The sequence below is a fragment of the Lactiplantibacillus argentoratensis genome, from assembly GCF_037290055.1.
Classification (GTDB): domain Bacteria; phylum Bacillota; class Bacilli; order Lactobacillales; family Lactobacillaceae; genus Lactiplantibacillus; species Lactiplantibacillus plantarum.
The window spans coordinates 576381-634051 of record NZ_CP147647.1 but is presented as its reverse complement, the minus strand read 5'-3'; the positions used below and the strand labels follow the sequence as shown (position 1 = coordinate 634051).

Genomic DNA, 57671 nt, shown 5'->3' with positions numbered 1-57671 from the left:
GACTTGCCACATGTTCCATGGTATGCCCACCCATAACAGCAATAATATTACGCCCTTCCGGCAATAATTGCTGTAATAGCTGGTTCACTTCTTCGCCCATGGTCCCAATAACTTTCAACTGTCGATCGGAATCACCAGAAACGATGATGCAACGCTTAATATTAAAGTATTGCGCCAACTGTCGTTCTTTCTGGCGAATGCCCATTAGCTCATCCATAAAATGACTTAGGCCTACTAACACGTCCTGACCTTGCTGGGTAACTTGCATGCCCGATTTGTTTGTCATAATCAAATCTAGCTTCCGCAATGTATCCGTTTCGGTCCGTAACGTCCGTTCGCTAACACCCAACGTCTGAGCTAATAGCCGACGTCCAACTGGGGCCATCCAATTAATGGTTCTTAATACTAAGTAACGACGACTCAGCATGTCAACCATATCTGGGGCAATTGCCTCAATCCATTGAATATCTGAATGCATGGCATCCAACCTGCTCTCTAGTGGGACGGGTCTGGTCCAGCTATGTCGAAAAGCGACCCAAAGACTTCAAAAAACAAAGCACACAACGCAAATTCACTAAGAAATCAATGTTGCATACCTCTCTTACCACAACATGAATTATAACAGGTTCATAAGGTGGTTGCAAATGAAACCCCAATTAAACTTATAACCGACTGGTCCAAATGGCGCGTTAAATTATCGTTCAGTTCTCAAGTATTGTTTTCGCCTTGATGACGACGGAATGTTAAGGTTTTCACGATATTTCGCCACTGTTCGTCGGGAAAGTTCGACATTTTCCGCATTAAGAATCTGAACAATTTTTTGGTCTGAAAGCGGTTTTTCTTTATTTTCTTGTTCAATCAGGGTCACAATTCGGTGTTGAACACTGTCGGCTGATACGATTTTACCACCAGTGGGACGTTTGCTGACCGCTTTGGTAAAGAAACGTTTAAGTTCGAACATGCCAAAGTCCGTTTGAATGTACTTTCCATTAATACTCCGGCTGATCGTTGACTCATGCACTTTTAACTGTTGCGCCACATCGCGCAACAATAATGGTTGCAAATCCGTCGTCTTTTCCAGAAAGAAGTCCGCCTGCCGCTCGATAATCGCCGTTCCCACTCGAAAAATCGTCGCTTCACGTTGCTGCAAACTGCTGGCAATCCAGTCATACTCGTTCTTCTTTTCCTTCAAATACTCCGTCACTTCTTGATCATCGTGCTGCCCCATCTGCTGATAGTACCGACTGCGGAATTTAACCACGGGCTGTGCCATGGACGCGGTCCGCAACGCCAGCTGGCCGCCTTGATTCGACACGACCAAGTCAGGAAAAATATAGCCAGTCGTCTCCTGACCGATTGCCGCACCGGGTACGGGAGTCAGTGTTCGCACATAATCATAAATACTTGAAATATCTGCAAGCGTCACCTGATACTTCTTAGCCAACAAGTCCCATTGCCGATTAACCAGCTCGTCAAAACTTTCTTCCAAGACAATGTAGGCTAAGTTTGGTGCATGATCATCATTTTCTGTCTGCAACATCAGCGCTTCCTGCAAGCTACGTGCGCCCACACCTGGTGGATCGAGTTGTTGCAATAAAGTAATCGCATCCAATAACTCAATTGGTGTCGCACCAGTTTCTTGCTGGACCTGGGCATCGTCAATCCGTAAATAACCGTTCACATCAACGTACTCAATTAAGTAAAGTACGATTTGCCGTAAATGGGTATCGCGCATCGTTAGGTGGATCTGATCTAATAAGTATTCAAATAGTGACCGCTGATTAGAGGTCGAGACACGCTCGATAAAATCAGCCTTTGATGTCACATTTTTGGCTGCATTCAAACTCGCATGATTATTATTCCAATTTGTATCCACATCAATCAACGGGTTCTCTAATGTCTTTTGCGTCAGAAAGTCTCGTAATTCTTCCACATTAAACTGCAACATCTGAATGGACTGTTGTAGTCGCTGGGTCATTGCTAATTTCTGTGATTGCCGCTGTTGCTGGCGAAATCCTGGTCCCAGTGCCATAAAAATACCTCCCTGAATAAATTTTTATGTAAAACCCTTGTGTTTTTATCCATTATTCGCTAGAATATAATATGTTGTTTAGGCGCCCGTAGTGTAATGGATCGCACGTAAGATTCCGGTTCTTGAAATGGGGGTTCGATTCCCTCCGGGCGCATCAGTAGCTGAGAAATGATTCTCAGCTTTTTTTGTACGCTCATTTAACTGGTTGTCACTGGACTATACCAGTCACATCTTCATATGGTAACTTAATTTAAACCAAACAACAAGCAATATCCTTCTGGCGTCAGTCCCAGTGCTGCCGCCCCTTCACTCCGAGTACGATCGATCAAAAGTAGTCAGCTCAAGTAAGCCATATACCAGTGTAGCCGTTTAGCAGATTTAATAACAGCTAAACATACTATTATTTCAATAATAATCGCAACAAGCCTATTATATTATAGAATTAGTTTAATCATGAACAATCCGTCCATGCGTATCATCCTGATTAATTCGCCAGCACGCGGCACCGAAAATATCAACAGTTACCAGCTTCGATCCAGTCCAAAAGGTCAACCTACTGTCAGTCCTTCTGGTACACACGTCGATACCAGCTAACAGGTAAATCGCAACGTTTAATCACTTCAGTATCATCTGCCATCATCAGTAATCTTGTCATGCACCGGTCAGCACGCCAATGAGTGGGCGCCAATCAACGAGGCGCATATTAGCAGACGTGTTCGCTAATGTCCTATAATTCCAAATTAGTCATTGAACGATTAGCCTTAATTCATTATTATAGAAGAACGTTGTTTTCGAACCAAGCAAGATGCAACGTTAAATTCAAGGAACAGGAACTCAATCGCCGAAAAAAAGAGATTGGGTTCACCCAATCTCAAGCCGTATATGATAGAAACCTAAGTATACCACGTTAACAACATAAACGGAATTTTGTTTTTGAGGTTTTTCTTTTGACCTTCACTGACCTTAGCGGTAAACTACACTTATATTAGCAATCAGCTAATCAAATATTGCAACCTTAGGAGGCTAACAAATCATGTATCCAGTTCCTACAGTTATTGAACAGTCATCACGTGGCGAACGCGCTTATGACATCTATTCACGACTATTAAAGGACCGTATCATTATGTTATCCGGTCCCATTGAAGATAACATGGCGAACGCTATTATCGCCCAACTACTCTTCTTGGATGCCCAAGATTCAGGTAAGGACATCTATCTTTATATCAACTCACCAGGTGGTGTCGTTACTGCCGGCTTAGCAATCTACGATACGATGAACTTCATCAAATCTGATGTTCAAACCATCGTTATGGGGATGGCAGCTTCCATGGCCAGCGTCTTAGCTTCATCTGGTACTAAGGGCAAGCGGTTTGCTTTACCTAATTCCGAAATCTTGATTCACCAACCATCCGGTGGTGCTCAAGGTCAACAAACGGAAATCGAAATTGTTGCCGAAGAAATCTTGAAGACTCGTAAGAAGATCAACCAGATTTTAGCTGACAACTCTGGTCAATCCGTTGAAAAGTTGAACCATGATACTGAACGTGATAACTACTTAAGCGCACAAGAAGCTAAAGACTACGGTTTGATCGATGATATTATGGAAAACAACAAATTAAAATAAGCTAATCCTTTTAGACTGGGCTAACACAACGTTGGCCCAGTTTTTTTTGGTTCATTTTCTTGTCATTCGTTTTTCATTAGCCCATACTGCACTTAAAGTAACCATTATCACGCGGGCAATACTACTGCCCTCAATTTACATGCACAAAGGAGTTGCCATTCATGACAAAAGTTTTTATTGCTGGTCAACTGCCAGCTCAAGCCAACACGTTATTGTTACAGAGTCAGCTCACCATCGACACCTATACCGGCGATGACTTGATCAGTCACGCCGAACTCATCCGCCGCGTTGCCGATGCCGACTATTTGATCACCCCACTCTCAACTCAGGTCGATCAAGACGTCTTCGACCACGCCCCACACCTTAAACTGATTGCTAATTTTGGTGCCGGTACTAATAACATTGACCTCGCAGCAGCGGCGCAGCGCCATATTCCGGTGACAAACACGCCGAACGTTTCGGCGGTCGCAACCGCTGAATCAACGGTTGGCCTGATTATTAGCTTGGCGCATCGAATTGTGGAAGGCGATCACTTAATGCGAACTAGCGGCTTTAACGGTTGGGCGCCACTGTTCTTTCTCGGCCACAACTTACAAGGCAAGACACTCGGCATCTTAGGCCTTGGCCAAATTGGTCAAGCCGTTGCCAAACGATTACACGCTTTTGACATGCCCATCTTATACAGCCAACACCACCGCCTACCGATTAGCCGTGAAACGCAACTTGGCGCAACCTTTGTCTCCCAAGATGACCTTTTGCAGCGCGCCGACATCGTCAGTTTGCACCTGCCACTTACCGCACAAACGACCCACCTAATCGATAGCGTTGCTTTCAGCAAAATGAAATCAACGGCGCTCCTCATCAACGCCGCGCGGGGACCAATCGTTGATGAGCAAGCACTGGTGGCGGCCCTACAACAACATCAAATTGCCGGCGCCGCCCTTGACGTCTACGAACATGAGCCACAAGTTACGCCTGGCTTGGCCACGATGAACAACGTCATTTTGACACCTCATCTTGGCAACGCGACCGTTGAAGCCCGCGACGGCATGGCCACCATCGTTGCGGAAAACGTGATTGCGATGGCCCAACACCGACCAGTCAAGTACGTGGTCAACGACGTCACACCTCTATAGGCCAATCAAGACAGCCGCTTGGTGTAACGACTTGGACATGGCAACACCATTTCTTGAAATAAATAAGCGGTCCACCCCAACTCATCAAAACACTTTGACAAGTCGGAATGAACCGCTTATTTTGTTCTAGTTGCGTCAGCACGTTGACTTAGTGTGCCTGTTAAGCCAACAACGGCACCACTAACAAACGCTTCGTTCTCTCAATCAGTTAATTATTTGGCAATATAAGCATACTTATAATTCCACTGTGTCCCAGCAGTATTATGAATAATACCCTTTACCTTTGGATTTTGTAAATAAGAGTATACCGTCTGATACAATGGCGTAATTCCTTGGTCCTTCATGATCGTCTTCTCAGCGTTGATCATATCTTGCCAACGAGCACTAGTATCATTGGCATCCTGGTTTTGAGCCTTGCTAACCAACGCATTGTAAGTGCTGCTGTTATATTTCCCGTAATTATAACCACTATTATTAGTCATAATTTGCAAGTGCGAGATTGGATCATTGAAGTCAGCGCCCCACCCACTGAGATAAAGGTCAAAGTCACCACTTTGAGCACGACTCGAAGCAACCTTTGATGGAATGTTGGACAAGTTGACCGTCAGACCATCGAGATTCTTTTCTAGGGCTGATTTCAAGTATTGGGAAATTGGCTTATTAGGCTCATCATTAGAAGCTAATAACTTAACCGATAACTTCTTGATTCCCGTTTCCTTAAGGCCTTGTTTCCATAACTTTTGTGCCAGCGCTTTGTTATATGACGTTGAATTCTTAACCGTCGATTCGTCCGCAAAATCCTTGCCAGTCTTAGCGTCCTTAACTAAATCCTGCGGAACAAATGTCTTTGAGACTGTCGATGCGTCACCAATTACATTCTTCACTAACGTCTTACGGTTGATCGACAATGAAATTGCTTGGCGAATCTTAGCGTTATTAAGCGCCTTTTTGATCGTCGCGTTGCTGTCTTGGAAATTATAAACTAGGAACGCGGTGATGGAATAAGGATACGTGGTGTAGTCAGAACTACTCTTCATGTTCTTAACCTGTTCACTCGCCAGCTGCGTTAAATCAAGTTTCTTTTCTTGGAACAAGTTCAAGGTCGTCGTGGTGCTTTCGTTAACCGTATAATTGATCTTTTTCAGATGTACGGCTTGCTTATCCCAGTACTGATTATTTTTTACAAACTGCCAACTATTATTAGTCCCAGTCCAGCCGGTCAACTTAAATGGGCCGCTGTAAAGCATGTACTGAGCCTTAGTGGCATATTTGCTACCCCACTTTTTGACTGCTTTTTCACTAATTGGTCCAAATAATGGGTAGGTCATTAACTTCTTAAAGTAAGTAATTGGCTTATCAAGGGTTACGATAAAAGTATGCTGGCCCTGTGCCTTGACGCCCAACGTACTTGGCGACTTCTTCCCGGCAACGATTTCGTCCGCATTTTTTACCCCTGAGAAGAGGTAGGCATACTGTGACTTAGTTGCTGGCGTAACGGTCCGTTTCCACGAATAGACAAAGTCTTGCGCAGTTATCTTCGAACCATCACTCCACTTCGCATTGCGAATCGTAAAGGTATACGTCTTGCCATCCTTTGAAACCTTAGTGGACTTAGCTAATCCCGGTGTAATACTCCCATTTTTCCCTAACCGGTATAAACTTTCGAAAATGTTACCCGTACTGCCGTATCCCGACATATTAGAAATATCGATTGAATCCAATGAACTAGGGTACGACAAGTTTAAAACTTGACTACTGGCATACTTGCCATTACCCGAAGACTGGTTACTTTGCTTCCCACACGCCGCCAGCACCGTCACTAATACTAGGCTCATTACTACTGCTAACACTGATCGCTTCTTCAAACTTCTCGCCCCTTTACATTCCCATTTTGATGTATTGATTGCCTTATTCCCACCGGTGGTAACAAAAAACGCCTGTTTAGAATCTCGTCAGATTCCAAGCAGGCGTTTCAAAATTAACGATTTGAGCTCAATCCCGTTATTTTTGATGCAGAGACGCTTGTAATTCAACGCAAATAGCCATGTTGTTTGATTCACAACATGGGCAGCACATCATCATTTGCATTGCTGATTTTTGCATAATTACGTCTCTCCGATTTCAATAAGATGTGTTCAGTATAAATAGTTGCACTTACTTTTGTCAAGTGTTTTTCGAACGCGCCTAACGACAACTCAGCCATTTCAACAAAAAAAGCCGCTAGCACCATCGAAAATGCTAAGGAGCTTTTCATGCTTAGACCGTCTTTATCCAGACCTAAGCGTCTTTTTGTAATTGTTCCGCAAATTGATTGATTTTACGCAGCCGATGATTGATTCCAGACTTAGAAATAGGCCCGCCCGGAACAAGGGTTCCTAGTTCCTTGAGGCTAACTTCACGATGTTCCAACCGGGCAACAGCGACTTCTTGTAATTTTGGTGGTAACTGTTGTAATCCCACCGTAGCATCGATCAATAAAATATTTTCAATCTGTTTGCTAGAGGCATTGGCAACCTTATCCATGTTGGCATTCTCACAGTTAACCAACCGATTGACCGAGTTACGCATGTCCCGCATGATTCGAATATCTTCAAACTTAAGCATGGCATTGGTCGCACCAACCAACGACAAGAAGTCGGCAATTTTTTCCGCTTCCTTGATGTACGTAATGAAACCACCACGCCGATCAGTCGTTCGTGAATTCAAGCCATACTGATTCATCATCTCGGAGATCATATGATTATGTTCCTCATACAGTGAGTAAATTTCCAAATGATACCGGGAAGTTTCAGGATTATTAACCGAACCGCCCGCTAAAAAGGCGCCACGCAAATAAGAACGCACCGCAGCATCATCCGTTAACACTTCAGTTGGTGCCACTTCAACGATTTGATAATCCTTTAAAATACCCAAATCAGCGAGTACCATGTCCGTACCGGTCTTCAATCGTACGATGTACAAATTATTCTTATTTAATTTCATTTTGCGCCGAACAATCAATTCACTATCGACGTCATAAAATTGTTTGAGTAGCCGGTAAATACGCCGCGCGATGGCCGGATTTTCCGTCTGAATATTCAAAATGAAGTGATGATTAGCAATGCTGATCGCCCCATTCATTCGAATCAAAGCCATTAATTCAGCCTTAGCATTCTCGCGATGGACAGCGAGGTTAGTCAATTCTTTCTTAACGTCACTGGCGTATGACATGCCACGACCCCCTTATCTGAAAACGTCGGAATGACCGACTAGATTCATTAATTCAGCGACAACTTGGTCGCCATCATGAAAGGCCCCATTATCGCGGAGTTTCAAGAAGTTCGATGAGATTACGCGACAGTTTTGTTCACGTAACCCTCGGAAGTCATGACTCACTTGCTTTGAAACTTCGTTAAACTTATGAAAATCCATGTAATCTTCGGGTACTTTTTCAGTATTCACTAATACTGTATTAATAAAGTTTTGGCCTAAATGGCGGTTCAAGACTCGCACGTGATCCGCGTCAGAGAAATTATCAGTTTCCCCTTTTTGGGTCATGATGTTACAGATGTAGACCACTTCCGCATCCGACTCACAGACGGCCTGACCGATATTACTAATGGTCAGGTTAGGCAGAATGCTGGTAAACAAGCTCCCAGGTCCTAAGACAATCTGGTCAGCCGCCATAATGGCATCAATAACCGGTTGCACTGCTTGCGGTTCCTTACCGTTCTTGTCAGTGACCCACACGCGTTCCAAAGACTTATGGGCCGCGGTAATTTCGGCTTCACCTACTAACTCAGTACCGTCACTAAACTTACCATGTAGCGTGAGTGCCTCGTTGGCTGCCGGGTAAACATGACCATCTACTTGCATCATATTTGATAATTCCTGCACCGCGTCAAACACCCCGGATTTCATTTCCGTTAGTGCCGCAATAATTAAATTACCAATCGCATGACCTGCAAAAAATTGATCATCACCCTGGAAACGATACTGAAAAATATCTTTATACAAATCCGGCCAACTCGACAACGCCACCATTACATTACGAATATCACCAGGTGGAACCACGTTAACGTAATTGCGAATAATGCCGGATGACCCACCATCATCAGCCACCGTCACCACTGCGGTAATATCGACTGCCTGCTTACGCAAGCCGTTCAGAACAACCGGCAAACCGGTTCCTCCACCAATCACCACAATTTTAGGCCGCTGGGTCTTAAATGTGTATTTTCTCATGAGCGATTAACAGTTTCCTTTCGTTTCTCAATATCACGATGACTGATGTGCACCTTGTAGTGCTTAGCCAGCGCTTCACCGATACGTTGCGTCAAGGCAACGGACCGGTGTTGACCGCCCGTACAGCCAATCGCAATCGTCAAACTACTCTTGCCCTCGGCTTCATAGCCGGGCATAATGCTTTCCAGCATACTCAAGAACTGCTGGTAGAAAGCTTCCGTAGCTGGTTGCTGCATAACGTAATCCGCCACAGGTTTATCTAGTCCCGTCAGCTTCTTTAATTCAGGAATGTAGTATGGATTAGGCAAGAAGCGCACATCCATAACGATATCTGCATCAATCGGGAGTCCGTATTTAAAACCGAATGATAGCATTTCAATATGAAAAGTCTCATCCTGATCCGTTTCGAATTTATCAAAAATCGATTCGCGTAATTCACGTGGTGTCAACGTCGACGTATCAATGACGTATGAAGCCCGATCTTTCAATGGCGCCAATAATTCTCGTTCTTTGCGCACGCCATCCATGACGCGACCTTCCATGGCTAATGGATGGGAACGCCGCGTCTCTTTATAACGTGACACTAATTCTTCGTTGGAAGCATCTAAAAACAGAATCCGGGTCGACACAAAGTCCGTGTTGTCTAAGTTAGCCAACATATCCATAATTTCGTCGTAAAAAGCCCGCGAGCGTAAATCAATCACTAACGCTACTTTCTTTATTTTACCCGACTCCTCAACTAATTCTGAGAACTTCGGTAATAACGCTGGTGGCATATTGTCAATGCAAAAATAGCCCAGGTCTTCAAAGCTTTGAACCGCAACCGTCTTACCGGCACCGCTCATCCCAGAAATAATTACTAGTTGTAATGATTCTGCCATGCTGTATTGGCCTCCTCTAGTCCATATTGTTGGTAGTATAACACACCGGGTGTGTCATTTCTACTGGCGGGCCGCTGTCACCCGCCATTTGGGTAAAATTACCCGTTAATTAATGCGCAAAAAAAGACCCGGTAACCACACACCGACACCGCTAATAACGAGCGTCAGGTATCGCTAATGGGTCAATACTGCCAAGCTAGTTACGGCGCGCAAAGGCAATCAAAATTGCGTTGATGCCAAAAACTGCGAAGTAGAAACTAACCAGGACGTTGAAACTAATCACAGCAATCATTGGATTGATTACTAATAAGATTCCCAATGCCAAACTAATAATATCCAAGATTAAAGATAGAACAAAATACCCGGTTCCAAAGACGCGTAGATGTGAGACCACGGTCAGCCGTTCAATCGAATCGATCAAGAACCAAAAGGCAAAGACGTAACCGAGTACCAGTACCCCAGTCGGTGCGTGGAATAAGAATAGTAATCCCACTAAAATATCAATAATCGCAAACACAAGGGCAAAGTTTGCCCGCAACCCTGTTTCACGGCGTAGTTTGGTGTACCCACCGATCGTGGTGATCCCGCTAATAATTGCGGCGATGGCAAATAAAAAGACTAAACTTAAAAGTGCTGCTTGTGGTTGCTTGATGACAAAGTAAGCGGCGATCAAGAAAACGATCCCCGTCATGAATTCCGTCCAATCAAACCCCCAGCGATGATCATTAAACATACATCAACATCTCCCATATCCGGTATTAATTCCATCTTACCAGTTAATGTAAGAGTTTCCAATTTTTCTGATAGACTTTATGTTAGCTTAATGCTTTTTCAAAATGTCGATAGCACTAAAAACGACCTTGAAGTACCGGTGAGCCGCCACTTCAAGGTCGTTTTCGAAAACAATATCAATGGTCAAATTGATAAACATTAATTAATCGGTGGTTCCTGATTGATAGGTCGCTAATTGCGCTTGTGCCCGTTGCAATTCTTTTCTGATCTGATCAAAACCCGTACCACCAAGCGAATGCCGCCGCTCTACCGCAACTTTGGCGTCCAAATCGTGATAGACATCTTCTTGAATCAGCGGTGAAATAGCCTGATACTCACTGAGTGGAATATCCTGCAACGGCCGCTGCTTTTTCAAGCCGTCCAAGACGAGCTTACCGACAATGGCATGGGCCTCGCGGAATGGAATTCCCTTATTCGCCAGGTAATCAGCCAGTTCAGTTGCATTTGAGAAATCGTTAGTCGTGGCATCAGCCATGCGATCTTCATTAACGGTTAGTGTTGCCAACATGCCGGTGAAGACGTGAAGGCTCGTCAACACGGTCGTGACCGTATCGAACGCCCCTTCCTTATCTTCTTGCAGATCCTTATTGTAAGCGAGCGGAATTCCTTTCATAACAGTCAGTAATCCCATCAAGTTACCATAGACCCGTCCCGACTTGCCCCGAATTAATTCAGCCATGTCAGGGTTCTTCTTTTGCGGCATAATCGAACTACCCGTTGAGAACTGATCGCTCAAACTGATGTACTTGAATTCGTAGCTACTCCAGCTAACGATTTCTTCACAAAACCGTGAGAGGTGCATCATCAGGATTGACGCGTTACTGAGAAATTCCAGCACGAAGTCCCGGTCAGAAACGGCATCCAAACTATTATGATAGACTTCACTGAATCCTAATAGTTTCGCACTATATTCCCGGTCGATTGGGAAAGTCGTTCCAGCAAGTGCAGCGGCTCCCAATGGCGAAATATCGGTATGCTTCAAGTTGAACTCGAAGCGTTCCATGTCCCGCTTGAACATTTGGTAATAAGCTAACAGGTAGTGCGCGTACGAGATGGGTTGGGCGTGTTGCAAATGCGTGTACCCCGGCATGACCGTCTCCACGTTCTCACTCGCTTTATCGACCAATACCGTTTCCAGTTCATGTAGCCGGTCCAATATTAGTGGTAATTGATGTTTCAAGTATAAGTGAAAATCCGTGGCAACCTGGTCATTCCGCGACCGGGCCGTGTGCAACTTACCAGCGACCGGCCCGATCTCTTCAGTCAATAACGACTCAATATTCATATGAATATCTTCGTTGACCGTTGAGAATTCCAACTTACCCTGTTTTTGACGTTCAGCCAATGTTTCCAAACCAGCAACAATTTGATCAACGTCGGCGGTGGGCAAAATACCAGTTTTCTTCAACATTTTAGCGTGTGCCAGTGAACCAGCAATATCTTCTGCGGCAAGCAACTGGTCAAAGTTAATTGACGCCCCAAAGTCATCAACATACTTCGCACCCGTTTCGGTAAACCGGCCACCCCATAGCTTCTTGGTACTCATTAGGCGTGCGCCTTATCAGCCTTAGCCTTAGCTTCGGCCTGAGCCTTCGCTTGGACCTGGGCATTAACTTGGGTTGGTAAGCCCCATAACTTAATGAAACCAACTGCCGCTTGTTGGTCAAAGGAGTCCGCTGACGTATAGGTTGCCAAGTTCGTATCATACAGTGAGTTTGGTGACTTTCGCCCTTCAGTAATCACGTTACCCTTGAAGAGTTGTACCCGAACCACGCCATTAACAACTTGCTGAGTCTGCTTCAAGAAGGCCACCATTGCTTCCATCAGTGGTGAGAACCAGAGGCCGTTGTAGATCGTATCTGCAAGCTTCTGTTCAATGATTGGCTTGAAGTGGGCTAACTCACGCTCAAACGTCAAATCTTCCAAATCTTTATGTGCTTTGAGCAATACCGTTGCAGCTGGTGCTTCGTAAACTTCCCGTGACTTGATACCGACCAACCGGTTTTCAATATGGTCGATCCGACCAATTCCATGTTCACCAGCAATCTGATCCAACTTGATGATTAAATCAGCTAGGTTAAGTGATTCACCATCTAAAGCAACTGGCACCCCAGCTTCAAAAGTGATTTCCAAAGTCGTTGGCGTATCCGGCGTATCAGCTAAGGCCTTCGTGCGGTCAAACGCATCGGCGGGCGCACCCTGCCATGGATCTTCTAGAATCCCACATTCATTGGCGCGGCCCCATAAGTTTTCGTCAATCGAGTAAGGGCTGTCCAGATTGATTGGTACGGGAATATTGTGTTTCTTAGCGTAGTCGATTTCTTCTTCCCGTGACCAGTGCCAGTCACGTACAGGGGCTTCAATCTTGATGTCTGGTGCAAGGGCGTGTATGGCAACTTCAAACCGAACCTGATCATTACCCTTCCCAGTACAACCATGGGCAATGGCTACGGCGTGCTCTTGCTTCGCTAAGGTGACTAACTTCTTCGCAATTAAAGGACGTGAAAGTGCTGAAACTAACGGGTATTCACCTTCATACAAAGTATGACCTTGTAACGCAATTAACGCGTATTCTTCAGCGAATTCCTGCTTAGCGTCAATCATGTATGATGAAACGGCACCTAATTTCAGGGCCTTTTCTTTGATTGCATCCATGTCTTTGCCTTCACCAACATCGATTCCGCAGGCCACAACATCGTAGCCCTTATCCTTCAACCAACTAATTGCGACTGACGTATCTAAACCACCAGAATAAGCGAGAATAATTTTATCATTTTGTTTGACCATTGATTTGTACCTCCGAAATTTTTTAACATTGCTTTTCTCAATGACAGTATCGTACCACCTGATTTAACTTTATGCAATAATATTTTAAATATATTCACCATTTACGTAGCATTCACTGGATTATAGAATATTTATACATATATTCACTGATACCGGTATATTTTTTGTTATTTTTAGACTGTGCTTCGTCTCAACCTTAACTCGGCCACTGGTACTCATCGGCCTTTTTCAAATGTGCTAATCCCAGCCACCACGCGCTGAGCAACAGCACGACCTAACTCAAGCAGGCAACAACGATACCGCACTACTTGTCGCTGAACAGCAAAAAAGAGCCTAGCCCTCCATGACGGAAAGTTAAGCTCTTTTTGCTTGGTGGCAGTCACCACCATTAGTTTTTATCGTTCAGACTATTCAACGACTTTGCGTACAAATGGGTCGGATGAGATCCCCTGTGATAAGATCAACTTGGCCCATTCCTTAGCTGAGAATAAAGAATGATCCTTGTAATTCCCACAGCTATCGATGGTCGTCCCTTGTACGTCTTCCCACTTAGCTGGGCCAGCAATGAATTCTAATGAGGACTTCAATGCCTTAGCAACTTCAACGGTGTCATGTTCACCCCAAGTAATCAAATGAAAACCAGTCCGACAACCAAATGGTGAGCAGTCAATCACGCCATCCATACGATCACGTAATAACCCAGCCAACATATGTTCAATCGTGTGTAAGCCCGCCGTATCAATAGCGGTCTTGTTAGGTTGAACTAACCGCAAATCAAAATTAGTGATGGCATCACCCTTAGGCCCATTTTCCACCGTAATTTTACGAACGTAAGGTGCTAAAACCTTGGTATGATCTAATGTAAAACTTTCTACTTTAGCCATGTACAAACAACTCCTCTAAATTAAAATTACATTACAAACTCAAGTGTAGCACATTGCCCGTTATTTAGCAGGTGCAGTTGCTTCACGTGCTCGATCCCGTTCTAGAACGGGCTTCAAGTATTGGCCAGTATAACTTTCAGCCACTTCAGCGACCTGTTCTGGTGTCCCAGTAGCAACGATTGTTCCGCCGCCGTCACCGCCTTCTGGGCCCAAGTCAATCAAATAATCCGCCGACTTCACAACATCCAAATTATGCTCGATGATTAACACGGTATTACCCGCATCCACCAACCGATCCAAGACACCAATCAAGCGCCGAATATCTTCACTGTGCAACCCAGTCGTTGGTTCGTCCAAGATGTAGAAATTCTTCCCCGACTGTTGTTTGTGCAATTCGGAAGCTAACTTCATCCGTTGGGCTTCTCCACCTGATAAAGTCGTGGCGGGTTGGCCTAACTTAACATAGCCCAAACCAACGTCGACCAAGGTCTGTAGTTTCCGTCGAATCTTTGGAATTGGTTCAAAGAACTTAACAGCTTCTGAAGCGGTCATTTGAAGAACATCGGCAATATTTTTGCCTTTGTATTCAACTTCCAACGTTTCAGAATTGTATTGCTTACCATGACACACTTCACAAGGTACAAAGACATCGGGCAAGAAATTCATTTCAATTTTTAGAATCCCGTCACCGTGACAAGCCTCACAACGACCACCCTTAGTATTAAAACTAAAGCGGCCCTTCTTGTAACCACGTAATTTAGCTTCATTCGTTTGTGCAAATAAATCACGAATATTGTCAAAGACACCAGTATATGTGGCCGGATTACTGCGTGGTGTTCGGCCGATTGGACTTTGGTCAATATTAACTAACCGTTCAATATTCTTAATACCACTGACACTCTTATACTTACCAGGCTTTTCAGAATTACGATTCAACTTCTGTGCCAATACGCGTTTCAAAACATCGTTAACCAAGGTCGACTTACCAGAACCGGAAACCCCCGTTACCACGACAAATTCGCCTAGTGGAAAATCAACGTCAATTTGCTTGAGGTTGTTTTCGGCCGCACCAGTGATACGAATCTTCTTACCATTACCCGGACGCCGAGTTTCAGGTAGTGGGATAAACCGTTTGCCCGATAGATATTGGCCGGTCAGTGACTTCCGCGAGCGAGCCACTTGCTTGGGCGTTCCGGCCGCCATGACCTCACCACCGTTTTCACCGGCACCCGGGCCGATATCCACGATATAGTCAGCGGCCCGCATCGTGTCTTCATCATGTTCGACCACGATCAACGTATTCCCCAGATCGCGCATCTTCTTAAGTGAACCAATCAAGCGGTCGTTATCCCGCTGATGCAATCCAATTGATGGTTCATCCAAGATATAGAGCACGCCGGACAAGTTCGATCCGATCTGTGTTGCTAACCGGATTCGCTGGGCTTCCCCACCAGACAGCGTCCGTGCAGAACGGCTGAGCGTTAAGTACGCCAGTCCCACATTTTGCAAGAATGATAACCGGTCGCGGATTTCCTTCAAGATTGGTTTAGCAATCATGAGACTTTGTTCTGATAAGCTCAACTCGTTAAAGAAATCGAGTTCCTTACCAATGGCTAAGTCAGAGACCATCCCGATATGTTCGCCACCAACTTTGACAGACAGGGCCTTGCGATTTAAGCGGAACCCATGACAAGTCTGACAAGTGAGTTCCGTCATATACTTTCGCATCACATCGCGGGTGAAATCACTATTCGTTTCGTGGTAGCGGCGGTCAACATTGTTGATAACGCCCTCAAACACAGCGTCAACATCGCGAACACCACCAAAGTCGTTCTGGTAGTGGAAATGGAACGTCTTTCCGTTAGACCCATACAAAACCGTTTGTTGATCAGCTTTTGATAAGTCTTCATACGGCACATCCATCGGAATTTCTAACTGTTCACAAGCTTGCTTCAACATTTCAGGATAATACTGTGAACTGATTGGATTCCAAGGCGCTAACGCACCTTCAGCCAACGTCAGCGACTTATCAGGAACGACAAGGTCCTCATCGACTTCTAGTTTGATACCGAGGCCTTCACAGTCCGGACAAGCGCCCTGGGGTGCATTAAACGAGAATAGCCGTGGTTCAAGTTCCCCCACAGTAAACCCACAGATAGGACAAGCGTAATGTTCTGAGAACATGATGGGTTCGCCACCGATCACATCCGCAATCGCATAGCCGCCGCTTAATCGCAATGCCGCTTCAAAAGAATCAAACAACCGCGAACGGTCACCGGACTTCACAACGATTCGATCAATGACGATTTCAATCGTGTGTTGTTGATTCTTGTTCAGTTCAAAAGTTTCACTGATATCATGAATATCACCATCAACACGGACCCGCACAAAGCCTTCACGCTTGATCTTTTCAAAGATTTTTTTGTGCTCGCCCTTTTTCTGGCGGACAATTGGTGATAAAATCTGCAACTTGGTTCGTTCTGGCAATTTTTGAATCCGGTCAACCATCTGTTCAACGGTCTGACTCGCAATCGGTGTCCCGTCATTTGGACAAATTGGTTCACCGACTCGGGCCCACAGTAACCGTAAGTAGTCATTGATTTCCGTAACGGTTCCGACGGTCGAGCGCGGGTTCTTGGAAGTCGTTTTTTGGTCGATTGAAATGGCCGGACTCAGCCCGTCAATCGAATCAACGTCTGGTTTTTGCATCTGTCCTAAGAATTGACGTGCGTACGCAGATAGACTTTCGACGTAACGCCGTTGTCCTTCCGCATATAGGGTATCAAACGCCAACGAACTCTTGCCAGAGCCAGATAACCCCGTAATCACGACTAATTTGTCACGGGGAATAGTGACGTCGATATCCTTTAAATTATGGGCTCGCGCACCGTGAATGACAATCTTATCATTTGCCAAAAAAAGGCCTCCTCAATCTCAAGCCAGCAACCTGCTAGCTAATTTGTGCTTTCAATTCCATGACCGTATCACGCAGCGTTGCGGCTTGTTCAAAGTCGAGCTTCTTAGCGGCGGTCTTCATCTGTTCTTCCAACTTACTAATCATATCTAATTGTTGTTCCCGGGTCATATCATCAAAGTCGGTTTCTAAGAAGTCATCCTTCTTGCCCGCGTCTTCAGTGGCCTTCGTCGAAGCAATTAACTCTGGAATGGCCTTCTTAATCGTGTGTGGCGTGATATGATGATCTTCATTGTACTTCATCTGTACCGCCCGACGACGCGCAGTTTCATCCATCGCAGCCTGCATCGAATCAGTCGTGGTGTCCGCGTACATAATGACTGAACCGTGCTCATTACGAGCCGCCCGACCAATCGTTTGGATCAATGAACGCTCGTTACGGAGGAACCCTTCCTTATCTGCATCCAAAATCGCAACTAGTGAAACTTCGGGAACGTCAATGCCTTCCCGCAACAAGTTGATTCCGACCAACACATCGAACTTGCCCAAACGCAGGTCGCGGATAATCTGCGTTCGTTCCAACGTCTTAATATCACTGTGCAAGTACCGTACCTTGATGCCTAAATCCTTAAAGTAGTCGGTCAAATCTTCCGCCATCTTCTTAGTCAACGTGGTGATAAAGACCCTTTCGTTGACTTCAATACGCTTATTGATTTCACCCACTAGGTCATCGATCTGACCCATAATCGGTCGAACCTCGATCGTTGGATCCAATAAACCAGTCGGCCGAATAATTTGTTGGACGACGTGCTTGGTCCGGTCCATTTCGTACGGGCCCGGCGTCGCCGACATGTAAACGACTTGATTAATATGCTGTTCAACTTCTTCAAGTTTCAATGGCCGGTTGTCCAACGCACTTGGCAGACGGAAGCCATAATCGACTAGCATTTGTTTACGTGCCCGGTCACCATTATACATCCCCCGAACTTGGGGCATCGTCACGTGTGATTCATCGACCACGAGCAAAAAGTCCTTCGGGAAGAAGTCCAGTAACGTATACGGCGGTTCGCCAGGTTTACGGCCATCCATAAAACGTGAATAGTTTTCGATACCACTAGTGTAGCCCATTTCTTTGAGCATTTCGACATCATAAGTCGTCCGCTGCTTGAGTCGTTGCGCCTCTAACAATTTGCCATCGGCCGTCAATTCTTTCAGCCGGTCATCCAACTCATCTTCAATACCCTTGATGGCGTGTTCCATAATCGCATCATTCGTCATAAAGTGGGTCGCTGGGAAGATTGCGACGTGTTCGCGGTCGGCCACAATCTCACCAGTCAACGCGTCGATTTCGCGAATGCGATCGATCTCATCACCAAAGAATTCAACGCGCAATGCGTGGTCGTCCCGTGACGCTGGAAAGATTTCTACGACATCACCATGGACCCGGAAACGCCCCCGCTGGAAATCAATATCATTACGATCAAATTGAATATCAACAAGTTTACGTAACAGATCATTGCGGTCGATCTCCATGCCGACCCGTAGCGAGACCACGTGATCTTTGTATTCGTGAGGATCCCCTAAACCGAAAATACTGGAGACCGATGCCACGACGATCACATCGTTGCGTTCCAATAATGAGCTGGTCGCAGAGTGCCGTAACTTATCGATTTCATCGTTGATTGCCGAGTCCTTTTCGATATAAGTATCACTCGAAGGCACGTACGCTTCCGGTTGATAATAATCGTAATAACTCACAAAGTATTCAACGGCGTTGTTCGGGAAAAACTTCTTAAACTCTCCGTATAGTTGTCCCGCTAACGTCTTGTTATGTGACAAGATCAACGTCGGCTTATTTACTTTTGCAATCACGTTCGAAATCGTAAAGGTCTTCCCGGTCCCGGTCGCTCCCAACAAGATCTGCTCTTTTTCGCCCGATTCAATGCCAGCAGTTAATTGCTGGATTGCCTGGGGTTGATCGCCCGTTGGTTGGTAATCTGAAACTAAGTCAAAATGATTATTATCTACCCGATCAATCAAACGTAGTCCTCCCTTTGAACGGTCACCCGTCCATATCATCTATTGATAACAAAACCTTACTGTCGCACCATAAAAAATAGGCAAGCCCGCGCTTCCCTATCAGATTCAAATCGCATTTAATTTTAGCACATCGAACATACTTTCGCCATTAATCAGATTGCGGTTCGGCCGTTAAAATTCGGGTCGTCAACGCCTGTAATTGATCCTGATGCGTGAACGGTTCCGCTAACATCTCTGGTAGCACCGACTTTAAGAAATATTGAACACTAGTCATCTTCTTAAAGGCGACAATTGTTTTTAAGCTCTCTTGATAAATATCCGTAAAAACTGGTTCCGGATTACCCTTTTGAATTTCACCAAATGACTCGTACAGTAGGTCAATTTTATCAGCTACCGACAGAATTTGTCCCTCTAACGTTTCATCTTTGCCTTCTGATAAGCGCCGTGAATACGCTGCCTGGAATTCAGCCGGGATCTCATTTTGCACAAAGTTTTGTGATAACTTATGTTCAACGTCCGCCAACATCGTCCGCAGTGTTGGCGTGGCGTACTTGACAGGCGTCTTAATATCCCCGATAAACCGCTCATTATAGTCGTGATTCAATGCTTTCTCGTAAAGTGCGCGCCAATCCACAGTCTGTCCGGCATTTTCTTCCACGTCACCTAGAAATTGGGCGACTTCGGCCACTTTGAATGAGTGCGCCGCAACCGAGTGATTCTGATACTTGAAAAACCCCGGAGCCCGTTGAATCGTTTCTAAATTACTTAAGCTCTGAAAATATTGATGCATTCCCATTGCAGCCACCGTCCTTCAATCTAATTTGGCCTAAGTGTAACAAAAGCGCCCCGGGGACGCAAACCCGGAGCGCTGTCGTTGATTAGCTTAACTGTTATGCAATGTTAAACTTGCTGATGTGAATGAACCTGGTTCGGTAATCGTAACATAAACGCCATTAAATAAGAAACAATCAAGAATCCGGCCACCGCCAGATATGGATAGTGATAATTCATATCTAGTAACATCCCTGACATGATTGGGCCAACGATATTGCCAACACTCGTTAAGGACATGTTAAGCCCATTGATTAGCCCCTGGTTGGCCTCACTTGCTTTCGTTAATAGGGTCGTAATCGCAGGCCGCAAAAGATCGAATGCCGAAAAAATAACGAGCGTTGCAACCATGACAGCAACTTTCGAATGAGCCTGCGTAATCCAGATAGTGCATAGCGCCGCAGCTGCAAAGCACACCCGAATGACCCGCCGTTCGCCCCAACGCTGGACAAAGGTATCAAATAGTGCCACCTGTAGGAAGAGCGAAATCAAACCATTTAAAGTCAAGACCAACGCAATGTTGCTCAGACTAAAGTGAAAGACTTCATTCACGTAAATACTATAAATGCTCTCAAACCCCTGTAAGCCAAAGGAAGACACCAAAATCATCGTAAATAATATAATAATCGGGACGGTCCAGAACGCCCGCGTCATCGGGTGGTGGGCCGTCGTTGTCGCGGCTGTGATTGCCTCGCGATCAGGATCAATTTGACGATCGGCAGGCAAGAGAATAACGAGCACGATCGCACTGAGTAGTCCCAATGCACCAGCGACCCAAAACGGCGTCTTGTAACTGATACCAGCTAACACCCCACCGATACCTGGGCCGAGAATCAAGCCACCACTAAAGGCCGCCGATAGCCAGCCAATCACTTTCGCCCGCTGCCGTTTGGTCGTAATATCGGACGCTAACGCCATCGCCGTCGGAACGACCATCGCTGCTGATAGCCCACCAACGATCCGGGAAATATTAAAGACCCAGAGCTGGTTGGTTAGCGCAAAGAGCACTTCCGAGACCATGTATAAGAGCAGACCGACCGTCAATACGGGCTTGCGACCAATTTTGTCTGAAACCCGACCAATGATTGGTGAGGCCACAAACTGTGCCAATGCGAATAACGCATTCATTATTCCCATATCAGTGGCAGTTAGATGCAGTTCATTTTTAATAAACGGCATGACCGGAATCACTAAACTAATCCCTAAACAGACTAAAAACTCACTAAAAACTAAAATTAATATTGCGCGTCGTGTTTGTCGATCCATGCGACCTCACCTCTTCAATCAATTCTTAAATTTGCACCGCTTTCCATCATATCAGGGACTCGAATTGAAAGCTAGCAGAAAGTTTGGCACCATTTGCAACCCTTTTAGTCGGTAAAATATCGGCCAATCAGATACAATAAGCATAACTAAATTCTAAGGAGGCCCTACTATGGATCAAGCTTTAACTGGTTTCACCAATATTCAACACTTAGACCCCGAAATCATCGTTGACCTGCGTTATGCCACCACTAATAACTTTACTCATCAAGTGATTTACGACTTTACCACGGCCATTGTTCGTACCGGCACAGCCCACAAGCTCGCTAAGGCAAGCGCGCTGGTCAAGCAACAAGGTTATCGACTCAAAGTCTGGGATGCTTATCGGCCCGTCAGCGCCCAGCGCCGTTTATTTGAAGTGTATCCTGATCCAGAATTCGTCGCTCAACCTAATCCTAATTTCAGCCACCAAAAAGGCGTCACCTTAGATTTGACCCTGGCCCATCCTGATGGTAGCGAGTTGACCATGCCAACTGCCTTCGATGACTTCACAGCAGCTGCTCACCGTGACGCTCCTCGCACGACGCTTCAAGAACAAAATTATCAGTTGCTGGACTCCGCTATGACCGCTGCGGGCTTTGTCGGCTACGTTAATGAGTGGTGGGATTACCGCGACAGTGACATGGACGACTACCACCCCCTGGCCGCTGATCCCAACGACTACGCTTGACTCATAACGCACCACTAATATAAAGGTGACCACCAAACATTTGGCTCGAGAACGAGACTGTTTGGTGGTCACCTATTTTACTTTTTAAACTTATTGATTTACCAAGAAGTATGAAGTCAGATTGTCGTTCATCAGTACGTGTGCGTCCCATTTCAACCTCCGGGACTAACCGGCGTTTTCTACCAATACTCAGTGGTGGAAGGTCGGTATCGGACGAATCCACCGAAAAAGGCGCGCTCGTCTTTTTCGCGGGTCTAAACCGTGTACACTTGACTTTAGAAACAGCAGCCTTAATGCAACAGCCTAATTGTTCCGACGATAGCCGTGTTCTTGATCAACTGCAACTTGAGCGGCAAGGTTCAAGTAATTGAATGGCTCGTCAAAGTTTGGTGAAAATAGCATGTCCATGAAGGCTAATTCGTCAATGGTATTGCCATTTTGAATTACGACTGATAGTGTGTTCGCAGACTGTGAGACTTCGTGGGCACTCATTAGTTGGCCACCTAATACTTTTCGCGTTTGTTGATCATACACGAGTTCGATGCTGACTTTGGTCGTTGTTGGCATAAAGTCGGGGCGATAGTTGCCTTCGTAAAAAGCCGTTTTGGCTTCAAAGCTCGCTGCCTTAGCTGCGGCGAGCGTCATTCCCGTGCAGGCGACGGTTTGGTCAAATATCAGCATACCAGTCGTTGCCTGGGTTCCAATCGAGCCTAACCGTTTGTCAAAAATGTTGATGCCAGCCAGCGCGCCTTGTCGAATCGCATGTGAGACAAGCGGAATGTACGCCCGATCCTTGGTAGGATTGAATTTAACTTCCGTCACATCACCCGCTACAAAGATATCGGCATTGGACGTCCCCATGTATCGGTCCGTCACAATCGCGCCCCGCTCAGTTCGGTTGACTTGTCCCGCTAATAGTTCTGATTGCGGAACGACCCCAGGACAAATAACAGCCATATCAAATGTTTCGGTAGTGTCAGCCGTATCAACTCGCAGTCGATTATCAGCGGTATCACTGAAGGCGGTCACTTGCGCGTTCGTTTTTACGGTGATGCCCTTAGTAGTTAGCAAGTCTTCAATTCTCTGTGAGAGTTGTGGATCAAGATATTCATTGACCAAGTGCGGTCCACGCTGAAATAAGGTGACGGTATGGCCGGATTTCACATAACCTTCAGCAAGCTCGACGCCGGAATATCCACCACCAACGATGGCAATGTGATGGGCCGTTTTAGCCGCTTCATAGAGTTGTTGTGCTTGCTCACACGTTTTGCACAGCATCACTTTGGGGTTTTCAACACCCGGAATTGCCGGAATTGCTGTGATCGACCCGGTCGCCATGATCAATTTATCATAGTGATCCGTGTACATTTCTTTCGTCTGTAAGTCCTGAGCCATAATTGTATGCTTATCAGCATCGACTTTAATCACGTCATACCGCATCCGCATGTGCACACCCTGTTCGCTAAATTCAGTCGGATTCGCGTACAGTGCTTGATCCAAATCCTTGATGGTTCCCCCTAAGTGCAAATAAGTCCCACAAGACATGTATGAAATATCCGCGTGTCGTTCGTAAACCGTAATTTCAGTTCCCGGATAGTATTTCAAGATTTGTTTCATGGCGGCAATCCCCGCATGTGTACAGCCAATAATGGCAACTTTCATTATTCCGACCACAGCTTTCGTTAAAAATTAGCTTAGATAAAGTTAAACATTCATTTAAGTTGACGTATACTTAGAGTATACTGCGATTCGGTCAATTTTAAAACGGTTCAATCGTCTAAACTACAATAAAGGTGATGGTACTTATGCAACCAATTTACCGCTATTTCGTCCAACCACAACTCAACTTACTTAACAATACGGTTTACGGATATGAATTACTCATCAAGCAACTCACACCGGACGGCTGGCGTCTTCCTGAATCTTTCGCCGCAATCAGTCCACAGGTCACTTCTGATCTCCTGATTGCAACAACAAAGATTCTTGGCCTTAAAGTTCGGTACTGCGCTGTCAACATCAGTCGAGAACAATTAGTTGATACGACGGTGGCTAACGCTATTATTCAGAGTCAGGTCCAACTATACCCAGCCAAATTAGTCGTCGAACTGACTGAAGAGCGAAGCCCTAAGAGCTATCCCGACACAATGTTGATCCCACACTTACGGGGGTTCATTGAACATGGGATGCAAATTTCACTTGATGATGTTGGTACGGGGATCAACGATTTTAAGAGTATTCAGGAGATCCTACCACTAGCTTCAGAATTAAAATTTGCACTTCAAAACTTCCGTAGTGATATTAAAGATCCTAAAATCCAGCAAAAGCTTCATTTCTGGCGTGCAATCAGTAGTGAATACGGGTTGCGTTTGATTCTTGAAGGAATTGAAGACGCCGAAGACGACCAATTAAGTAGCCACTTCGACATCAATTTGCGCCAGGGCTACTATTACGGCAAACCCCGGCTATTAAGATTACCGGGCGACCCCGTCGACTTCGAATATCCCGCAACCAATTAGGATTGCGCCGAACCACGTATAAAACAGTGCCTCCCAAAATCTAAAATTGATTTTGGGAGGCGCTGTTGACATTTATTCGCATGACCAGTCAGCTACTCCTGACTTGACCATCATCTTATTCCTTAATGAACGCTTGGATGGCAGCTTCAAATTTCGCTAACTTATCATTAGCTTCTTCTAACGTGCTACCTAACGTCCCAATGTAGAACTTAATCTTTGGTTCCGTACCGGATGGTCGAATTGCGATCCAAGTACCATCATTTAAATGATATTTCAGGACGTTCGCCTTTGGTAACGCAATTGGTGCCGTGTGACCATCCGCAAAGCTTTCCGTTTGACTCTGGAAGTCTTCGGTCCCAGTGACATCGTAGCCCGCAAACGCGGTTGGGGCTTCACTCCGGAACTTGGTCATCAAAGCCGCAATCTTATCGCTACCGCCAACCCCGTCAAATTCTTCAGACGTGGTTTGTTCGCGGAAGTAACCATATTCCTTGAACAAGTCTTGTAAGCCGTCATAGAGGTTCTTACCTTGTTGCTTATAGTAAGCTGCTACTTCGGCTAAGAGTACCGTGGTTTGGATGGCATCCTTGTCATGCACGAATGGCTTGATCAAGTAACCGTAGCTTTCTTCAAACCCAAACATATAGGTATGTTCGCCCGTGGCTTCAAAATGTTCGATTTGTTCCGCAATATACTTGAACCCGGTCAAGACGTTGATCATCGTAACGCCATACGAAGCCGCAACTTTGGTGGCAAATTCACTTGAGACAATCGACTTAACTGCGGCTGCATTGGCTGGTAACGTCCCAGCGTCCTTGTTTGCTTGCAGAATGTAGTGTAACAAGACAGCGGCGATTTGATTACCCGTTAACAAGACGTATTCGCCATTCGGTTGACGAACAGCCGTCCCTAACCGGTCAGCATCTGGGTCGACCGCGATCAAGACATCCGCGCCTTCCTTTTTGCCCAAATCGATGGCCATCTTAAAGGCTTCAGGAAATTCAGGATTTGGGAACTTGACCGTTGAGAATTCAGGGTCAGCCACAGCTTGTTCCTTAACAACACTGAAGTTCTTGAACCCGGCATTCTTCAAGGCCTTTTCACCGAGCATCCGACCAGTCCCGTGTAATGGTGTGAAGACTAACTTCATGTCCTTACCGACTTCGTCCACTAACTTTTGATTGATTGTCACTTCTTTGACCTTAGCCAAGTAGTCCTGATCGACGTCGTCCCCAATAATGGTTTCCGTCTTATCAGCTAATAATTGTTGTTCATCAGCGACGGCAATCGCAAAGACATCATCCACTTTACGAATGTATGAGGTGATGAGGTCTGATTCCTTAGGTGGCATCTGACCACCATCTTCGCCATAAATCTTGTAGCCGTTATATTGCTTTGGATTATGACTGGCTGTAATCATGATCCCAGCGTAAGTATGCAAGTGTCGAACGGTAAATGAGAGTTCTGGGGTTGGCCGCAAACTTTCAAAGACGTAAGACTTGATACCATGTTGGCCCAAAACGCGAGCAGATTCATGTGCGAAATCTTCTGAGTGATGACGAGAATCAAAGCTAATCGCCACCCCGCGTTCCTTAACGTCAGCCGGTAAGGTATCCATGAAGCGTGCTAACCCTTCAGTCGCTTGGCGAACCGTATAAATATTCATCCGGTTGATACCAGGTCCGAGCACCCCACGCATTCCCGCGGTCCCGAATTCCATTGGTTCATAAAAGGCGTCTTCTAAGGCGGCGTCATCGCCAGCCATGCCCGTCAATTCTTGTTTTAAACTTGTTTCAAGTGTCGCTTGGTTTTTCCAGGTATTATAAGTATCCTGCCAACTCACAAAAACCATCTCCAATTCCGATATTTGTTAGTGCTTACAAAAATAGTATACAACATTGGCGCGCTTTACAAAGTAAAATTTACTAAGAAAATCCATTAATTAGTGCATTTTCAAGCGTCGCCGGCGCTAAGTCCCTTAAATTCTGAAGTGTCAGTTAGTTCAGCTACTATCAAAACTTGCTATAATAAATCTTATAAGGAGGCCATCATGACTTTTTATTCATACAACTACTTAGTCCACCAAAACAACAATCATACCCTCGTTCAGCTCGCTGCCATCGGTATCATTATATTAATAATCGCTGTACTCAGTTGGTTATGGTACCGCCATAAAACGGACCTGAAATACCGCGATTTATTCATTATCATGGTTTTGTTATTATTGCTACTCGTTGGTATTCAATTTAATGAATGGCAGACCATTCAAAATAGCTTCAACCAGAAATCACAAGTCACGCAGATTATGCAGCGCATCGCCAAAGAGAAAGGTGTTCGCAAAACCGCGGTCTGGTCTAATACGAGTTCTGTTAGCAGCGGGATGCTCGTTAAAGTTCACGACCAGATCTATAACGTGACGGTCAATACCGATGGGAATAGTTATACCCTGACTAAAGCCACACCGATTCAGTCGACGATCAATTATGTGAAGGAGGGGCAATAAATGTTCTCATACTGGGATGTGACGATCAAACTGGCCCTTGGGCTATTGACCATCATTCTACAAATCAATCTATCTGGTAAAAGTAACCTGGCACCAATCAGCGCCCTCGACCAAGTTCAAAACTACGTCCTCGGTGCGATCGTTGGGGGCATGATTTATAGTACCAGCGTTACCGTCTTACAATATATATTAGTGCTCCTGATTTGGACACTACTCGTACTAGTCTTGCGCTTCCTAACGCATCACAATCGCTACGTCAAACGTTTGATTGATGGACAACCACAGCTATTGATTAAGAATGGCGAATTGCTTGTCAGCACTGCCCTCAAAAATGGGATGAGCGCTAACGACCTGATGTTTCGACTACGGACAGAGGGTATCACGGACATCCGTTACGTCAAACGGGCCGTACTTGAACAAAACGGCCAACTGACGATCACTCAAGTGGGCGACGATGCCGTCAAGTATCCAATAATCGTCGATGGCCAGGTCAACCTCGATGCACTTGAAACCAGCAATCATGATGAAGCCTGGTTACTGACCCAATTGCAGGCTAAGCATTATACTGTCAGTGAGATTTACCTGGCAACGTATACTAACAAGCAATTACTTCTATTTCCATACCAACACTAATTCGCGAGCTTTGGCTCATCATCAAATAGTGACTAACGCTATGTTTACCAATAAAAAATGTGTGGCTGATTCAATTGGGATCAGCCACACATTTTTTAAATTCATTTAATTGTTAACCTTGTCGCCTAAAGCAGTGATATAAGTGTAAACGCCTTGACCGGCAGTTCCACCTTCACCAACTGCGGTTGCAACTTGGCGTAAATCTTTCTTACGAACATCGCCAACTGCAAAAATACCAGGGACCCTGGTTTCCATGTGATCATTCGTTTCGATCCAGCCGTTTTCGTCGGTAATCCCAAGATTACTGAATGGCTTCGTAATTGGGTTGATACCAACATAGATAAAGACACCATCGACCGCAATCTCACTATCTTCACCAGTCTTGTTATTGTTAACCTTAACGCCCGTAACTTTTTTATCGTCACCAATAATTTCAGTCACATTGCTGTTCCAAACGAATTCCATCTTGGGATTAGCAAAAGCCCGGTCTTGTAAGATTTGTTGTGCCCGTAATTGGTCACGCCGATGAATAACGGTGACCTTATCAGCAAGCTGTGTCAGGTAAGTGCCTTCCTCAATCGCTGAGTCACCGCCACCAACGACAACCACGTGCTTATTACGGAAGAACGCCCCATCACAAACTGCACAGTATGAGACACCCCGGCCGCCGTACGTATCTTCGCCAGTAACACCTAACTTACGATATTCAGAACCAGTTCCAATGACAAGGGCCTTAGCCTCAAACGTATCGCTATCCGTCGTTACGATCTTAACGTCGCCACGATCTTCAACGGATTCGACACTACCATACGCGTATTCAGCACCGAACTGGGTCGCTGATTCATACATGTCTTTAGCCAAGTCCGGCCCCAAAACGGATTTGAAGCCCGGATAATTTTCAATTGCGGCGGTATTATTCATTTGTCCACCATAGATTCCGCGATCTAATAGTAGTACTGATAGATTGGCCCGTGAAGCATAGAGGGCGGCTGTCATGCCGGCAGGCCCCGCACCAATAATAATCACGTCGTAACTCTTTGCCATTTCTAAAGACCCCTTCCACTTAAATTACTATGACGCCTAATATACCCCCAAAATTTACATTTGTCGACTATCTTGTTTGTACACAACTGAAGTCAATTATAGCTTTTAACCATATATTGACTAAAAGCCGAGATTTAAATAAATAAAATTATGCCAGTTCACTTGAATTCAACCCATGGTAAGACTTACTTCTTATTGTAAATCCTTGTCATTTTGCTTGGCCCAATCGCCATAGGCCGTAATTCGTGGGTGATTGCGGCCTGCCTGGCGTTCTTGTTCAATCGCTTATTGGGCGACGAGGTTCAGATAATTGAAGGGTTCATCAAAATTAGGTGAGAATAACATATCCACAAATGCGAGGTCGTCGATAGTGTTTCCATTTTGAATCGCGATTGATAGCGCATTAGCAGATTGTGCCACTTCATGCGCACTTAAGAACTGAGCACCGAGAATTTTACGATTTTCCGGATTATAAATTAATTCAATCGTCAGTTTCGCCGTACTTGGCATGTAAGCTGGTCGCCAGTTGCCCTCATAAGTCACCCGTTCAGCTGGAATATGATTCAATTTCGCCATTGCCAGTGTTAACCCCGTGGTTGCCAGCGTGTGATCGAAGAGTTGCATGGCCGATGTCGCTTGAGTCCCCATATATCGTTGCTGGTTACCAAAAACATTGGCCCCCGCTAACGCACCCTGCCGAACCGCATTGGTTGCCAATGGCGTATAAGCCGAACGCCCAGTTGGATTGAAGTTAACGACACAAGAATCACCAGCAGCGTAAATATCTGGGTCAGAGGTCTGAACGTAATCATTGATGATAATGGCACCGTGCTTATCCATCTCAACTTGACCGCGTAACAGTTCCGTATTGGGAACAAACCCAGTTCCGACAATTGCTAAATCAGCATTAAAATCGCCTTGATTGGTTTCAATGACAAGTTCACCATCATCATTACCAGTAAAGGCAGTGACTTGGTGATTCAATAGCACGTTCACGCCATGATCTTTTAATAGCCGAACTGCTTGGTCTGAAATTTCTTTACTAATGTAATTATTCAAAATTTGATCATGCGATTGGAATAACGTGACTTCATGGTGCGTATTGGCATAACTTTCGGATAATTCTGTTCCAATATAGCCGGCGCCAATGATTGCAATTCGCTGATTGTCTTTTGCCGTCTCGTAAATTTCCTGTGCTTGACTATAGGTCTTGCATAACAAGACCTTAGACTCATCGATTCCGAAAATCGGTGGGACCGCAACATTTGACCCAGTCGTCATAATCAATTTATCATAAGTATCGCCAAACACTTTTCCAGTAGTCATGTCAACCACTTGTAAGGTCTTCGACTGGGCGTCAATTTTTAACACGTTATGTTTGGTTCTGACCATTGCCCCCAACTTGGCTAACGTTTCTGGTGACGAATAGAACATATCCTCCAAGTGATTGACCTTTCCCCCGAGATAAAGGTAAATGCCACATGATAAGAATGAAATGTTATCATCACGTTCATAAATCGTGACCGTTGCTTCCGGATGATCCTTCAGAATTTGAGCAGCCGCAGCAGTCCCCGCGTGTGTACATCCTACAATTACAATCTTCATTTCATTTTGCTCCCAGTTATAAGTTTATTTATTTAACCATAGGTATATTATAACCGCTTTACTTCGCAAATACATAACTCTAGTCAATATAAATACAGGTCATGATGAAGCATAACTACTTTTAAAAACCAATCAACGATACGCTGGCAAGCAGTTATTCTCACAATATCGTCCGTACCAGCTTTGCCAAGTAACCACTAATTAACTTTTTACTCATTTTCAAAAAATTGCCTTGCTCACAAAGCAGTTTAGCACAATCATCATTAACCCAATCGATAATCGATACCATGCAAAAAAAGATAGTGTCAAACAGTTTCACTTATTCATTTTTTGGTATAGTATGTATTAGGAAGCACCAAATTGCGTTAATCCCAGTCTAAGGAGTCCACTTATGTACCGCTATTTTATTCAGCCCCAGTTAGATAAATTTAATAATTCACTGATTGGTTACGAGATGCTGATTCGCTATCGTGAGACTGATCAGGACCGGTGGACCTTACCAGAAAGCTTCGATAATATTCCGATCGATGTACAAGTCAGCTTACTAAAGGCTACGGCTAGTGAGCTTGCATTAAAAATCGGGTCAGTATCAATTAACTTTAATCGCAAGCAATTTCTAAATGATGATATTGCTGCCGCAGTCATTGATGCTCAGAAAAAACTATTCCCGGTTCATGTTATCGTCGAAGTCACAGAAGAACCCGGTGAAGATACGTTTACACTGGCGGCGATGCAACAACAAATTGATAAGTACAAGGCTAACGGCCTACAATTTAGCATTGATGACGTTGGCACGGGAATCAACGTTTACGACCACATTAAACCGTTACTCGAATCGGCCGAAGAAATCAAATTCGCCATGCAAAACTTTCGGGCCGAAGATCGTGAAAACGAGATTCCCATTCAATTAAAATTCTGGCGCGACATTGCGGTACAACACGATATTCGGTTGATTCTAGAATGTGTTGAAAACGATGCCGAAGATCAAATGGCGAATGACTTAAATATTTCACTACGCCAAGGTTATTATTATGGCAAGCCCCATTTATTCAAATTAAAAGCCGACCACTAGATGCCAGCTTAATTAGTGAATCGCAATTATTCAGCAGTTAACTAAAAACAACCGTGAAATCTATTAAGATTTCACGGTTGTTTTGATTAATCAAGTATTATTTAGTTGGTTTCTTCGTTGTTTTAGGAGCGGCGCTATCTTCTTTAGATAACTTAGCACCAAGATCCTTGATGTAAGTCCGCAAGTCAGCCTTAACATCCGGATGAGTTAACCCGTATTCGATCGTCGTCTTCAAGTAGCCAAACTTGTAGCCAACATCGTGCCGAGTCCCCTTAAATTCATGGGCAAAGACCCGCTGAGTCTTGTTCAACGTATCAATGGCATCCGTCAATTGAATTTCGTCACCCTTACCAGGTTTTTGGTTTTCAAGAACATCAAAAATTTCTGGTGTTAATAAGTAACGACCAATGATAGCAAGATCACTAGGCGCATCTTCAGGTGATGGCTTTTCAACAAAGTTATTAACGTTGTATAGGCCCGGTTCCTTTTCGCTTTCAGGATTGATGACCCCATACTTAGAAACTTCCTCATGAGGAACCTTCATAACAGCTAACGTTGACGCATGTGTCTTGTCATAGCTATTCATTAACTGTTTGGTTAACGGTACTTTGTCTTCCATTAAATCATCACCAAGCATGACGACGAAAGGTTCGTCACCAACGAAAGCTTTAGCCGTTAAAACGGCATCGCCCAAACCACGTGGGTGTGATTGCCGGATAAAGTACAAGTTAATGTCCGTCGTTTCTTGAACCAGCTTGAGCATTTCTTCCTTGTGCTTAGCCCGTAAGTTATCCTCTAATTCTGGGTTAGAATCATAGTAATCTTCAATACTACGCTTGCTCTTACCCGTGACGATAACAATGTCTTCGATCCCCGATTTACGAGCTTCGTCAACAATGAACTGAATCGTTGGCTTATCAACGATTGGTAACATTTCTTTAGGCATCGCCTTAGTAGCAGGTAAAAAACGTGTTCCTAATCCGGCCGCTGGGATAACGGCTTTTCTAACTTTTGACATGTGATAAATCCTCCTAAAAATAGTGAAATTAGTTTGGAAATTCCTACTGAATCTCAGGTTTCCCCTCGCGCTGCATCAATTGCGGAATGACTTCCTTAATGTCGGCACTCTTATATAATACATCATAAATCGCTTCAGTGATGGGCATTTCGATATTTTGTTGCTGAGCCAGCTCGTAAGCAGCTTTAGTGGACGGAATACCTTCAATAACCATGCCCATGGTATCAATCACCGTCTTGAGGTCTTGACCAGCACCTAACTCGTTACCAGCGCGCCAGTTACGCGAATGAACACTAGTTGCCGTAACGATTAAATCACCAACACCGGATAGGCCGATGAACGTCAACGGTTCCGCGCCCAACGCGACGCCGAGCCGGCTAATTTCAGCTAAGCCCCGCGTCATTAAGGCGGCTTTGGCATCATCACCATAACCCAGGCCGTGAAGTGCACCGGCACCCAGAGCAATGATATTCTTGAGCGCCGCACCTAGTTCGACACCCACCACGTCGGTATTCGTGTAAATGCGGAAATAATCATTCATGAAGAGTTGCTGTACTAACTCAGCCGCAGATTCATTGGCGCTAGCCGCCGTAATCAACGTAATATCGTGACGGGCCACTTCTTCAGCATGACTAGGACCTGATAAGACAACGATTGCTTGCCGTAATTCGGCGGGAATTTCTTCTGCCAAAACTTGCGATAGCCGCTTGTGGGTCTCTTGCTCGAGCCCCTTGCTGGCATGCACGATAATCGGCTGCTGATGCGTCTTAGCAAGCACGGCGGTCACTTGTTGAGCGACCTCGCGAATTGCTTTGGTTGGTACGACAAACAAGATTACATCTGCGCCATCGATTGCCTGTGCTAAATCGGAATAGGCAGTTAACGTTTCTGAATATTTAAAATCAGGAACGTATCGCTCATTCGTGTGTTGTTCATTTAATTCCGTAACTTGGGCCGGTGAATACGACCAAAGTCGCACTGAGTGGCCATTTTCATCCAACAGATTTGCCAGGATACTACCCCATGAGCCAGCACCTAAAACGGCAATTTTTTTCCTCATTCAAATAACCCTCTAATCTACTTGTTTTCTGCGACAGCTTTTTGACCAGAACCCGCTAAATACCAGCGATTATTCGGATTGTGATACCGTCGCCAGATCATTAACCCAATGCTACCAAAGAACAGTACCACTGACAACGCTTGTGAGATCCGAATAACGTTGAATAGCATGAGCGAGTCAGTCCGCATCCCTTCCGTAAAGAAGCGACCAAAGGCGTACCAGGCAACATAGGTCAAGAAGACATCACCCTGCTTATACCAATGTGTGCGGTGACGGGTGACCATCAGTAAAACGAATCCTAGTAAGTCCCACACCGACTCATACAGGAACGTGGGCTGCCGATACGCACCCCGAATATACATTTGGTTGATCAGCCAATCAGGTAAGTGCAGCCCTTGTAAGAAACTCAGACTAGTCACTCGACCAAAAGCCTCTTGGTTCATAAAGTTACCCCAACGACCAATTCCTTGGCCCATAATCACTGTTGGTGCGGCAATGTCCAGCATTAGCCAAGTTGGGATAAAGCGTGACCGGCAGAATAAAATGACCACAATTCCGGCCCCAATCAGCCCCCCATAGATGGCAATCCCACCATCCCAAATACGGATGATCTCACCAGGGTTCTGACGATAATAGGACCACTGAAAGATCACATAGTAAGTTCGCGCCGCAATTAAAGTAAACGGTAGTGCCCATAAAATCATATCGTAAATGTCATCGGGCCGAACACCCCGTCGCTGACCTTCACGTACTGCTAACGCAACTGCAATGACGACGGCACTAGCAATAATGACGCCGTACCAATGGACCTGGATAGGTCCTAACCGCAGTGCAATTGGGTTAAGTGCCCCTAAAACGGTATTCACGCTACTGCCATCTCCTTATTACTTGTGAGAATCATGCACGGAATTCGTTTTGATTAACTTGTTCAAGTTATCATCAAAGACCTTAGTCGCGTCGTAGCCCATACTCTCGGCCCGGAAGTTCATGGCCGCAGCTTCAATAATGATTGCTAGGTTACGTCCAGTCTTAACTGGAATCGAGATTTCAGGAACTTCAACATCAAAGAATTTCCGGTTCTGTTCTCCATTTCCTAGTCTATCAAATTGCTTATCAGGCGTCCAATTCTCAAGGTGGACAATCAGGTCAATGTCGGTATCTTGACGAACAGCCCCAGCACCGAAGAGGTTCATCACATCAATAATCCCGATTCCCCGAATCTCCAATAAGTGATTCAGGATTGCGGGGGCTTCACCGACAAGCGTTTGTTCATCCTGTTGATAAACATCGACCCGGTCATCAGCAATCAAACGATGCCCCCGTTTGACTAATTCCAGGGCCGTTTCACTCTTCCCAACACCGGAATCACCAGTAATCAGCACACCTAATCCATAGATGTCAACTAATACCCCGTGGACAGATTGTCGTTCAGCTAATTTACCTTCCAAGTAATTCGTCATATTACTTAGAATCCGTGATGATGTCATTTTCGTTCCTAAAATCGGTACGCCATTTTCTTCACCGGCTTGCACTAACTCTTCCGGAACGGGTAGCCCCGTTGAAATAACGAATGCTGGTGTGGTCAACTGGCACATCTTACGAAAAATCATCAGTCGCTCATCGTGGCTCATGTTTTTCGAATAAGCGGTTTCAGTTTTACCTAGTAATTGTACTCGTTCGCGAGGATAGTAGTTGAAGTAACCGGTCAACGCCAGCCCCGGACGCGAAATATCGCTCGTTGTAATGTCTTTTTTCTCTAATAAGTCTGCGCCATGGTACACATCCAGGCGCGTATTTTTCACCAAATCGGCAACGGTTACACTTCCTGCCAAGAGAATCCCTCCTAATTATTCCACTAATAAAAAAGTGTGGCCCGCGTTGTCCAGTCGCGCCATTACGCTACCCTTTCAAGCGGCCACACTTTTATGACTGAAAACGGATTATTCCTATCTTCTAATCTTAGCACTTTAAAGCGCTTTATTCACCATCAACGCCGTCTTTCGCGAAAAAGTTGGAGACGATCACGTTAGCAATTGACATGAGGATTGAGACAACCATCGCCATACCAAAACTCGAAAAGCCGAAATTCCCCTTACCAACGACGTAGGATGTCATTTGAAGCATAAAGCCGTTAATGACAATACTGAATAACCCCAGTGTTAATAACGTAATCGGTAACGACAATAGTAGCAAAAATGGCTTGATGGCGGCATTCAAAATTGCAAGCACGAAGCTAGCAATTAAAGCCATCCACACACTCGCAACGTGAAAGCTGCTCTGAAAGAAGCCGGCAATCGCAATAAATAAGATCGTATTGATTAAAATTCGTTTCCAAAAGCCCACTGTATAATCACTCCATTAATCTTAGTGACGCGGATCATCCTCTTCATGAACGTTATGAATCTCTTTGCGTCCATGGGCTTGCGGTTTAGCCTGAGTACCAGTACTTTGCCGCATCTGTTCGAAGAAACCCGTATTGTCTGGTTTACTTGGGATAATTGTCATTAATACTAAGTATACCAAAACACCAAAGCCATGGGTAACCAAGGTTAAAATAACGTAGAGTACTCGTAGAATCGTTGCATTCCAGTTTAAGTATTCGGCAATGCCCCCGAGAACACCGGCGAAAACACGATTATTAGATTTAGTTAACTTTTGTTTTGTATTTGATTTCATCGTTAGACGCTCCTTATCAGTTTATCTAACCATATCTTACTAATTGTAAAAGCCGGTTGCAAACTAGACGACCGGCTTTAAGCAATTATTTATGATTAGTTACACTAAATTGGAACTTTCTGGATTCAATTCGATAATCTCACCAGTATTCAAGTACACGATCCATTCCCCAATATTCGTCACTAACGCCCCGATGCGCATCAAGTACGTTGCGACATTCAGGTAGTCCGTGGAACCGATGACCGTCTCAGGGTGGCGCTCCATCTTGGAGATGCCCTTCTCATTAATACGATCATACATCTCGCCGACTTTCGCGTCTTTGGCTGCGACACGGCGTGCTTCCTGATCATCACTTTTGACGTAAGCGGCCAGCATTTCTTCGACCATCTTCCGCACGCGATTCCCCATTTCCGATAAGGCTGCCTCAATTTCGGGAACGCGGACATTGCCTTTGACCCGAATCGTCGCGTGGGCAATGTTACGAGCATAATCGGCCATCCGTTCCAACTCCGAGACGGCTTTCAAAATGGTGACAATTTCACGCAAATCAGAAGTGACGGGTTGGTATAACGCAATCATCTCAAATGATTTCTGTTCTAGTTCGACTTCCCGTTGGTTGATTTTGGCATCATTATCAATGATTTCCTGTGCAAGATCGCGGTCGTGGTCAATAAACGCTTTGACTGCCTTTTCAATCGTCTCGCTGACCATCATTCCCATTTCAGTGAAGTTAGCATCAATATCGTTTAGTTCATCATCAAAAAGTCGTCGCATGTTTTTTCCTCCTAACCAAATCGTCCTGAAATATAGTCATTGGTTTCCTGTTTAACCGGATTCATGAAAATCTGCTTCGTGTCGTTGACCTCAATTAATTCACCATTCAGGAAAAACGCCGTGCGATCAGAAATTCGTGACGCCTGTTGCATGTTATGCGTAACAGTTATGATAGTGTAATCTTGGCGCAAATTCAATAGGGTTTCTTCAATCATCCGACTTGAAATTGGGTCGAGGGCACTCGTGGCCTCGTCTAAAAGGATAATATCAGGTTCAACAGCGAGGACCCGTGCGATACAAACCCGTTGTTGTTGCCCACCAGACAATGATAACGCATTGGCATGCAACCGATCCTTGACTTCATCCCAAATCGCAGCCTGCTTCAAACTTTTTTCCACCGCTGCATCTAAGCGCTCTTTATCGTGGACCCCGGCCAAACGCAGCCCGTAGATGACATTCTCATAAATTGAGAACGGAAAGGGGTTCGGTTGTTGAAACACCATGCCGATTTCTTTTCGCAATTGGACGGTATCAGTCGTCGGTGCATAAATGTTGTCCCCGTTGAAGTTTACCTCACCCGTGATCGTTACATTGGGAATCAGATCGTTCATCCGGTTCAAGCAACGTAAAAAGGTGGATTTGCCACAGCCAGAGGGCCCAATCAAAGCCGTGATGCCTTTATCATCAAAATCAATGTTAATTCCTTTGAGGGCCTCTTTTTTACCATAAAACAATGATAAATTCTCAGTTGTTAAAATTGTACTCATAAACGGTCCTCCTATCCAAAGTTTCCGGAAATGTAGTCATTCGTCAGATCAACCTGAGGATTGGTAAAAATCTCACCGGTCTCTGAGTATTCTAGGACTTTGCCAAGGTTAAAGAACGCGGTATAGTCGCTAATTCGCGATGCTTGTTGCATATTATGCGTCACAATAATGATGGTGTAATTCTGCTTTAGTTCTAACAAGGTATCTTCAATTTGACTTGTCGATACTGGATCCAACGCACTCGCTGGTTCATCGAGCAGTAAAATATCTGGCTTGATTGCAATTGCCCGAGCAATACAGAGTCGCTGTTGCTGCCCACCAGATAGAGCTAACGCACTTTTATTCAAGTCATCTTTAACTTGATCCCACATCGCCGCTTGTCGTAAAGACCGTTCCACAATTTCATCCAAGTCTTGTTTCTTGTTCATTCCGCGCTGGCGGAGTGCAAAAGCAATATTCTCATAAATTGATTTTGCAAATGGATTAGGGCGTTGAAACACCATACCAATGTGCCGGCGCATCTCATAGACATCAATATCATTACTGTTAATATCTAAGCCGCGATACATGATCTTACCCTTAACCGTTGCAATCCGGTCATTCATTCGGTTTAGCGAGCGCAAGTAGGTTGACTTTCCGGAACCGGACGGGCCAATCAACGCACTAATCTTATAACGTTCAAACTGTAAGTCACCCTCTGAAATAGCCTCCGATTTACCATAGAAGACGTGTAAATCCTCGGTTGAAAGCGCAATTTCATGGTCTTTAGGATCAAACGTCATGATGTTACGTTGTGTTGTCGTCATTGTGTTATCTGCCATCAAAACGGCCTCCTCTATTCAGCGGTTAAGTGTTTGTACAAGCGTTTGCCAAGCCAACGAGCTAAGAAGTTAAAGAGCAATACCGCAATAATTAATACGGCTGAAGCCCCCGCCGAAACGGCTTTGGCGTCCGGCATGATTCCTTCTGAGTTGATCTTCCAAATATGAACGGCCAACGTTTCGGCCGGACGTAGTGGACTGAGTGGACTACTGATATCAAACGGATTCCAGTTACCAAAGTCCAAGGCGGGGGCACTTTGCCCCGCGGTATAGATTAAAGCTGCGGCTTCACCGAAGATGCGCCCGGCACTCAAGACGACCCCCGTTAAAATGCTTGGTAAGGCGGCGGGAACTACGATCTTCGTCACCGTCTCCCACCGTGATAAGCCTAACGCGTAGCCGGCCTCCCGTTGATTATCTGAGATATTGGCGAGTGCTTCTTCAATACTCCGAGTTAGAATCGGTAAGTTAAAGACAGTCAGTGCAAATGCCCCCGAAAGAATTGAGAAGCCTAACTTGAACTGCACAACAAAGAACAAGTATCCGAACAGCCCAACAACTACGGATGGTAACGAACTCAGAATTTCAATGGTCGTCCGGATGAGGCCGGTCACCGTATTTTGTGGCGCGTATTCATTCAGATAGATCCCCGCACCCAGTGAAATCGGTAATGAAATCAATAACGCTAAAAATAGTAAGTAGAAGGAGTTGAACAACTGAATGCCAATCCCACCACCCGCTTCAAAAGCCAGGGCTGGTGACGTTAAAAAATGCCACGAAATTTTGGGTACCCCTTGGATCAGGATGTATCCCAGGAGGGCAACTAAGATGATGACCACAAAGGCTGCGACGCCATACAGCACGCCAGTGGCAATTTTATCGATGCGTTTAGCGTTCATGGTTTAATTTCCCCTTTCGACCAATGTAGCGAATGACTAAGTTAAAGACTAAGGACATCAATAACAGGATCATGGCTAATGACCATAATGCATTATTTTGTAATGACCCCATGACAGTGTTCCCGATTCCCATCGTCAAAATACTTGTCAAAGTAGCGGCTGGTGAAACGAGGTTATGCGGCAACAACGTCGCGTTCCCAATCACCATTTGCACCGCGAGGGCTTCCCCAAAGGCACGAGCCATTCCAAACACGACGGCGGTCAGCATACCAGGAATGGCCGCACGCAGGACGACTTTATAAATTGTTTGCCAGCGCGTCGCCCCTAGTGCTAGCGATGCTTCCCGGTAATAACGGGGTACCGAATTCAGCGCATCCGCCGTCATTGACGTTACGGTCGGTAGAATCATGACAAAGAGGACAAAAGTCCCGGAAAGAATCCCATAACCACTACCCCCGAATGTATTACGAACAAACGGTACGACAACTTGTAGCCCAATAAACCCATACACAACGGACGGGATACCAACTAATAACTCCGTAACTGGCCGAAGAATCTTAGCACCCCGGCGAGGTGAAATTTCGGTCATAAAAACCGCCGTCCCGATTGCAAACGGTGTGGCGATCAAGGCAGAAAGAATCGTAATCAGAAATGACCCAACAATCATCGGTAAAGCCCCCACAGCGGGTTGCCCATTCGTTCCGACTGTTCCAGGATTCCACTGCGTCCCACTCAGGAATTGCCACAGATTAATATGATTTTGAAAGAAGGTTGCCAACCCCCGTGATGCGACAAAGTAGAAAATCAAAAAGACGATACCGACAATTAGCGCTAGACACACTAGGCTAATGGTCTTACCTCGTCGTTCAATTTTACTAGCGACTGATTTTTTTAATAAGCTTTCTCGAATTTTATCCATGCGCTCTCCCTCATTTCATAACTGAAACTTTGCCGGCCGCATTCCGCTGTACTTGCATGTCATGGACCGAAATATAACCTAACTGCTTGACTAATTTTTGCTGAACAGCGGTTGATAAAATGTAATCAATAAATTTTTTAGTTAGCTGATTGGGGTGCTTCCCCGTATATAAATGTTCGTAAGACCAGATGTACCAGCGATTATTCTGGACATTTTTTTCGGTTGGCCGGACACTATCAACATTAACCGTTTGGACTGATTTGTCTAAGTAAGAAAAGGCCACATAGCTAATTGCACCAGGGGTACTAGCAACAATCGACCGGGCTAATCCCGAAGAATCTTGTTCTTGAGAATCAACACTCTGATTACCCTTTAAGGCGTATCGTTCAAATGTTTTACGCGTCCCGGAACCTTGCGCACGGTTAATTAACGTAATCGGTAAATTACGTCCGCCAACTTCACGCCAATTGGTGACCTTGCCCGTAAAAATCTGAATCAATTGTTGCTGTGTTAAATTGGTGATACCTGCTTTTTTATTAACGATGGGGGCAATGCCAACGACGGCTACCCGGTGATCGATTAACTTGCTCGCCGTAATGCCTGACTGTTCCTCGGCAAAAATATCAGAATTACCGATTGCCACGGCTCCCGCCTGTATTTGACTAAGGCCCGTTCCAGAGCCACCACCCTGTACATTGATGAATACACCGGTATGGTTACTGCTGTATTGTTCACCGGCTGCTTCAACCAGTGGCTGTAAGGCCGTGGATCCAACCGCGGTAATTGATTCACTGGCACTAGTGCGGTCACGATGTGTGTACCCCAACCCCACTAGTCCAATAATCGCAATCAACACGATTAATTGGATGACCCGACTTTTTTTCATAACTATATACCTCCTACCCATTGCTCATATTCAATAATACAAAGTTTGTGTAAATGCTTTATATGAGTTTTGTAAAGATTGTGTAAACGTCGATATATTTTTAATTATTAACGGCTTTCAGCCCTCAATATGAAAGGACAATTAGAAAAGTGCACAAAAAAACGATTTTCAAGGTTTACATTAACCTTAAAAATCGTTATCAATTAGTATTATTTAATCACGGCGTATCCACTACTTAGCTGATGTCACGCGCTGACTTAGTCGCACACTGTCGCTGACATCCTTCGCACTACTTCGTGGACCCACTCGCAACTAGTGGCAAGGTGACCGTCATGGTTGTTCCCACGCCCCGTTGACTGACAACGTCGATCGTGCCATGCATCGCGTTGACCAATTCCTGGACAATCGCTAATCCGAGCCCCGTGCCACTCACGAGTTGCTGGGAACGCGACGGGCTCGCACGATAGAAACGTTCGAAAATGCGCTGTTGATCATCAGCACTGATGCCAATCCCCGTATCTTTGACGATTAATGACCACGTTTGCTGGCCGACCATCGTGGCAATCGTAACGCTACCATGCGGTCGGTTATACTTAATCGCATTCGTTAACAAGTTTTTGATGATTTGACTCAGTTTCTGTGAATCGCTTGTTATCGTTAGGTCAGCATCGACTTGATTATTGATCGTTAAATGCTGGCGTTCGATTGCCTGTTGAACCACGGCCAGCTCCTGTTCAATCAACGGTCGAACGGCCAACGGGACTACGGTCAACATCGTCGTGTTCTGGGCACGAATCCGTGACAGTGATAGGACATCTTGAATAAGGTCGATTAACCGCTGACTCTCATCCGCAATGATATGCAAGAATTGGTCAAGTGTCGCCGGATCATCCTTGGCGCCACCTAACAGCGTTTCGGTGAACCCCGAAATCGCCGTAATCGGTGTTTTTAACTCGTGGCTGGCGTTGCTGACAAAGTCGTCCTGCATTTGTTCAATCATATAAACTTCGGTAATATCGTACAACATCAAGACAATTTGAAATTGTGACCGATTGCCTTGAATATAAACAGTCGACGCCTCAACTACCTGCGTGTTAGGTGCCGGTGTCAGGGTGATCGTTGCCCGTTGATTTTTGCCACTAGCAATCGTATCCTCAATCAACTTGGTCAATGCATACAACTGAATATCCTTAGTATAAATGTGAGCCACCGTATTAACTGAGACTTGTAATAATTCACTCATCGCTGGATTAGATAACTGTACCTGGCGCCGGTGATCAATGACCATCACGCCCACGGGCAGGTACCGCATAATCATCATTAACTCTTTTTCTTGCAGTTCCGCGCGACGCGTCTGATTTTTCTGGTAACTCTCTAACTGATTGACTGCTTGCGCCAAGCTATAGAGGGGGTCCGATTGTGGTAACAAGATATGTGGTGGAAATTGCTGACTACTCATCTGCCGAAGTTTCGCTTCCATGCGGTCAATGGTGCGCTGACGTTCACTTTGTTGCCGCCAAGCAATCAAGCCCTCAATCACGGCTAGAACTAACCACGCGCCAACTAAACAGCCGACTAAGTGCCAGGACCACTTAATCGGCGAAAAATGCTGCAACACGATCAGGACTAGTAATACATTTTCCATGAGTAACAGCCGTGTCGTCTGTTGCCAGCGATTATGCATGGTCGTCACCAACGAATTCATAACCAAAGCCCCGGACCGTCCTGATCAACCGCGGTTGCTTAGGATCCACTTCAATCTTTTCTCGTAAATGCGAGATGTGAATATCGACGATTCGCGTCTCACTAGCATAGTCGTAGCCCCAGACATGATTCAAGATTGCATCCCGACTGAGGACCCGGCCTTCTCGTTCCACAAAATAGACGAGCAATTCAAATTCCTTTGGTGTCAAACTGATATTTTGCCCGTTCCGCGCGACTCTGTATTTGTCTTGATCGATCTGTAAATCCCCAACCAGCATTACCGAACGATTGGTAGCTGGCATCGGTGTCGGTGGCGTGACGGGCTCGTCCGGCGTCGTCCGCCGAATAACAGCTTTGATCCGAGCGAGCACTTCGCGGGGTGAAAACGGCTTAGTGATGTAGTCGTCCGCACCTAATTCCAAACCGAACACTTTATCAAACTCATCATTTTTAGCCGTCACAATAATAATGGGCGTCTGAATCTTTTCTTGCCGTAACTTTTTAGTAACTTCCATCCCATCAAGTTTCGGCAACATCAAATCTAATAATATGCACGTGAATGATTGGGCTAGGCCTAATGACAACGCGTCCGCACCATCCGTCGCCGTCACAACTTCGTACCCCGCCTGCTTCAAGTTATATGATAATAACGTGACGATAGCTGGTTCGTCGTCTACCACTAAAATCTTATCCATGGTCATTAATCCTCCTGATCAGTGAATAACACAATTCCTAACTCGTGTGGGGCGCCATTATAGATCGCCGTTTCGGTAATAATCAATTCCTGTTGCCGATTACGCACTTTGAGATGAACATACGTCGGACTTTTCAGTAGGGCCGTGTAAAATTCGGCTTCCGTATTAACTGGTTGCCGGTTACATTCCAAAATAATATCTCCTAAATCGATATTTAGTTTGTCCGCTGGCGTGTGTGGTCGTAGCCCGATCACCCGCACACCTTGTTCAGTATCAGAATATCGAAACTGTTGGTGTCGATCATGATAACGATGCTGTGCTAAGATTCCCCAAGTTAGCACAACGATTAGTCCCATCAGCGTTAGTAACCACTGCGGGCTGAGCACCGCAAAACGGGCAATGATTGCAACCACAACACTTGCGCACGCGACCCAACCATAGCGGACCGCTAACTGCCGCCACGCAACTTGCGGTAACTGCTTATAAACGCGAACACTCGTCCCAACTAATAAAGGTAACAACAAGATACTGAAGGACCGTTCACCGACCATAAACACGGGCCACCAGCTGATAGTTGCGTGTAACCAATCGCCGGGAACCAGTATTCCAACTGGTAAGACTAACAATTGTTGCCACTGGTAACGAACAAGCCGCTTTCCACGTTGGTCGGGCTGTAACTGCGGTGAGCGACCTTCATGCACATGGCGTCGCAACAAGATCGCCGTGGCCGCCAACACGATAGCTAGTAGCAATAGTCCGTTCACCACTAAGTTGCCACTCATACTAGTCGTGGCAATCCCGTGCCGCTGTAAAACGCCCCCAACCGTGGTTAATTCTGGGCTCATGACCCAATAGAGCAACCAGCTGAGACCAAAAGCAGTCACTGGGATCAGTGCACCGGGAATGATAATCAAGCTTATGGCCGCCACGATTTCGTATATCACCACCCAGATGGGGGCCACGACTAATCCCAACGCCAAACTAATGACTGTCATTAGAACTCCCAACAAACAGCCATCCACTAAAAAGTGGCGGACTTCAACTAATTGTGGGTTGATTGCACTCTGAAAATGCTGCCGTTCATTCTTTACCCGCCGTTTAGCGGTTAAATAGCTACGCAGCAATCCTAACCAAAGTAGCGGTTGTAAAAAAAACAATTCAAAAATCTTTAATACCTGCATGTGCGTGACCCCTAACGTTAAACTCTGAAGTTAGTATAGCATTTTTGCCCAAGGAGACCAACGCCGTTTCAATTCCGTCAGTCCTGCTATTACCGCTTTAATATCTCTATATTATAAGACTAGTAGCCAAAAAAATACTAAGACGACCTGCGCAATGATAGGTCACCTTAGTATTTGTGCAATCTATTGCGGATTACGTTGGGCTAATTTCCATTGTAAGTAAGCATCCATAAACGGATCGAGGTCACCATCCATGACCGCCTGCCCATCATGTGATTCATAATTAGTCCGGTGATCCTTGACCATCGTATACGGATGAAAAACGTAGGAGCGAATTTGTGAGCCCCACCCAATGTCCATCTGCTCACCTTGGATGGCCGCCCGTTCCTTAGCCTTCTTCTCTTCTTCACGCTCGTACAACTTCGCTCGCAACATGTTCAATGCTGTTTGGCGGTTCTGTAATTGTGACCGTTGCGCTTGACTGGCAACGACGATTCCCGTTGGCACGTGGGTAATCCGAACCGCTGAAGAAGTCTTGTTGACATGTTGTCCACCGGCCCCACTGGCTCGATAAACGTCGATTTTCAAATCTTCAGGTCGAATATCAACATCCACGGTATCATCTAACTCAGGCATCACATCAACACTCGCAAAAGATGTGTGGCGCCGACCAGCCGCATCAAACGGCGAGATGCGGACAAGGCGGTGAACACCTTTTTCTGACCGCAAATAACCGTAAGCATTGTGGCCGCTAATTAATAAGGTCACACTCTTAATGCCCGCCTCATCACCAGCTTGGTAGTCCACCGTTTCGACCTTGAAATCGTGGCTTGCAGCCCAGCGCGTGTACATTCTTAGCAGCATCGCACCCCAATCTTGGGATTCAGTTCCACCAGCTCCGGGATGGATTTCTAAAATAGCGTTGTTGCGGTCGTACGGACCGTCCAAAAGTAAGTTGAGCCGGTACTGTTGTAAATCATGTTCAGCATGCTGAAAGTCCGTTTCAAATTCAGCCTGCATCTCAGCATCCGGTTCCTCACTCAGTAACTCATAAGCGACTGCCAAGTCACCGACTTCATCAGCTAATTGCTTAAACGTATCATACTTTCCTTTCAACACGTTATTCTCATCGATAACTTTCTGGGCGGCAGCCTGGTCGTCCCAAAAACCGGGTTCGGCCATTCGAGCTTCATTCTCTTGAATGCTTTCGTTCAAAGCATCTAAGTCAAAGCGACCCCCTAAAGTCGTCAACAGCACTTTGCATTTCTTCAATCAGGTGTTTATATTCACTTAATTCCACAAAGAATCCTTCTTTCAACTTATTTATTAATTATTTAATATCAAATTTAACCGTAAAACGAGCCCAAGACCTTAGTCTCAGACTCGCTAGCACTAACGTTAAGTTTTAACGCTGAATATTTTGGCGAATTTCAGACTTCATGAAGAGCCGCGTCGTATCATAATCAATGTCCGCGACCATTTCTTCAAACATCTGGTAACCGTCTCGTTGATATTCAACTAACGGATTCAACTGACCATAGCCCCGTAAACCGATCGATTGCCGGAGTTGATCCATCGCATCAATGTGATCCGTCCAATGAGAATCGACCACTCGCAGAATAACGACTTTTTCAAATTCTAGCATCTGACCCGCATCGTAAAGCTGTTTAGCCTTGTCCGCATAAATCTTATCAACCCGGTCCATCAAGTAAGCTTCAACCTCGGCTGGCGACTTACCTTTCAAGTCAGCCACACTAATTGAATCTTCTTTCACCATCGCAGCCTGGGCAAAGTCAACAACTGCATCTAAGTCCCAGTCCTTGGCATCGCCTTGCATGTGTAACTGAACCGTCCGTTCAACGGTCCGCTTGATCATTGGCATAATGACAGGCTTCAAAGATTTTTCTTCCATAATAACTTGTTGCCGCTCGCCGTAAATCACTTCACGTTGCGCCCGCATCACATCATCATATTGTAAAACGTTCTTCCGGGAATCATAGTTGTTCCCTTCAACCCGTTTTTGAGCGGACTCAACCTGTCGAGTAATCATCCGTGATTGAATGACCGCATCATCGTCTTCAACGTTCATCCGTTGCAAGAAGTTCTTGATCCGTTCTGAACCGAACCGGAGCATCAAGTCATCTTCAAGTGAGAGGTAAAATTGTGACATACCAGGGTCACCTTGACGACCGGCACGGCCCCGCAATTGGTTATCGATCCGCCGAGATTCATGACGTTCAGTCCCAATAACAGCGAGTCCCCCGACTTCTTTAACACCAGGTCCCAACTTGATATCGGTCCCCCGGCCAGCCATGTTGGTGGCAATGGTAACCGCACCACGTTGACCGGCGTTTGCAACAATGTCAGCTTCCTTCGCATGGTTCTTGGCGTTCAAGACCACGTGCGGAATGTTTTCCTCATCCAAACGATGCGACAAATATTCTGACGTTTCCACGGCAACGGTCCCAATTAACATTGGTTGGCCCTTTTCGTGGAGTTGTTTAATTTCTTTAACGACCGCGTTAAATTTACTTTGTAAGGTTGGATAAAGTAAATCTGAACGGTCATCACGAATCATCGGGCGGTTAGTTGGAATCGTAATAACTTCCATGTTATAGATTTCGCGGAATTCTTCTTGTTCCGTCTTGGCCGTCCCGGTCATCCCAGATAGCTTTTTGTACATCCGGAATAAGTTTTGGTACGTGATGTTCGCCATCGTCTTGGTTTCTTCTTGAATCTCAACGTGTTCCTTAGCTTCGATCGCTTGATGTAACCCATCTGAGAACCGCCGACCATCCATGATCCGCCCCGTAAAGGAATCAACAATCAAGGCTTGACCGTCTGAAATCACGTAGTCTTTATCCTTCAACATGATGTAGTTCGCACGCAAAGCTTCATCCAAGTAATGGTTCAACGCCGTATTATCAGTATCGTAAAGGTTTTCCAAGCCAAAGTATTTTTCAGCCTTCCGGATCCCTTCGTCTAATAATGCGACCGTCTTAGATTCCAAGTCGACCTTGTAATCTTCATCCTTCGTCAACGTCTTCGCAAAGCGGTCAGCCCGCTTATACATGCCCGTTGTACCTTCTGATTGACCAGAAATGATCAATGGTGTCCGAGCCTCATCAATCAGGATCGAGTCAACTTCATCAATGATGGCAAAATTCAGTGGTCGTTGCACCATGTCTTCACGGTAGACCACCATGTTATCACGTAAGTAATCGAACCCAATTTCACCGTTCGTCGAATAAGTAATATCGGCGTTATAAGCGGCCCGTTTTTCTTCAGGCGACTTTTCAGCCCCGTTGATGCCGACGCTCATTCCTAACCAGTTATAGAGTTCACCCATTTCAGTCGCATCACGCGCTGATAAGTATTCATTAACTGTGACAACGTGGACACCCTTACCAGAGATAGCATTCAGATAAACTGGCATAGTGGCCGTTAAGGTCTTCCCTTCACCAGTCTTCATTTCGGCAATATCACCTTGATGCAGAACGATCCCACCGAGGATTTGAACGTGGAATGGGTATAAACCAAGTACCCGCTTCGCACCTTCACGAGCCGTTGCAAATGCTTCGGGCAACAAATCGTCTAGTGATTCGCCCTCCTTGTACCGTTCACGAAATTCTGGGGTCTTCGCTTGCAAGTCAGCATCACTTAACTTGCCGTATTCGTCAGCATAAGCTTCAACTTTATTAGCAATCTTATCCAGACGCCGAATAGTCCGCTTGTCGCTTTCAACCCAGCGTTTTAAAATGTTGGCCATTTACGTATCCTCTCCAAATAATTAATCTTAATTTTAATTTCAATTGTCCATTTCAAAATAAAATACCATCTGTCATTTTACCATTATTTACTAGCAATGAAAACCACAGGCCCCTATGTAACCGATACCGTCGGCCGTTTTATTTACAACCTTAACTGAATGTTAGTGTTTACCAACACCTGGACAATCGCTGACCCATGTTCTTTAATTCAACAAATTCCGACTGTAACATCGGCTCGTTGCTCAGACCTGTTTGATGACACGCTCACTTGCGACCCACTGAGCGCGGTCACCTTAACCGATTAGTCCACCCGACTATGACAGAATACGTTTCGAGCTAAAAATAAAGAACTGGTCAGCTGACCAGTTCTCATTAAATGACTTGTTAAAATTAGTGATTGTCGTCGGTTTCAATCAAACCATAACGACCATCGTTACGCCGATAGACGATGTTAATTGCGTCCGTTTCCGCGTCTTCATAGATAAAGAAGTCATGGCCGAGCATATCCATTTGCAGAATCGCTTCTTCATTATCCATTGGCTTTAAAGCCACTCGCTTCGTGCGTACAACGTCTAACTTATCGTCCTGATCATTGTCGGCAGCGGCAACTGTTTCATCAGTCGCTGCAAAATCAATCGCTTTATAACCCTTCTCACGGGATTTGCGGTTAACTTTAGTTTTATACTTGCGAATTTGGCGTTCCAACTTGTCGGTAACCAAATCAACACTAGCATACATATCAGGAGAAGTTTCTTCTGCCCGGAGAACTAAATAGGGAAGTGGAATGGTGACTTCGACTTTAGCCGTCTTGTCTGGGTGAACTTTTAAGTTGACATGGGCAATTGAGTCAACATTATTGTCAAAGTACTTCTGTAACTTACCCACCCGTTTTTGAACGTAGTCCCGAATTGCTTGGGTCACTTCGATATTTTCACCGCGAATATTAAAATTTAGCATAGATCTTCTCTCCCTTCACACACATTGCTGTGTACCCAAAGTAATTAAAGGACCACTCTTTAATTACTTTGCTTAATTTCATTATAATAGAAAGCGCTATAATAAACAATCCAAATGCCACTTTCCCTTGAAATTAACGGGCTAGGGTTAGCCCCGTCACGCTCTTGGCACCGTTTTCCAAAAGCAACGCTGCCGCGTGGCGCATCGTTGCCCCCGTGGTATAGATATCATCTACCAATAATAGATGCTTGCCGGCTACGATCGCGTTAGGCGCCAATCTGAATGGTTGCGGCGTTTTTAGCCGTGCTTGCCGGTCCTTCTTGGATTGGGGCACCGACTTTGCGGTTGCCTGAGTCACTAACCCCGGCATGGGGGCCACGGCTAACCAGCCAGTGACCTGATTAAAGCCCCGCGTCTGCATCGTTGTCGGCGTAACGGGCACCACCACATAGGCCTCAGCGTGCCGTTGTCCCACCGCTGCCTGCATACTTGATGCAAAGACTTGGCGCAATTGGTAATCACCTTGAAATTTATAGCGCTGAAAATAATTGTGCATCGCCTCATTATATTCAAAGAGCGCTTCATTGTGAAAGGCGCCTATTTCAGGCCAACGCTGACAATCAGAACACGGTTGTGACCGTTCTTGCGCGCGTCCACAACTCGCACACGCCGTTGCCCGCTTGATCGGCACAAATTGCCGCCAACAGGTCGAGCAGACGGCTGGTCGCATAACCGGTTGCCAACTAAGAATCCAAGGCAAGGTGAACTTAGTCGTGATGGTGCTGTGGCACATTAGGCATGCTGGCACGTAATTGTCGCCCCTTTCGATTGATCGCCCGAATCTGGCGCTGAGCACGTTTGATATTGCGTCCGTGACTGTGACAAATAAACCAGACAAGACCATTCGGACGATCACTGCTGCGACCGACTCGCCCCGCAATCTGGACCAACGCCGCCGTCGAAAAGACCTCGTCGTCCGCACCAAGTACAATCACATCGATTCCCGGAAACGTCACCCCACGTTCCAAGATTGTCGTTGTTACTAAGTATTGAAACTGTTGATCTCGCATTTGTTGCACCTTCGTCAATCGCTCAGGATCGGCCGAATACACCGTTGCACCCGTCATATGGGGAAAATAGTGCTGGAGCGCTGCCCGCACTGGTGCCAAGTGCTGGATTCGCGGGACGAATAGTAAAAAGCGTTGGTGCTGCTGTTGATACCGCTGCAGTTGCCGGAGCAAGCACCGTGGTAATTTTCCTTGCTGCAATAGTCGCGCCCACTTTGGCTGTAAATTGACCTTAATCGATGGTAATAAATGTTGATGGAAACGCAGTGGTAAATAACTGATGGCCAGCTCACCTCGACGAACTTGCGCCAACAAACTTTGGCTGGGCGTCGCGGTCAAATAAAGGACCGCACCGTCCACCTTGGCTGCCTGACGCACCGCAAATTCTAAGCGTGGATTAGCAGCAAACGGAAACGCATCAACTTCATCAATGATCAACACGTCAAACGCCCGCCGAAAACGTAGCAGTTGATGCGTCGTACAAATCGCCAGTTGCGTATACCGATAGCGTTCAGGGTTACGGCCATGTAGCACGGCAATCTGAGCATCGGCAAAGGCCGCTTGGAGCCGTGGTGCTAACTCTAAACAAACGTCGACTCGTGGTGAAGCAATCGCGACTCGCCATTTATGCGCTAACGCCCACGCAATCCCCGGAAACAGCATTTCGGTTTTTCCGGCTCCCGTCACCGCCCACAACAATTGCCGCTGGTGCGCCATAAAGTTAGCTTTGATTGATTGCGCACAGGCCGCTTGTTGAGGCGTTAGGGTCCCCTGCCACGTACAAGCCGGGACCGTTGCAAAAGCATTCGGTTCTGGCATATGATAGAGTTTAACTAACGTACTCACCCGACCTAAATTCAAACACTGGTAGCAGTAATACTGCTGATTGGGTAACTGCGCCCGCAATCGGTCCAAGTGACTGCCGCAACGCTGACAGATAATATGGTGTTCATCGACTTGCATTGCTGGTAGTATCTGCGTGCCAGTAGGCAATGCGGTGGCCTCGCTTGCAGATAATGCGAGTTGCCGACCGTATAAGCTTTGTGCATCCATCATGCGCACCTCCTTAGTTATCAAGTACGCCATTCAACGATTTATTCACGAAAGGAACCGATTAATTTGACAAAATCCTACTACACCATCACCCAGGATACAGTATTCGAACAAACGATCAAAAAGTCCCGATTCATCGCACACCTCTACCGCATCAATGACGAAGCAGACGCTCAAGCCAAGATTGCTGCTGTTCGAGCAGATAATCCTAAGGCCAACCACAACTGTTTCGCTTACATGCTTGGTGATGATGATCATATTCAACGAATGAGTGACGACGGTGAACCAGTCGGAACTGCGGGATCACCAATCTTAGAAGTGCTCAAAACCAACGAATTACACGATGTACTGGCGGTCGTGACCCGTTATTTTGGTGGTATCAAACTAGGCGCTGGTGGGCTCATCCGGGCATACAATGGCACCCCCGCGCAAGCAATCGAAGTCAGTGGTAAAGTGCAACGTGTCCTCCAAACCCGCATCGCCATCACGCTCGACTATCGCAACGTCGATGCTTTAAATTACTATTTAGAACAAAATAAACTGACGACCCTAAATACCGACTATGGGGTTCAAGTCACGCAAGTCATTGCCGTCACTCAGTCTGAAATTGCCACGGTTCAGCAGGCGATTACTGACCTTCTGAGCGGACAGGTAACTTTTTCGGAGCAAGGCGAACAATTTACAGAAATTCCAGTCAATGTGTCCGATAACTAGTTGCCACAGGTTAAGCAGATTACAATCAAACTGCTGACCTGCATTAATTGGCAGCCCACAAACTTTGATTTGCAATCAAAATAGAGCTACCCAGCTCGACTTCATACTGACACCTAACACTCGGGCCGATGGCTTGTTTTTCATCTTTATAATCAGTGCTGCACTTATCACAGCCCACCAAAAAAGTCGAGCTACCGCTCGACTTTTTGTCTGTTATTTATTTTAAATTAGTAATTGCACCAGATTGGCCACGATCAACCTTCATCGAAGTCAATGGAATGTACCCTAATTTTTCAACTAAGCTACCTTGAACGGCTTTAGAAGTCATGTAGGTTAAGAAGTTCTTCAACTCTCCAGTTGGTTGTCCCTTAGTATACATGTGTTCATAAGCCCAAATCTTCCACTTGTTCGTCGCCACGTTGGCTTCGGTTGGTTTGACGTTATCAATGGAAAGTGCTTGAACGTCGCTCTTAACGTATGAGAATGCTAAGTAGCTGATGGCACCAGGCGTGGTGCTAACGATCTTTTGAACCGTCCCATTCGAATCTTGTTCTTGGCTCGTTGCAACTTTCGCGTTGTCTAATCCCCATTTTTCAAACGTTGCCCGGGTCCCACTGCCTTGAGCACGGTTAACCACGGTAATCTTTTCATCCTTACCGCCAACATCTTTCCAGTTAGTGATCTTGCCTTGGAAAATCTTGATAAGTTGTTCTTTTGAAATATTAGTGACACCGGCATCCTTATTAATAACAGGTGCCATCCCCACAACGGCCACTTTATGGTCAACTAACCCTTTGGCGTCTAATCCTTTTTGTTCCTGTGCAAATAAATCAGAATTCCCAATATTGACTGAACCCTTCGCCACTTGACTCAAGCCGGCTCCAGACCCACCACCCTGAACGTTGATGGTCACGTTCGAATGTTCGTTCTGGTAAGCCTGTCCAGCCTGTTCCACTAATGGTTGTAAAGCGGTTGAACCAGTTGCAACGATCTTAGTAGTCTTAGAACTACCACTACTGCTACTAGTACTCTTCGTACTTGTGGCTGAGCTACTGCCGCAACCAGCTAGTAAAATGGTCATCGTTACTGCCAATGCGCCGAGTGTCAGTGCTTTTTTCATAATTGAAACTCCCCTTCTTCAATTGACTATCAAAATTAAGCAACCAACCCGGCAACCATCATAGCAAAACTGGGTAGGAGTGCTACGACTAGTGATGGAGCAACATCACCGTCCGACGGTTACACGTAATTGATTGCTTCGGAACATGCTTAATATTACTAATCGTTTGTAAATTGTGAATGACGATTGTGTAAATTGCTTGTATAGTTTTGGTAAAGTTAAGATTGATGAACCAACTGATGACCAACTAAAAACAGGCATCACCGCTAATCACACGGTAGATGCCTGTAACACTTTAATAATTTTCAATGATTTATTTGGTTTTTAATGATTACTCTTGGAGGTCAAACGCGCGACGGTCCGTTTGATCCAATCCAGTAGCGGTTGCCGATTGTCACCAGCTAATCCGATTGCTTCAACGAATAACTCTAGCCCAAATAATAAACCAATCGTCAATAACACAGAACCCCAAATAGATGAGATCGGATAGAGCAATGAAATAAATGAGAAAATAAGTGCAATCCCATAAATTACCATCACAGTCTGTCGATGGGTCAATCCTAGTTGCATCAAGCGGTGGTGCAGATGATGTTTGTCTGCTTGCGAGATGGGCTTTTTATTCAAAATCCGCCGAATCATCGCATACACCGTATCCGTAATTGGCACGCCCAGGATCATGACCGGGATACCCACTGAAATCAAGGTCACGTTTTTCAAACCAAACAGCGAGAATACGGCCGTCATAAAACCGATAAACAGCGACCCGGTATCACCGAGATAAATTCTAGCTGGAAAGAAATTATATGGTAGAAAACCAATCATTGCCGCAACCAAAGTAAAAATCAACAATGAAACGAACATATTGGCATTCAAGAAGAACAGCCCGATGATTCCCATGGTACTCAACGAAATAATCGAAACACCGGTCGCCAGTCCATCCAACCCATCAATTAAATTCACCGCGTTTGTGATGGCCAAGATCCACAGTAAGGTCACTGGCAAGCTCAACCACTGAAAGTGAATCAATCCCAGCAACGGGAACGTGAAGGTCGTCATTCGAATACCACCGATAAAGTAGACCTCTAAGGCAGCTAACGTAATTCCTAACATCTTCTGACGTGGTTTTAATTCATAAATATCATCGATAACGCCAGTCGCAATAATAATCAGCTCACCACCGAGTAGTGCGAAAAAAATGCGACTAGGAAACTGATGCATGAGATACAAGACAGTCGTTCCACCGGTGTAGGAAATAAAGATTGCCAAGCCACCCATTGTCGGCATCGGAATCTTATTGACCCGTCGTACATTTGGTTTATCCACGGCACCAATTTTAAATGCAAGTTTCCGCACAAACGGCGTCAAGATCGCAGAAAGTATCATGGTCGCCACTAGGCTTACTAGGATTTCAAATCTGATCATTTGTGCGTAACTCCCTTCTCACTCTATTACGATAATTATACAAATCCCAGTGACGCTTGACAACTTGCTTCACTAAAACTTAGTAAAGGCAACACAATTCGTTCACATTTGCGAGCCACTAAGCTGATTAAGTATCTAAATTATAACCTTAGTTACTCATATTTGACATAAAAATAAAAACCCGGTAGCTATACCGGGTTTCAATACTAAGTCACTATTCTTTTAAATGGTAATTATAAGTCGAAACAATAATATTTTCACGTGAATTTAATACCGCGCGTAATCGTAGACTCGTTTGATTATGCAAGATGTTCTGCCATGGCTTCTTCGGTACGAATTGTGGCACGAGCACGGTTGTCGAGAAGTTACGTTCCGCGGCACGCTTAGCAATCACATCACAGAATCGTAATGTCGGTGTCGCAATCGACCGATATGATGAATGAATATCCACGAAACGGACGTCTGGGAAGGTCTCTTTGAACTCGGCCGCCGTCTTATGTTCCTTTTCAGGATTTTCATCAAAGGAGACGTGCATCGCAATGACATAATCCCCGATGGACCGCGCGTAGTTGACTGCTTGAGCCGTGACCCGCGTCACATTCGAGACGAGGACGATCACCGTCGCACCGTCGTAATCATGAATCGCCGCTTTTTCCTTGGCGACCACCCGTAACTGGGCCGCAACCCGATTATAGTGCACGTGGATGCGGTAGAACATGTACAGTAAGAGTGGCATCACGATCAAGTATGGCCAAACATTGCCGAAATGTAGCAAGAATAGGAAAATCACTAGGAGAATTGAAATCAACGCCCCCAGTAAGTTTACCGCCGCCTTCATCCACCACCATTGGCCCCGTTCACGGAACCAGTGGATAATCATGCCGGATTGTGACAAGGTAAATGGCACGAAGACCCCCACCGCATACAGTGGAATCAAAAGTGTCGTCTTACCATGGAAGATAAAGATCAACGCAATTGCGCCGACCGCCAACGAGATAATCCCATTAGAGTAACCCAAACGGTCCCCACGGTCCATGTAAGCATGTGGTAGAAATTTATCCTTGGCTAAATTATACGCCAAGATTGGAAACGCTGAGAAACCGGTGTTGGCCGCAACGGCTAAAATTAATGCCGTTGCTAACTGTAACAAGTAGTAGAACAAGCCATGACCAAAGACCGCCGTAGCAATTTGTGACAAGACGGTGTTGTCTGCTTGTGGTTTAATGCCTAAGTAATAACTTAAGTAAGTAATCCCACCAAAGAAGACAGCCAAGACCAAGGACATGATTGCTAGCGTATTCGCCGCATTCTTGCGTTTCGGCCGCTTGAAGTTCGGTACCGCGTTACTGATGGCTTCCACCCCAGTCAGCGAGGACGAACCGGAAGAAAAGGCCCGTAAGAACAGCACCAGGGTCATCCCTTGAACGGGCGCCCCAACTGCTGCGGAGGCGTGGTAAGTTAAGTTACCACTCGCAATATTCATAACGCCCCACAGAATCATGCCGATAATCATAATAATGAAAAAATAAACGGGGAACGTTAAGAATGACGCTGATTCGCGCATTCCACGCAAATTTAACGCCATGATGGCGATGACAATCAGTACGGCAATCAATACTTGATAATTAGCTAGCGCCGGAATCGCCGACGTGATTGCTTCAGTACCAGAAGTGACGGAAACCGCTACGGTCAGCATGTAATCGACTAACAGTGAGCCCCCGGCAACTAATCCGGCTGGCCGCCCCCAGTTCGTACTTGCCACCACGTAGGCGCCACCGCCAGATGGATAAGCCCGAATAATTTGTCGGTACGACATCGTAATAGCAAACAACAGCACTAACACAAGCGCCGCCACGTACAATTGATACATCAACGCGGCCGCTGAAAGTGTAATCAAAACGGTCGTAATCTGTTCAGTACCGTAAGCCACCGATGATAGCGCATCTGACGATAGCAGCGCCAGTGCCTTGAACTTGGTGAGTGCTTGCCCACCCTCGTCCATGGTTTTTAACGGTTTCCCAATAACTAACCGCTTTAAATAACGCCACATGATAATAACTCCTTTATTCCAAAATAATTATCCCAAAGTAAACTGAGTCAAAGTAGATTCTACTACTTTACCCTGCCAAATACTACCAGTTAAATGTCGGGTGCTTCGCCGCACCCACATTTTGCGTTAACGACTAATCCTACCGCTCTAATATGGATAAATCAATACCTTTATTCTAGTCGATTCACACCCTAACAGCACTAAAAAAGCACTTACTCAGCCGAGTAAGTGCTTAATGTTACGATTTGTTTACATCATACCGCCCATACCTGGGTTTGGTGCGGCTGGTGCAGCTGGTGCATTTTCTTCAGGTTTTTCAGCAACAACGGCTTCAGTCGTTAAGAGAAGGGCTGAAACAGAAGCGGCATTTTGTAAAGCAGAACGCGTTACCTTAGTTGGGTCCACGATACCAGCTTTGATCATGTCAACCCATTCATCAGTTGCGGCGTTGAAACCAACACCTGGCTTTTGTTCCTTCATCTTTTCAACGATAACAGAGCCTTCCAAACCAGCATTTTCAGCGATTTGGCGAACTGGTTCTTCCAAAGCACGTTTAACAATGTTGATCCCAGTTTGAACGTCACCAGTTTCCTTCAATGCAGCAACA

At 45.5% G+C, this 57671-nt stretch carries 49 protein-coding genes, 1 tRNA gene and 1 pseudogene (2 of these 51 cut by a window edge); 9 read left to right on the top strand and 42 right to left on the bottom strand.

The genetic code is table 11. From position 1 onward, the window contains the following. Positions 1-478 carry the beginning of a sugar-binding transcriptional regulator gene (locus V7R88_RS02945; protein WP_003641043.1) on the bottom strand. The gene continues 554 nt to the left of window position 1, outside the view, so only the first 478 of its 1032 coding nucleotides appear in the window; its start codon is at positions 476-478; its stop codon lies off the left edge, out of view. A 216-nt stretch (positions 479-694) separates the two neighbouring features. Then, on the bottom strand, positions 695-2032 hold the full coding sequence (gene rpoN, locus V7R88_RS02940) for an RNA polymerase factor sigma-54 (protein WP_338816417.1): 1338 nt from the start codon (positions 2030-2032) through the stop codon (positions 695-697). An 82-nt stretch (positions 2033-2114) separates the two neighbouring features. Between rpoN and V7R88_RS02935 the strand changes: the two genes are divergently transcribed. From V7R88_RS02935 to V7R88_RS02925, 3 genes are all read left to right on the top strand, one after another. Then, positions 2115-2186: transfer RNA gene (locus V7R88_RS02935), tRNA-Arg, on the top strand. 879 nt (positions 2187-3065) lie between these two features. After that, the gene (gene clpP, locus V7R88_RS02930; protein WP_003641041.1) at positions 3066-3656 is read left to right on the top strand and encodes an ATP-dependent Clp endopeptidase proteolytic subunit ClpP; all 591 of its coding nucleotides are present in this window, start codon (positions 3066-3068) and stop codon (positions 3654-3656) included. A 161-nt stretch (positions 3657-3817) separates the two neighbouring features. Then, positions 3818-4792: a 2-hydroxyacid dehydrogenase family protein gene (locus V7R88_RS02925; RefSeq protein WP_338816415.1), complete on the top strand. Its 975-nt coding sequence runs from the start codon at positions 3818-3820 to the stop codon at positions 4790-4792. A gap of 212 nt (positions 4793-5004) precedes the next feature. Here V7R88_RS02925 and V7R88_RS02920 read toward each other — a convergent pair whose 3' ends face one another. From V7R88_RS02920 to V7R88_RS02865, 12 genes are all read right to left on the bottom strand, one after another. Then, positions 5005-6657, bottom strand: a complete 1653-nt coding sequence (locus V7R88_RS02920) for a peptide ABC transporter substrate-binding protein (RefSeq protein ID WP_338816413.1) — start codon at positions 6655-6657, stop codon at positions 5005-5007. A gap of 412 nt (positions 6658-7069) precedes the next feature. Continuing rightward, positions 7070-8002, bottom strand: a complete 933-nt coding sequence (whiA, locus tag V7R88_RS02915; protein ID WP_003641038.1) for a DNA-binding protein WhiA — start codon at positions 8000-8002, stop codon at positions 7070-7072. A 12-nt stretch (positions 8003-8014) separates the two neighbouring features. Beyond that, positions 8015-9016, bottom strand: coding sequence for a gluconeogenesis factor YvcK family protein (locus V7R88_RS02910; protein WP_063731375.1), 1002 nt, complete (start codon positions 9014-9016; stop codon positions 8015-8017). After that, a complete protein-coding gene (gene rapZ, locus V7R88_RS02905) occupies positions 9013-9897 on the bottom strand; it encodes an RNase adapter RapZ (RefSeq protein WP_003641036.1) in 885 nt (294 codons plus the stop codon). The genes V7R88_RS02910 and rapZ overlap by 4 nt, the downstream gene beginning before the upstream one ends. Positions 9898-10093: 196 nt before the next feature. Beyond that, positions 10094-10630 carry an HdeD family acid-resistance protein gene (locus V7R88_RS02900; RefSeq protein WP_338816411.1) on the bottom strand — a complete coding sequence of 179 codons (537 nt, stop codon included), beginning with the start codon at positions 10628-10630 and terminating at the stop codon, positions 10094-10096. A 201-nt stretch (positions 10631-10831) separates the two neighbouring features. Further along, the gene (argH, locus tag V7R88_RS02895; protein WP_338816410.1) at positions 10832-12235 is read right to left on the bottom strand and encodes an argininosuccinate lyase; all 1404 of its coding nucleotides are present in this window, start codon (positions 12233-12235) and stop codon (positions 10832-10834) included. Beyond that, the gene (locus V7R88_RS02890; protein ID WP_054399053.1) at positions 12235-13476 is read right to left on the bottom strand and encodes an argininosuccinate synthase; all 1242 of its coding nucleotides are present in this window, start codon (positions 13474-13476) and stop codon (positions 12235-12237) included. The genes argH and V7R88_RS02890 overlap by 1 nt, the downstream gene beginning before the upstream one ends. Positions 13477-13883: 407 nt before the next feature. Next, positions 13884-14360, bottom strand: coding sequence for an S-ribosylhomocysteine lyase (locus V7R88_RS02885; protein WP_003641031.1), 477 nt, complete (start codon positions 14358-14360; stop codon positions 13884-13886). 60 nt (positions 14361-14420) lie between these two features. Beyond that, positions 14421-17276, bottom strand: a complete 2856-nt coding sequence (gene uvrA / locus V7R88_RS02880; protein ID WP_338816409.1) for an excinuclease ABC subunit UvrA — start codon at positions 17274-17276, stop codon at positions 14421-14423. A gap of 34 nt (positions 17277-17310) precedes the next feature. Next, positions 17311-19314, bottom strand: coding sequence for an excinuclease ABC subunit UvrB (gene uvrB / locus V7R88_RS02875; protein ID WP_054399057.1), 2004 nt, complete (start codon positions 19312-19314; stop codon positions 17311-17313). 148 nt (positions 19315-19462) lie between these two features. Beyond that, the gene (locus V7R88_RS02870; RefSeq protein ID WP_054399059.1) at positions 19463-20110 is read right to left on the bottom strand and encodes an HD domain-containing protein; all 648 of its coding nucleotides are present in this window, start codon (positions 20108-20110) and stop codon (positions 19463-19465) included. A gap of 104 nt (positions 20111-20214) precedes the next feature. Continuing rightward, on the bottom strand, positions 20215-21411 hold the full coding sequence (locus tag V7R88_RS02865; RefSeq protein WP_338816408.1) for an MFS transporter: 1197 nt from the start codon (positions 21409-21411) through the stop codon (positions 20215-20217). Between the two features lie 169 nt (positions 21412-21580). Between V7R88_RS02865 and V7R88_RS02860 the strand changes: the two genes are divergently transcribed. Next, positions 21581-22138, top strand: a complete 558-nt coding sequence (locus V7R88_RS02860; protein WP_054399063.1) for a M15 family metallopeptidase — start codon at positions 21581-21583, stop codon at positions 22136-22138. A 303-nt stretch (positions 22139-22441) separates the two neighbouring features. Here V7R88_RS02860 and V7R88_RS02855 read toward each other — a convergent pair whose 3' ends face one another. Then, positions 22442-23800: an FAD-dependent oxidoreductase gene (locus V7R88_RS02855; protein WP_338816407.1), complete on the bottom strand. Its 1359-nt coding sequence runs from the start codon at positions 23798-23800 to the stop codon at positions 22442-22444. 143 nt (positions 23801-23943) lie between these two features. Between V7R88_RS02855 and V7R88_RS02850 the strand changes: the two genes are divergently transcribed. Continuing rightward, positions 23944-24654, top strand: a complete 711-nt coding sequence (locus V7R88_RS02850; protein ID WP_054399066.1) for an EAL domain-containing protein — start codon at positions 23944-23946, stop codon at positions 24652-24654. Positions 24655-24769: 115 nt separating this feature from the next. Here V7R88_RS02850 and V7R88_RS02845 read toward each other — a convergent pair whose 3' ends face one another. Continuing rightward, complete coding sequence (locus V7R88_RS02845) at positions 24770-26497, bottom strand: phospho-sugar mutase (protein WP_054399068.1); 1728 nt, start codon at positions 26495-26497, stop codon at positions 24770-24772. Between the two features lie 207 nt (positions 26498-26704). Here V7R88_RS02845 and V7R88_RS02840 point away from each other — a divergent pair, with 207 nt between their 5' ends. Further along, the gene (locus V7R88_RS02840) at positions 26705-27157 is read left to right on the top strand and encodes a DUF3290 domain-containing protein (RefSeq protein WP_063731382.1); all 453 of its coding nucleotides are present in this window, start codon (positions 26705-26707) and stop codon (positions 27155-27157) included. Then, positions 27158-27790, top strand: coding sequence for a DUF421 domain-containing protein (locus V7R88_RS02835; RefSeq protein WP_054399072.1), 633 nt, complete (start codon positions 27158-27160; stop codon positions 27788-27790). A 105-nt stretch (positions 27791-27895) separates the two neighbouring features. Here V7R88_RS02835 and trxB read toward each other — a convergent pair whose 3' ends face one another. Beyond that, positions 27896-28834, bottom strand: a complete 939-nt coding sequence (gene trxB, locus V7R88_RS02830; RefSeq protein WP_338816403.1) for a thioredoxin-disulfide reductase — start codon at positions 28832-28834, stop codon at positions 27896-27898. Between the two features lie 192 nt (positions 28835-29026). Further along, positions 29027-30439 (bottom strand): annotated as a pseudogene (locus V7R88_RS02825) (FAD-dependent oxidoreductase). 391 nt (positions 30440-30830) lie between these two features. Between V7R88_RS02825 and V7R88_RS02820 the strand changes: the two are divergent. Beyond that, the gene (locus tag V7R88_RS02820; RefSeq protein WP_338816401.1) at positions 30831-31511 is read left to right on the top strand and encodes an EAL domain-containing protein; all 681 of its coding nucleotides are present in this window, start codon (positions 30831-30833) and stop codon (positions 31509-31511) included. 97 nt (positions 31512-31608) lie between these two features. Here V7R88_RS02820 and galU read toward each other — a convergent pair whose 3' ends face one another. From galU to V7R88_RS02720, 20 genes are all read right to left on the bottom strand, one after another. Then, positions 31609-32529 carry a UTP--glucose-1-phosphate uridylyltransferase GalU gene (gene galU / locus V7R88_RS02815; RefSeq protein ID WP_003641010.1) on the bottom strand — a complete coding sequence of 307 codons (921 nt, stop codon included), beginning with the start codon at positions 32527-32529 and terminating at the stop codon, positions 31609-31611. A 43-nt stretch (positions 32530-32572) separates the two neighbouring features. After that, positions 32573-33589 (bottom strand): NAD(P)H-dependent glycerol-3-phosphate dehydrogenase, encoded by a 1017-nt coding sequence (locus V7R88_RS02810; RefSeq protein WP_063724043.1) that lies wholly within the window; start codon positions 33587-33589, stop codon positions 32573-32575. A gap of 17 nt (positions 33590-33606) precedes the next feature. Beyond that, positions 33607-34455 carry a prolipoprotein diacylglyceryl transferase gene (gene lgt / locus V7R88_RS02805; protein ID WP_063724042.1) on the bottom strand — a complete coding sequence of 283 codons (849 nt, stop codon included), beginning with the start codon at positions 34453-34455 and terminating at the stop codon, positions 33607-33609. 18 nt (positions 34456-34473) lie between these two features. Then, complete coding sequence (hprK, locus tag V7R88_RS02800; protein WP_003643956.1) at positions 34474-35421, bottom strand: HPr(Ser) kinase/phosphatase; 948 nt, start codon at positions 35419-35421, stop codon at positions 34474-34476. A gap of 145 nt (positions 35422-35566) precedes the next feature. Beyond that, positions 35567-35932 (bottom strand): phage holin family protein, encoded by a 366-nt coding sequence (locus V7R88_RS02795; RefSeq protein WP_054399084.1) that lies wholly within the window; start codon positions 35930-35932, stop codon positions 35567-35569. Positions 35933-35953: 21 nt separating this feature from the next. Continuing rightward, positions 35954-36265, bottom strand: a complete 312-nt coding sequence (locus tag V7R88_RS02790; protein ID WP_003641005.1) for a PspC domain-containing protein — start codon at positions 36263-36265, stop codon at positions 35954-35956. Positions 36266-36364: 99 nt separating this feature from the next. Next, the gene (gene phoU / locus V7R88_RS02785; RefSeq protein ID WP_003641004.1) at positions 36365-37039 is read right to left on the bottom strand and encodes a phosphate signaling complex protein PhoU; all 675 of its coding nucleotides are present in this window, start codon (positions 37037-37039) and stop codon (positions 36365-36367) included. An 11-nt stretch (positions 37040-37050) separates the two neighbouring features. Then, positions 37051-37806 carry a phosphate ABC transporter ATP-binding protein PstB gene (gene pstB, locus V7R88_RS02780; RefSeq protein ID WP_054399086.1) on the bottom strand — a complete coding sequence of 252 codons (756 nt, stop codon included), beginning with the start codon at positions 37804-37806 and terminating at the stop codon, positions 37051-37053. Positions 37807-37817: 11 nt separating this feature from the next. Beyond that, entirely contained in the window at positions 37818-38627 is an 810-nt protein-coding gene (pstB, locus tag V7R88_RS02775) for a phosphate ABC transporter ATP-binding protein PstB (protein WP_063724040.1), read from the bottom strand. Between the two features lie 14 nt (positions 38628-38641). Next, positions 38642-39526 (bottom strand): phosphate ABC transporter permease PstA, encoded by an 885-nt coding sequence (gene pstA, locus V7R88_RS02770; RefSeq protein WP_003641001.1) that lies wholly within the window; start codon positions 39524-39526, stop codon positions 38642-38644. Beyond that, positions 39516-40445 (bottom strand): phosphate ABC transporter permease subunit PstC, encoded by a 930-nt coding sequence (pstC, locus tag V7R88_RS02765; RefSeq protein ID WP_054399090.1) that lies wholly within the window; start codon positions 40443-40445, stop codon positions 39516-39518. Before pstC ends, pstA begins: the two co-directional genes overlap by 11 nt. Positions 40446-40455: 10 nt before the next feature. After that, complete coding sequence (locus V7R88_RS02760) at positions 40456-41331, bottom strand: phosphate ABC transporter substrate-binding protein PstS family protein (RefSeq protein WP_054399092.1); 876 nt, start codon at positions 41329-41331, stop codon at positions 40456-40458. A gap of 289 nt (positions 41332-41620) precedes the next feature. Further along, positions 41621-43015 (bottom strand): two-component system histidine kinase PnpS, encoded by a 1395-nt coding sequence (gene pnpS, locus V7R88_RS02755; protein WP_338816595.1) that lies wholly within the window; start codon positions 43013-43015, stop codon positions 41621-41623. Continuing rightward, positions 43008-43736 (bottom strand): response regulator transcription factor, encoded by a 729-nt coding sequence (locus V7R88_RS02750; RefSeq protein WP_338816398.1) that lies wholly within the window; start codon positions 43734-43736, stop codon positions 43008-43010. Before V7R88_RS02750 ends, pnpS begins: the two co-directional genes overlap by 8 nt. Next, the gene (locus V7R88_RS02745) at positions 43736-44911 is read right to left on the bottom strand and encodes a PDZ domain-containing protein (protein WP_054399094.1); all 1176 of its coding nucleotides are present in this window, start codon (positions 44909-44911) and stop codon (positions 43736-43738) included. The genes V7R88_RS02750 and V7R88_RS02745 overlap by 1 nt, the downstream gene beginning before the upstream one ends. A 183-nt stretch (positions 44912-45094) precedes the next feature. Beyond that, a protein-coding gene (gene prfB, locus V7R88_RS02740) for a peptide chain release factor 2 (protein ID WP_338816397.1) occupies positions 45095-46211 on the bottom strand; the annotation gives its coding sequence in 2 pieces (ribosomal slippage) (positions 45095-46138 and positions 46140-46211; 1116 coding nt in all). Between the two features lie 105 nt (positions 46212-46316). Next, positions 46317-48680 (bottom strand): preprotein translocase subunit SecA, encoded by a 2364-nt coding sequence (gene secA / locus V7R88_RS02735; RefSeq protein WP_003643952.1) that lies wholly within the window; start codon positions 48678-48680, stop codon positions 46317-46319. 391 nt (positions 48681-49071) lie between these two features. Further along, positions 49072-49638 carry a ribosome hibernation-promoting factor, HPF/YfiA family gene (gene hpf / locus V7R88_RS02730; RefSeq protein WP_003637821.1) on the bottom strand — a complete coding sequence of 189 codons (567 nt, stop codon included), beginning with the start codon at positions 49636-49638 and terminating at the stop codon, positions 49072-49074. Between the two features lie 133 nt (positions 49639-49771). Next, a complete protein-coding gene (locus tag V7R88_RS02725) occupies positions 49772-50446 on the bottom strand; it encodes a ComF family protein (RefSeq protein ID WP_054399098.1) in 675 nt (224 codons plus the stop codon). After that, positions 50406-51758, bottom strand: a complete 1353-nt coding sequence (locus V7R88_RS02720; RefSeq protein ID WP_338816594.1) for a DEAD/DEAH box helicase — start codon at positions 51756-51758, stop codon at positions 50406-50408. The genes V7R88_RS02725 and V7R88_RS02720 overlap by 41 nt, the downstream gene beginning before the upstream one ends. 66 nt (positions 51759-51824) lie before the next feature. Between V7R88_RS02720 and V7R88_RS02715 the strand changes: the two genes are divergently transcribed. After that, positions 51825-52472: a YigZ family protein gene (locus V7R88_RS02715; protein WP_054399102.1), complete on the top strand. Its 648-nt coding sequence runs from the start codon at positions 51825-51827 to the stop codon at positions 52470-52472. 217 nt (positions 52473-52689) lie between these two features. Here V7R88_RS02715 and V7R88_RS02710 read toward each other — a convergent pair whose 3' ends face one another. The 4 genes from V7R88_RS02710 to groL all read right to left on the bottom strand — a co-directional run. Beyond that, on the bottom strand, positions 52690-53592 hold the full coding sequence (locus V7R88_RS02710) for a phosphate ABC transporter substrate-binding protein (RefSeq protein ID WP_054399105.1): 903 nt from the start codon (positions 53590-53592) through the stop codon (positions 52690-52692). A 324-nt stretch (positions 53593-53916) separates the two neighbouring features. After that, positions 53917-55014 carry an MraY family glycosyltransferase gene (locus V7R88_RS02705; protein WP_338816396.1) on the bottom strand — a complete coding sequence of 366 codons (1098 nt, stop codon included), beginning with the start codon at positions 55012-55014 and terminating at the stop codon, positions 53917-53919. Positions 55015-55228: 214 nt separating this feature from the next. Continuing rightward, positions 55229-57064 carry an APC family permease gene (locus V7R88_RS02700; RefSeq protein WP_054396878.1) on the bottom strand — a complete coding sequence of 612 codons (1836 nt, stop codon included), beginning with the start codon at positions 57062-57064 and terminating at the stop codon, positions 55229-55231. Positions 57065-57313: 249 nt separating this feature from the next. Continuing rightward, positions 57314-57671, bottom strand: the 3' end of a protein-coding gene (gene groL, locus V7R88_RS02695; RefSeq protein WP_003640986.1) for a chaperonin GroEL. It continues 1268 nt past the right edge of the window; only the last 358 of its 1626 coding nucleotides appear in the window; its start codon lies beyond the right edge, outside the window; the stop codon is at positions 57314-57316.

Coding starts and splice junctions, on each gene's coding strand:
- V7R88_RS02840 (WP_063731382.1), top strand. CDS start 26,705: ATGACTTTTTATTCATACAACTACTTAGTCCACCAAAACAACAATCAT.
- V7R88_RS02790 (WP_003641005.1), bottom strand. CDS start 36,265: ATGAAATCAAATACAAAACAAAAGTTAACTAAATCTAATAATCGTGTT.
- pstC (WP_054399090.1), bottom strand. CDS start 40,445: ATGGATAAAATTCGAGAAAGCTTATTAAAAAAATCAGTCGCTAGTAAA.
- pstB (WP_054399086.1), bottom strand. CDS start 37,806: ATGAGTACAATTTTAACAACTGAGAATTTATCATTGTTTTATGGTAAA.
- V7R88_RS02760 (WP_054399092.1), bottom strand. CDS start 41,331: ATGAAAAAAAGTCGGGTCATCCAATTAATCGTGTTGATTGCGATTATT.
- V7R88_RS02900 (WP_338816411.1), bottom strand. CDS start 10,630: ATGTTTAATGATCATCGCTGGGGGTTTGATTGGACGGAATTCATGACG.
- trxB (WP_338816403.1), bottom strand. CDS start 28,834: ATGGCAAAGAGTTACGACGTGATTATTATTGGTGCGGGGCCTGCCGGC.
- galU (WP_003641010.1), bottom strand. CDS start 32,529: ATGTCAAAAGTTAGAAAAGCCGTTATCCCAGCGGCCGGATTAGGAACA.
- V7R88_RS02865 (WP_338816408.1), bottom strand. CDS start 21,411: ATGGATCGACAAACACGACGCGCAATATTAATTTTAGTTTTTAGTGAG.
- pstA (WP_003641001.1), bottom strand. CDS start 39,526: ATGAACGCTAAACGCATCGATAAAATTGCCACTGGCGTGCTGTATGGC.
- rpoN (WP_338816417.1), bottom strand. CDS start 2,032: ATGGCACTGGGACCAGGATTTCGCCAGCAACAGCGGCAATCACAGAAA.
- V7R88_RS02810 (WP_063724043.1), bottom strand. CDS start 33,589: ATGAGGAAAAAAATTGCCGTTTTAGGTGCTGGCTCATGGGGTAGTATC.
- V7R88_RS02870 (WP_054399059.1), bottom strand. CDS start 20,110: ATGGGAATGCATCAATATTTTCAGAGCTTAAGTAATTTAGAAACGATT.
- V7R88_RS02720 (WP_338816594.1), bottom strand. CDS start 51,758: ATGGATGCACAAAGCTTATACGGTCGGCAACTCGCATTATCTGCAAGC.
- V7R88_RS02710 (WP_054399105.1), bottom strand. CDS start 53,592: ATGAAAAAAGCACTGACACTCGGCGCATTGGCAGTAACGATGACCATT.
- V7R88_RS02745 (WP_054399094.1), bottom strand. CDS start 44,911: ATGCAGGTATTAAAGATTTTTGAATTGTTTTTTTTACAACCGCTACTT.
- secA (WP_003643952.1), bottom strand. CDS start 48,680: ATGGCCAACATTTTAAAACGCTGGGTTGAAAGCGACAAGCGGACTATT.
- V7R88_RS02860 (WP_054399063.1), top strand. CDS start 21,581: ATGGATCAAGCTTTAACTGGTTTCACCAATATTCAACACTTAGACCCC.
- pstB (WP_063724040.1), bottom strand. CDS start 38,627: ATGGCAGATAACACAATGACGACAACACAACGTAACATCATGACGTTT.
- V7R88_RS02885 (WP_003641031.1), bottom strand. CDS start 14,360: ATGGCTAAAGTAGAAAGTTTTACATTAGATCATACCAAGGTTTTAGCA.
- V7R88_RS02835 (WP_054399072.1), top strand. CDS start 27,158: ATGTTCTCATACTGGGATGTGACGATCAAACTGGCCCTTGGGCTATTG.
- V7R88_RS02700 (WP_054396878.1), bottom strand. CDS start 57,064: ATGTGGCGTTATTTAAAGCGGTTAGTTATTGGGAAACCGTTAAAAACC.
- whiA (WP_003641038.1), bottom strand. CDS start 8,002: ATGTCATACGCCAGTGACGTTAAGAAAGAATTGACTAACCTCGCTGTC.
- V7R88_RS02850 (WP_054399066.1), top strand. CDS start 23,944: ATGCAACCAATTTACCGCTATTTCGTCCAACCACAACTCAACTTACTT.
- V7R88_RS02750 (WP_338816398.1), bottom strand. CDS start 43,736: ATGACCATGGATAAGATTTTAGTGGTAGACGACGAACCAGCTATCGTC.
- V7R88_RS02910 (WP_063731375.1), bottom strand. CDS start 9,016: ATGAGAAAATACACATTTAAGACCCAGCGGCCTAAAATTGTGGTGATT.
- V7R88_RS02820 (WP_338816401.1), top strand. CDS start 30,831: ATGTACCGCTATTTTATTCAGCCCCAGTTAGATAAATTTAATAATTCA.
- rapZ (WP_003641036.1), bottom strand. CDS start 9,897: ATGGCAGAATCATTACAACTAGTAATTATTTCTGGGATGAGCGGTGCC.
- pnpS (WP_338816595.1), bottom strand. CDS start 43,015: ATGCATAATCGCTGGCAACAGACGACACGGCTGTTACTCATGGAAAAT.
- V7R88_RS02705 (WP_338816396.1), bottom strand. CDS start 55,014: ATGATCAGATTTGAAATCCTAGTAAGCCTAGTGGCGACCATGATACTT.
- clpP (WP_003641041.1), top strand. CDS start 3,066: ATGTATCCAGTTCCTACAGTTATTGAACAGTCATCACGTGGCGAACGC.
- V7R88_RS02855 (WP_338816407.1), bottom strand. CDS start 23,800: ATGAAAGTTGCCATTATTGGCTGTACACATGCGGGGATTGCCGCCATG.
- V7R88_RS02925 (WP_338816415.1), top strand. CDS start 3,818: ATGACAAAAGTTTTTATTGCTGGTCAACTGCCAGCTCAAGCCAACACG.
- V7R88_RS02890 (WP_054399053.1), bottom strand. CDS start 13,476: ATGGTCAAACAAAATGATAAAATTATTCTCGCTTATTCTGGTGGTTTA.
- argH (WP_338816410.1), bottom strand. CDS start 12,235: ATGAGTACCAAGAAGCTATGGGGTGGCCGGTTTACCGAAACGGGTGCG.
- phoU (WP_003641004.1), bottom strand. CDS start 37,039: ATGCGACGACTTTTTGATGATGAACTAAACGATATTGATGCTAACTTC.
- hpf (WP_003637821.1), bottom strand. CDS start 49,638: ATGCTAAATTTTAATATTCGCGGTGAAAATATCGAAGTGACCCAAGCA.